The 57,671-nt window shown below is 66.1% G+C and carries 35 protein-coding genes (2 of these 35 running past the window's edge); 17 read left to right on the top strand and 18 right to left on the bottom strand.

Annotation, left to right across the window (positions count from 1 at the left end; genetic code table 11):
• The 13 genes from LJ737_RS05435 to LJ737_RS05375 form a co-directional block, all read left to right on the top strand.
• A protein-coding gene (locus LJ737_RS05435; protein WP_227763555.1) for a SusC/RagA family TonB-linked outer membrane protein crosses the window boundary here: on the top strand, positions 1-2,803 show its 3' portion. The gene continues 398 nt to the left of window position 1, outside the view; only the last 2,803 of its 3,201 coding nucleotides appear in the window; the start codon falls outside the window, past its left edge; its stop codon occupies positions 2,801-2,803.
• Between the two features lie 117 nt (positions 2,804-2,920).
• Positions 2,921-4,435 (top strand): RagB/SusD family nutrient uptake outer membrane protein, encoded by a 1,515-nt coding sequence (locus LJ737_RS05430; protein ID WP_227763554.1) that lies wholly within the window; start codon positions 2,921-2,923, stop codon positions 4,433-4,435.
• 180 nt (positions 4,436-4,615) lie between these two features.
• Positions 4,616-6,484: a glycoside hydrolase family 2 protein gene (locus LJ737_RS05425; protein WP_227763553.1), complete on the top strand. Its 1,869-nt coding sequence runs from the start codon at positions 4,616-4,618 to the stop codon at positions 6,482-6,484.
• A 197-nt stretch (positions 6,485-6,681) separates the two neighbouring features.
• Complete coding sequence (locus tag LJ737_RS05420) at positions 6,682-8,091, top strand: glycoside hydrolase 5 family protein (protein ID WP_227763552.1); 1,410 nt, start codon at positions 6,682-6,684, stop codon at positions 8,089-8,091.
• Positions 8,092-8,096: 5 nt separating this feature from the next.
• Positions 8,097-9,029 carry a sialate O-acetylesterase gene (locus LJ737_RS05415; protein ID WP_227763550.1) on the top strand — a complete coding sequence of 311 codons (933 nt, stop codon included), beginning with the start codon at positions 8,097-8,099 and terminating at the stop codon, positions 9,027-9,029.
• 88 nt (positions 9,030-9,117) lie between these two features.
• The gene (locus LJ737_RS05410) at positions 9,118-10,173 is read left to right on the top strand and encodes an endo-1,4-beta-xylanase (protein WP_227763548.1); all 1,056 of its coding nucleotides are present in this window, start codon (positions 9,118-9,120) and stop codon (positions 10,171-10,173) included.
• Between the two features lie 292 nt (positions 10,174-10,465).
• Entirely contained in the window at positions 10,466-12,748 is a 2,283-nt protein-coding gene (locus tag LJ737_RS05405; RefSeq protein ID WP_227763546.1) for a glycoside hydrolase family 3 N-terminal domain-containing protein, read from the top strand.
• Positions 12,749-12,859: 111 nt separating this feature from the next.
• Positions 12,860-13,717 carry an SDR family oxidoreductase gene (locus tag LJ737_RS05400; protein ID WP_227763544.1) on the top strand — a complete coding sequence of 286 codons (858 nt, stop codon included), beginning with the start codon at positions 12,860-12,862 and terminating at the stop codon, positions 13,715-13,717.
• Between the two features lie 185 nt (positions 13,718-13,902).
• Positions 13,903-15,066, top strand: a complete 1,164-nt coding sequence (uxuA, locus tag LJ737_RS05395; RefSeq protein ID WP_227763543.1) for a mannonate dehydratase — start codon at positions 13,903-13,905, stop codon at positions 15,064-15,066.
• A 196-nt stretch (positions 15,067-15,262) separates the two neighbouring features.
• Positions 15,263-16,291, top strand: coding sequence for a LacI family DNA-binding transcriptional regulator (locus tag LJ737_RS05390; RefSeq protein WP_227763542.1), 1,029 nt, complete (start codon positions 15,263-15,265; stop codon positions 16,289-16,291).
• Positions 16,292-16,617: 326 nt separating this feature from the next.
• On the top strand, positions 16,618-18,675 hold the full coding sequence (locus LJ737_RS05385; RefSeq protein ID WP_227763541.1) for a M13 family metallopeptidase: 2,058 nt from the start codon (positions 16,618-16,620) through the stop codon (positions 18,673-18,675).
• Positions 18,676-19,097: 422 nt separating this feature from the next.
• Positions 19,098-27,833 (top strand): YDG domain-containing protein, encoded by an 8,736-nt coding sequence (locus tag LJ737_RS05380; protein ID WP_227763540.1) that lies wholly within the window; start codon positions 19,098-19,100, stop codon positions 27,831-27,833.
• 136 nt (positions 27,834-27,969) lie between these two features.
• Positions 27,970-28,668, top strand: a complete 699-nt coding sequence (locus LJ737_RS05375) for a TIGR04283 family arsenosugar biosynthesis glycosyltransferase (RefSeq protein ID WP_227763539.1) — start codon at positions 27,970-27,972, stop codon at positions 28,666-28,668.
• 71 nt (positions 28,669-28,739) lie between these two features.
• Here the strand turns inward: LJ737_RS05375 and LJ737_RS05370 are convergent, their stop codons facing one another.
• Positions 28,740-30,194 (bottom strand): T9SS type A sorting domain-containing protein, encoded by a 1,455-nt coding sequence (locus LJ737_RS05370; protein ID WP_227763538.1) that lies wholly within the window; start codon positions 30,192-30,194, stop codon positions 28,740-28,742.
• Between the two features lie 536 nt (positions 30,195-30,730).
• Between LJ737_RS05370 and LJ737_RS05365 the strand changes: the two genes are divergently transcribed.
• Positions 30,731-31,345: a fasciclin domain-containing protein gene (locus tag LJ737_RS05365; protein WP_227763537.1), complete on the top strand. Its 615-nt coding sequence runs from the start codon at positions 30,731-30,733 to the stop codon at positions 31,343-31,345.
• Between the two features lie 114 nt (positions 31,346-31,459).
• Here the strand turns inward: LJ737_RS05365 and LJ737_RS05360 are convergent, their stop codons facing one another.
• From LJ737_RS05360 to LJ737_RS05305, 12 genes are all read right to left on the bottom strand, one after another.
• The gene (locus tag LJ737_RS05360; RefSeq protein WP_227763536.1) at positions 31,460-32,143 is read right to left on the bottom strand and encodes a DUF1345 domain-containing protein; all 684 of its coding nucleotides are present in this window, start codon (positions 32,141-32,143) and stop codon (positions 31,460-31,462) included.
• Positions 32,144-32,813: 670 nt separating this feature from the next.
• Positions 32,814-34,139 (bottom strand): sensor histidine kinase, encoded by a 1,326-nt coding sequence (locus LJ737_RS05355; protein ID WP_227763535.1) that lies wholly within the window; start codon positions 34,137-34,139, stop codon positions 32,814-32,816.
• A 170-nt stretch (positions 34,140-34,309) separates the two neighbouring features.
• Positions 34,310-35,698: a sigma-54-dependent transcriptional regulator gene (locus tag LJ737_RS05350; RefSeq protein ID WP_227763534.1), complete on the bottom strand. Its 1,389-nt coding sequence runs from the start codon at positions 35,696-35,698 to the stop codon at positions 34,310-34,312.
• A 193-nt stretch (positions 35,699-35,891) separates the two neighbouring features.
• A complete protein-coding gene (locus tag LJ737_RS05345; protein ID WP_227763533.1) occupies positions 35,892-37,097 on the bottom strand; it encodes an ABC transporter permease in 1,206 nt (401 codons plus the stop codon).
• Positions 37,098-37,229: 132 nt separating this feature from the next.
• Complete coding sequence (locus tag LJ737_RS05340; RefSeq protein WP_227763532.1) at positions 37,230-38,483, bottom strand: ABC transporter permease; 1,254 nt, start codon at positions 38,481-38,483, stop codon at positions 37,230-37,232.
• A complete protein-coding gene (locus tag LJ737_RS05335) occupies positions 38,473-38,679 on the bottom strand; it encodes a hypothetical protein (protein ID WP_227763531.1) in 207 nt (68 codons plus the stop codon). Before LJ737_RS05335 ends, LJ737_RS05340 begins: the two co-directional genes overlap by 11 nt.
• A 99-nt stretch (positions 38,680-38,778) precedes the next feature.
• On the bottom strand, positions 38,779-39,447 hold the full coding sequence (locus LJ737_RS05330) for an ABC transporter ATP-binding protein (RefSeq protein ID WP_227763679.1): 669 nt from the start codon (positions 39,445-39,447) through the stop codon (positions 38,779-38,781).
• Positions 39,448-39,846: 399 nt separating this feature from the next.
• A complete protein-coding gene (locus tag LJ737_RS05325) occupies positions 39,847-40,950 on the bottom strand; it encodes a hypothetical protein (RefSeq protein WP_227763530.1) in 1,104 nt (367 codons plus the stop codon).
• Between the two features lie 231 nt (positions 40,951-41,181).
• The gene (locus LJ737_RS05320) at positions 41,182-43,686 is read right to left on the bottom strand and encodes an outer membrane beta-barrel protein (RefSeq protein WP_227763528.1); all 2,505 of its coding nucleotides are present in this window, start codon (positions 43,684-43,686) and stop codon (positions 41,182-41,184) included.
• A gap of 31 nt (positions 43,687-43,717) precedes the next feature.
• The gene (locus LJ737_RS05315; RefSeq protein ID WP_227763526.1) at positions 43,718-44,239 is read right to left on the bottom strand and encodes an SgcJ/EcaC family oxidoreductase; all 522 of its coding nucleotides are present in this window, start codon (positions 44,237-44,239) and stop codon (positions 43,718-43,720) included.
• Between the two features lie 190 nt (positions 44,240-44,429).
• Positions 44,430-45,959 (bottom strand): TolC family protein, encoded by a 1,530-nt coding sequence (locus tag LJ737_RS05310; RefSeq protein ID WP_227763525.1) that lies wholly within the window; start codon positions 45,957-45,959, stop codon positions 44,430-44,432.
• Between the two features lie 117 nt (positions 45,960-46,076).
• A complete protein-coding gene (locus LJ737_RS05305; protein WP_227763524.1) occupies positions 46,077-47,324 on the bottom strand; it encodes an efflux RND transporter periplasmic adaptor subunit in 1,248 nt (415 codons plus the stop codon).
• 517 nt (positions 47,325-47,841) lie between these two features.
• Between LJ737_RS05305 and LJ737_RS05300 the strand changes: the two genes are divergently transcribed.
• Positions 47,842-48,237 carry a hypothetical protein gene (locus LJ737_RS05300; RefSeq protein WP_227763523.1) on the top strand — a complete coding sequence of 132 codons (396 nt, stop codon included), beginning with the start codon at positions 47,842-47,844 and terminating at the stop codon, positions 48,235-48,237.
• Positions 48,238-48,326: 89 nt separating this feature from the next.
• Complete coding sequence (locus tag LJ737_RS05295; RefSeq protein ID WP_227763522.1) at positions 48,327-50,915, top strand: DUF4132 domain-containing protein; 2,589 nt, start codon at positions 48,327-48,329, stop codon at positions 50,913-50,915.
• A gap of 247 nt (positions 50,916-51,162) precedes the next feature.
• Here the strand turns inward: LJ737_RS05295 and LJ737_RS05290 are convergent, their stop codons facing one another.
• Positions 51,163-52,494, bottom strand: coding sequence for a M20/M25/M40 family metallo-hydrolase (locus tag LJ737_RS05290; RefSeq protein WP_227763521.1), 1,332 nt, complete (start codon positions 52,492-52,494; stop codon positions 51,163-51,165).
• 53 nt (positions 52,495-52,547) lie between these two features.
• Positions 52,548-53,246 carry a class I SAM-dependent methyltransferase gene (locus tag LJ737_RS05285; RefSeq protein ID WP_227763520.1) on the bottom strand — a complete coding sequence of 233 codons (699 nt, stop codon included), beginning with the start codon at positions 53,244-53,246 and terminating at the stop codon, positions 52,548-52,550.
• Positions 53,247-53,415: 169 nt separating this feature from the next.
• On the opposite strand from LJ737_RS05285, the gene LJ737_RS05280 reads away from it, so the two are divergent.
• On the top strand, positions 53,416-54,903 hold the full coding sequence (locus tag LJ737_RS05280) for a nicotinate phosphoribosyltransferase (RefSeq protein WP_227763519.1): 1,488 nt from the start codon (positions 53,416-53,418) through the stop codon (positions 54,901-54,903).
• 103 nt (positions 54,904-55,006) lie between these two features.
• Here LJ737_RS05280 and LJ737_RS05275 read toward each other — a convergent pair whose 3' ends face one another.
• From LJ737_RS05275 to purF, 3 genes are all read right to left on the bottom strand, one after another.
• The gene (locus LJ737_RS05275) at positions 55,007-55,477 is read right to left on the bottom strand and encodes a hypothetical protein (protein ID WP_227763518.1); all 471 of its coding nucleotides are present in this window, start codon (positions 55,475-55,477) and stop codon (positions 55,007-55,009) included.
• A gap of 490 nt (positions 55,478-55,967) precedes the next feature.
• Positions 55,968-57,086, bottom strand: coding sequence for an AIR synthase-related protein (locus LJ737_RS05270; protein ID WP_227763517.1), 1,119 nt, complete (start codon positions 57,084-57,086; stop codon positions 55,968-55,970).
• Between the two features lie 201 nt (positions 57,087-57,287).
• On the bottom strand, positions 57,288-57,671 hold the 3' portion of the coding sequence (gene purF, locus LJ737_RS05265) for an amidophosphoribosyltransferase (RefSeq protein ID WP_227763515.1). 1,113 nt of this gene lie beyond the right edge of the window; 384 of the gene's 1,497 nt are visible here — the last part of the coding sequence; its start codon lies beyond the right edge, outside the window — the gene reads right to left on this strand; the stop codon is at positions 57,288-57,290.

The following is a 57,671-nucleotide window of genomic DNA, read 5'->3' as shown; positions in this document are numbered from 1 at the left end:
GCAGGAGAAAAAGCTGCTGAGCACCTCCATTGCCTCCATTTCGGCCAAGGAAGTGGAGCTGCTGCCGGTGGCCTCGCCCAACGAGGCGCTGGTGGGCCTGGTGGCCGGCGCGCAGGTGACGGAGCCCTCGGGCGAGCCGGGCGCCGGCGCCGTCATCCGCATCCGCGGCCTGGGCTCGATTTCGGCCGGCAACTCCCCGCTGTACGTGGTTGACGGTTACCCGCTCAACAGCTCGGATAGCTACAACCAGATTCCGCCCGCCGACATTCAGAGCATTCAGATCCTGAAGGACGCGGCGGCCTGCGCCATCTACGGCTCGCGCGGCGGCAACGGCATCGTCATCGTAACCACGAAACGCGGGCGCAACGACGGCAAGACGCGCTTCAACTTCACGGCCAACACCGGCATTATTCAGGTGGCCAAGAAGGTGGACCTGATGGACCGCGACCAGTACCTGGACTACCTGCGCGAGTCGTTCAACAACGGCAACCGCGCCATTCCGGCCCAGCTGCAGCCCGGCGCGCCCGAGCTGGCCAACACCGACTGGCAGGACGAAATCTTCGGCACCGGCGTGCAGCAGCAGTACCAGCTGTCGGCCTCGGGCGGCACCGACAAGTCGCGCTTCTACATCTCGGGCGGCTACTTCAAGCAAACCGGCGTCATCAAAAACACCGGCTACGACCGGTTTTCGCTGCGCGCCAACTACGACGCGCAGCTGAGCAACAAGCTGAAGCTGGGCCTGAGCCTGGCGCCGAACTTCTCGCGCACCGACGTGAAGCCAATTTCGGGCAGCTACAACGGCGGCAACATCTCGGGCGGCGGCCCCGGCGGCGAAACGGCCATCGTGACGGCGGCCCTGATTGCGCCGCCCGTGGTGCCGGCGCGCCTGGCCAACGGCGACTACGGCGCCATCCGCAACGCGGGCGTGGGCCTGACCACCCCCGGCGACTTGCTCAGCCCGCTGGCCGTTATCGACCTGTACAAGGACCGCAACAGCGCCGTACGCGCCCTGGGCTCCTCGTTCCTGGACTTTGAAATCATCAAGGGCCTGAACATCCGCACCAACTTCGGGGCGGAGCTGCTCAACTCGCGCCGCGCCATCTACGTGCCGGCCACGCTGGGCACGGTAAGCAACGCCGCCGCCAACCTCTCGAACCCGGTGCTGGCCAACATCGATGCACGCCAGCAGAACAACACCAACCTGAACTGGGTGTGGGAAAACACGGCCACGTATAACCGCGCGTTCGGCACCGACCACAACCTGACCCTGCTGGCGGGCTACTCGGCCCAGCGCAACACCAACGAGGGCAGCACGGTGCTCGGCCAGACCGGCACCTACACCACCACCGACATCGAGTACGCCACGGCCGCCGGGCAGCTGTTCGGGCAGGCCAACTACGCGGCCAACTCGCTTACCTCCATCTTCGGCCGCCTCGACTACGCCTTCAAGGAGCGCTACATCCTGACGGCCGCGCTGCGCACCGACGGCTCGTCGCGCTTCGGGCCCGACAACCGCTACGCCACCTTCCCCTCGGTGGCGTTGGCCTGGCGCGTGGGCGAAGAGAATTTCATCAAGGCCATTCCCACGATTTCGGAGCTGAAGCTGCGCGCCTCCTACGGCGTGACCGGCAACAACAACATCGGCGACTACAACTACCAGAGCTACCAGACGGCGGCCAACTACGTGTTCGGCGCCGGCAACGGCACCCGCAACTACGGCTTCTCGCCCAACGGCGTGGCCCTGCGCAACCTGGGCTGGGAAACCAACACGCAGTTCGACGCCGGCTTCGACCTGGGCCTGTGGCGGGACCGGATTTACCTGACGGTGGCCGCCTACCAGCGCAACACCACCGACCTGCTGCTGAACCGCAACATTCCGGCCGTGCTCGGCTACTCCTCGCGGGCCCTGGCCAACGTGGGTGAGGTGCGCAACCGCGGCCTGGAAGTGCAGCTGAACACGGCCAACCTCGTGGACGGGGCCTTCACCTGGAGCACCGCGGCCAACTTCTCCTTGAACCGCAACCAGGTAATGGCCCTCTCGGGCGCCAACGAGCAGATTACCTTCGACGCGGTGTTTGGCTACACCGGTTCCATCCGGGTGGTGCCGGGCCAGCCGTTGGGCGTGTTCTACGGCTACGAGCAGGAAGGCGTGTACCGCGACCAAGCCGACGTGGACAGCAGCCCGAAGTGGACGGCCAGCAACCAGGCCGTGGTGCCCGGCGACTTCAAATTCAAGGACAAAAACGGGGACGGCAAGATTGACACCAACGACATCGGCGTCATCGGCAACCCCTTCCCCGACTTCACCTACGGCCTGCAGAACACCTTCGGCTACAAGGCGCTGTCCTTGGCCGTGACGCTGCAAGGCTCGCAGGGCAACGACGTGCTCTACGGCGGCGACCGGTACACCTTCAACTCGCCGGGCCAGACCAACGGCCGCGTGGCGCTGGTGGACCGCTGGCGCAGCCCCGAGGAGCCCGGCGACGGCAAAACGCCCCGCGCCACCTCATCCGGCTCCCTGCGCACGGTGTTCAACTCCTACTTCATCCACGACGCTTCCTTCCTGCGCGTGCGCAACATCACCCTGCGCTACAACCTGCCCGCCGACTGGGCCAAGAAGGCCAGCCTGCAGAGCGCGAGCATCTACACCTCGGTGCAGAACCTCTACACCTTCACCAAGTACGTGGGCTACAACCCCGAAGCCAACAACTACGGCAACACCACCAACCCCACTTACGGCGTGGACCAGGGCTCGTACCCGATGAACCGCACCCTCACCGTGGGCGTGCAAGTTGGCTTCTAATCAATAGTGCTTAGTGGGTGGTGCTTAGGTCGTTCATACTCCTTTTGATCTGAATCGGCCCTGAACAGCCCTAGCACCGCGCACTACCAACCAAGCACTACAATCTCCCTTCCCACCATGACTTTCAACTACAAAAACATACTCACCGGGACTGGTTTGGCGGCGCTGCTCGGCGCGCTGGCCTTCGGCACCTCGTCCTGCGACAAAGAATTCCTGGAGCTGAACGACCCCACTCGGGTGCCCACCACCGAGAGCTACCAGGACTCCCTGAGCATCCTCAACGGGGTGACGGCGGCCTACTCCTCGCTGCAGGATTTGTACGGCCGCTCGGGCGGCAGCCGCGGCTGGTTTGTCTTCGCCGAAATCCCGTCGGACAACAGCTACACCGTTACCTCCGGCGAGCGGCTCAACGAGTTCAACGACTTCACCCTGGTCAGCGACAACCAGCACGTGCAGAGCTACTGGCTGTCGACCTACCGTGCCATTGCCCGCTGCAACATCGTGCTCAGCCGCGCCGGCGGCGTGAAGCTCACCGAGGCCACCCGCAACCGCTACTACGGCGAGGTGCGCTTTATCCGGGCCTTGACCTACTTCAACGCCGTGCGCATCTGGGGTGATATTCCGCTGGTGACCCAGGAAATCGAGTCGATTCCGGACGCCTACCAGTTTGGGCGCAAGCCCACGGCCGAGGTGTACGCGCAGATCATTGCCGACCTGGAATTTGCCGAAAACAACCTGCCCGTGACGCAGACCGGCAACAACCTGGGCCGCGCCACCAAGGGCGCCGCCACGGCCCTGCTCGGCAAGGTGTACCTCACCCAGAAGCGCTACCAGGACGCGGCCAATAAGCTGCAGGCCCTGGCCACCGGCACTACCTACTCGCTGCAGGCTACCTACGCCAATATCTTCGCCACCAACAACGAGCTGAACAACGAAATCATCTTCGCGGCGCGCTACACCAAGGGCACGCTGGGGCTGGGCAGCGCCTTCACCACCTGGTTTATGCCCGCCTACAGCACGGCGCAGAGCACGGCGCTGCTGGGCGCGGCCTTCACCGGGCAGCAGTTCAACACCGTGGACCCGGACCTGATTGCGGCCTTCACGGCCAGCGGCAGCACCGATGTGCGCGCGGCCACCTCTTACGTGCTGCCCGCCGGCGCCGCCACCACGCTGGGCTACTACACCAAAAAGTACATCGACACGCCCACCAGCGCCACCGACGCGGAAAACGACTGGATTGTGCTGCGCCACGCCGACGTGCTGCTGATGTACGCCGAGGCCGTGAACGAGCAGAGCGGCCCCACCGCCCCGGCCCTGACGGCCATCAACCAGGTGATTCGCCGCTCGCGCAACTTGCCGGTGAACACCGCCAACGCCACCGTGGACCTGCCGGCCAGCATCAGCAAGGAAGCCCTGCGCAGCCGCATCGAGCTGGAGCGTCGCCTGGAACTGAGCTTCGAAGGCCACCGCTGGTTTGACCTGGTGCGCACCGACCGCGCCATTCCGGTGATGAACGCCTTCTTTGCCCGCAACAACTCCTCCATCCGCATCGACCAGAACGACTTGCTGTTCCCCATCCCGGTGCAGGAAATCCAGACCAACCCGATTCTGAGCCAGAACCCGGGCTACTAATAAACCTATACCGCTAGCGCCCCGCCTCCGCCGAGGCGGGGCCAGGGGCCCTGACCACGCCCCTTGCTACCCCGATTTGCTACCCGCTTATTGCTCGCGCTGATTCACTTACCCCTCCTGCGCGCAGGAGGGCACTACCCTTCGCTTACGCATTCCGCTTTCCTCCCCAACACCCGCTTAATGACTTTCTCCTCCTCGCTGAAGACGCTGGCCGCCGCGGCCCTGCTGCTGGCCGGCGCTTTCACTGCCCAGCCGGGGCAGGCCCAATCGGCCCTGCTGCAAAACGCGCCCGGCCGCCGGGTGCTTAGCCTGAACGGCCGCTGGAACTACATCATCGACCCCTACGAAAACGGCTTCTACGACTACCGCCGGGAGGCTTTTGATCAGTCGAAAAGCGGCAAGGGCGGCTACTACGACAACCAGAAGCCCAGCTCCCGGCAGGAAACCGAGCTGATCGAGTACGACTTTGACCACGCCGACGCCCTGCAGGTGCCCGGCGACTGGAACTCCCAGCGGCCGGAGCTGCTCTACTACGAGGGCACCATCTGGTACAAGAAAAGCTTCTCGCTGAAGCCCACGGCCGGCAAGCGCTACCACCTGTATTTCGGGGCCATCAACTACGAGGCGCACGTGTACTTGAACGGCAAGAAGCTGGGCATGCACAAGGGCGGCTTCACCCCGATTCAGTTCGACATCACCGACCGGCTCGACCCCAGCGGCGAGAACTTCGTGGTGGTGAAAGCCGACAACACCCGCCGCCCCGACGAGGTGCCGACCATCAACACCGACTGGTGGAACTACGGCGGCATGACGCGGGACGTGTTCGTGGCCGAAACGCCCGCCACCTTCATCAGCGACTACAAAGTGCAGCTGGCCAAGGGTGATATGGGCAAGCTGGCCGGCTACGTGCAGCTCACCGGCGAGGGCCGCGCAGGCCAGACGGTGACGCTGAGCATTCCGGAGGCCAAGCTCACCCAGCAGGTGAAAACCGACGCGGAAGGCCGCGCCACGTTCTCGGTGCCGGCCAAGAAGCTCACGCTTTGGTCGCCGCAGCAGCCCAAGCTGTACGCCGTGACCTTGAGCACCGGCGCCGACCAGGTGCAGGACCGCATCGGCTTCCGCACCATCGAAACCAAGGGCGCCGACATTCTGCTCAACGGCAAGTCGATTTTCATGCGCGGCATCTCGATGCACGACGAGAATCCGCTGATTCCGGGCCGGGCCCGGGGCGAGGGGGACCTGCGCATGCTGCTGACCTGGGCCAAGGAGCTGGGCTGCAACTACGTGCGCTTGGCCCACTACCCGCACAACGAAACCATGCTCAAGCTGGCCGACGAAATGGGCCTGCTGGTGTGGGGCGAGGTGCCGGTGTACTGGACCATTGCCTGGCAGAACCCCGCTACCTACCAAAACGCCGAACAGCAGCTCACCGACCTGATTTCGCTCGGGAAAAACCGCGCCAGCGTGGTCGTGTGGAGCATCGGCAATGAAACGCCGCTGAGCGAGCCGCGCCTGAAATTCATGAGCAGCCTGGCCCAGAAAGCCCGCAGCCTCGACGACACCCGCCTGATTTCGGCCGCCCTGGAGCTGCACCGCACCCCCGACAATGTCATCCATGTGGACGACCCGCTGGGCGAGTACCTGGATTTGACCAGCATCAACGAGTACGCCGGCTGGTACTGGGGCGGCAAGCCCAGCGAAATTACCAAGTACACCTTCGACATCAAGTACAACAAGCCCGTCACCATCAGCGAGTTTGGCGGCGACGCGCTGGGTGGCTACCACGCCGACGCGGACACGCGCTGGAGCGAAGAGTACCAGGAGGCGCTGTACCAGCAGCAGATCAAGATGCTGAGCACCATCAAGAACCTGCGCGGCATGACGCCGTGGATTCTGGCCGACTTCCGCGCCACCCGCCGGCAGCACCCGGTGTACCAACAGGGTTTCAACCGCAAAGGCCTGATTTCGAGCACCGGCACGAAGAAAAAGGCTTTCTACGTGCTGCAGGAGTACTACCGCCAGATGGCCCAGAAATACGACGGAAAATGAATAAGCTGAACCCGAATCAACACCGTCATGCTGCGCTTGTCGAAGCATCTCGCGGGCTGCCGCCAGACTCCCCCTCTCCTGTTCGGAGAGGGGGCCGGGGGGGGAAGCGCACGTTGGGCTCCAACGAAGCGGTAAAGATGCTTCGACAAGCTCAGCATGACGTTCTAAAAGCAAGTCAGTTTCTGCTTCTTGGCGGCTTGTTCCTCACGGGCTTCACCGCTGCCCAGGCCCAGCAGCTCGACACCACCGAGTACACCCTGCGCGTCGACGCGAAGAAGACGCTCAACAACTCCAAAATCGACGGCACGGCCTCGTTTTCGCCCTACAAGAGCTACGCCACGCGCACCATCGCGCAGCTGCGGGGCTTTAAGCCGGGCAAAACCAAGCTCAGCAAGTACGGCGGGCGCCTCGACAAGCGCACCACGGCCACGGGCTTCTACTACGTGAAGAAGGTGGACGGGCGCTGGTGGGCCGTGGACCCGGAGGGCTACTACTTCTTGCACAACGCGCCGAACAACGTGCAGGCCAACGGCTCGGAGCGGGCCCAGCAGGCCTTGAAGGATCAATTCGGCGACAAGGCCGGCTGGATGCGCAAAACCCGGCAGCTGTTTATCGACAACGGCTTCAACGGGGCGGGTGCATGGTCGGCCAACGAGGAAATCCGGGCGGAAAACGCCAAAACCGATAAGCCGCTGGCCTACACCGTGAACCTGGATTTCATGGCCAAGTACGGCGACAAGCGCGGCGGCACCTACGTGCAGCCCGGCCACAAGGGCTACCCCAACGACGTCATCTTCGCCTTCGACCCGGGCTTCGCGGAGTTCTGCGAGCAGTACGCCCAGCAGCTCAGCAAGTACAAGGACGACCCGAACCTGTTCGGCTACTTCTCCGACAACGAGATGCCGCTGCTGCGCAAAAACCTCGACGGCTACCTCAAGCTGCCCCAGGCCGAGCCCGGCTACCAGGCCGCCAAGCTCTGGGCCGATCAGCGCGGCATCACCCTGGAAACCATAACGGACCAGCACCGGCAGGACTTCCTGGCCTTCGTGGCCGACAAGTACTTCGGCACGGTGGCCAAGGCCCTGAAAAAGTACGACCCGAACCACATGTATTTGGGCTGCCGTTTCCACGGCGCCCAGCGCTACTACCCCGAGCTGATGCAAGTGACGGGCAAGTACGTGGACGTGGTCAGCATCAACTACTACAACCACTGGACACCCGAGCCGAAGTGGGTGAGCGAGTGGGAAAAGCTGGCCCAGAAGCCCTTTATGGTGACGGAGTGGTACGTGAAGGGCGAAGACGCCCCCGGCCTGGCCAACACCGCCGGCGCCGGTTGGGTGGTGCGCACCCAGGCCGACCGCGGCAAGTTCTACCAGAACTTCACGCTGGGCCTCCTGGAATCGAAGAATTGCGTGGGCTGGCACTGGTTTAAGTACCAGGACAACGACCCTACCCTGAAAGGCGCCGAGCCCTCCAACACCGACGCCAACAAGGGCATCGTCAACTACCGCTTCGAGCCCTACCAGCCGCTGCTGCTGCCCATGCGCGAGTTGAACCAGCAGATGTACCGCCTGGCCGACTATTTCGACAAACGCGCTACCCAATAAAGCTCATGAACCGCCTCACCGCCCTGCTTTGCGGCGCTCTGCTGTTGCCCGCAGCCCCACGGGCCCAGGTGCCGGCGCCGTCCGTGCCCGTGGGGCTGCGGCCGAAAGTGCGCCCGGTGGCAGCGGCGCCGGCGCGCCGGGAGCAGCTGCGGGTGTACCTGCTGCTGGGGCAGTCGAACATGGCGGGGCGCGGGGTGGTGGAGGCCGCGGATACCACGGCTCCGGCCCGGGTGTGGCGGCTGAACCCCGCCGGACAGTGGGAGCAGGCCAAAGACCCGCTGCACTTCGATAAGCCGGTGGCCGGCGTGGGGCCGGGGCTGAGCTTCGGCCGGGCCATGGCCGCCGCCGAGCCGGAGGCCGTCATCGGCCTGGTGCCCTGCGCGGTGGGCGGCACGGCCATCAGCACCTGGCAGCCCGGCGCCCTCGACGCGGCCACCAACACCCACCCCTACGACGACGCCCTACGCCGCGCCCGCGTGGCCCTGCAGAGCGGTACGCTGGCCGGCATCCTCTGGAACCAGGGCGAGGCCGACAGCAGCCCCGAGAAAAGCCAGGCCTACGCCCAGCACCTCGCGGCGCTCATCGGCCGTCTGCGCCAGGACCTGGGCGCGCCCGCGGTGCCCTTCGTGGCCGCGCAGTTGCCCGCGTTTCAGTACGAGCGGCCCGACAGCCTGGGCCCGCGCCGCGCCAGTGCCGGGGCCGTGCAGCTGAACGCAACCGTAGCCGGCCTGGCCCAAACCGTGCCGCACTACGCCTACATCACGACGGAGGGCACCCGGCATCGCGGCGACCAGTTGCACTACGATGCGGCTTCGGCCCGGCTGCTGGGCCGGCGCTACGCCGCGGCCATGCTCCGGCTGCAGGCCGAGGCCACATCACCCCCGGCACCGAAACCCAAATCCAGGGCCCCGGCCAAACCCACCAAGTCCCGCACCTAGCCGCAAACGCCTGCTCACCAACTCTCCACCACCTTCGTCTGGCCCCTCCTCGCCCTGTGCGGAGCGGAGGCCGGCGGGTGAGGCGCTTATGAAAACGACTTCCCTCCTACTCCTGAGCCTGCTGCTGAGCAGCTGCGGCGGCTCCGGCTCCGAGCCTCAGCCGGAGCCACCCCTGCCGCCGGCTCTCGGCAGCCTGCGCGAAGCGGCGTTTCCCTTCGGGGCGGCCGTCAACGTGAACCTGCTGCGCAGCAGCGCGGCCTACCAGGGCGTGGTGACGCGGGAGTACCGCAGCGTGACGGCCGAAAACGCCATGAAATTCCGCAGCCTGCACCCGGACGCGGCCACTTACGCCTGGACGGACGCCGACTACCTGGTGCAGTACGCTCGCCAAACCAACAGCCGCGTGCACGGCCACACCCTGATCTGGCACAACTCCCTGCCCGCCTGGGTGACCGGCTTTCAGGGCGACTCGGCCGCCTGGGAAACCCTGATGAAGACGCACATCCAGACCGTAGTGGGGCACTTCCGCGGGCAGGTGGCCTCCTGGGACGTGGTCAACGAAGCCGTGGCCGAGGACGGCACCCTGCGCCCCAGCCCGTGGCTGCAGCACCTCGGGCCCGACTACGTGGCCCGCGCCTTTCAGTACGCCCGCCAAGCCGACCCCGATGCCAAGCTGTTCTACAACGACTACGGCCACGAGTATGGCCCCACCAAGCGCACGGCTATCCTGAACTTGGTCAGTAGCCTCAAAGCCCGCGGCATTCCCATCGACGGCATCGGCCTGCAGCTGCACACCTCGCTCACCCGCTCAGACGCCAACCTGGCCACGGCCATTACCTCGGCTGCCCAGACGGGCCTGCTGGTACACATTTCGGAGCTGGACGTGGCCGTGAACCCCGGTAACCAAGCCGGCCTGGCGTGGTCGGATGCCCTGGCCGCCGCCCAGAAAGCCAAGTACAAGCTCATCGTGCAAACCTTCAACGCCCTGCCGGCCGCCCAGCGCTTCGGCATCACCACCTGGAACGTCACCGACGCCGACACCTGGGTGCGCGGCGCCTGCGGCTGCCCCGACTGGCCCTTGCCCTTCAACGAGCAGTACCAGAAAAAACCCGCCTACGACGGCATCGTGGAAGGCTTGCAGTAACCATCAAACCGCCTCCCGGGCCGCGCCTGGGCCCCAGCCGCGCTTCCTGGCTCCGCCGCGGCTAAGCCGCGGGGCCAGAGGACCGGAGGCGGCATTTCATTCGTTGACTCACCTGGCGGCTGCCGGCCGCATTGGGGAATGGGGAAAGCAGCTGTTTCGCAGGGAACAGGAGCCGCACACCTTGGTGAGTGAGGGGTGCCGGCACTGAGGAAGCAGTTGCAGCCGACAGCCGCCAGTGAGTTCAACGACCATTTGTTGCCGGGTCCGTTCCCGGTTTTATTCCCCGATTCGCATGCGCGTACTCCGCTATCATCCGTTGCTCCTCGGTTTGCTGCTCGCCGCCGGCCCCGCCGCGCTGGCGCAAAAGACCAAAGTGAAGGTCAAGAAAACGGCCGCTTCGGCCGCCCCCGCCCCGGCCCCCGCGGCCGACCTCGAGCCGCGCATCACGGCGCTGCTCGGGCAGATGACCCTGGAGGAAAAAATCGGCCAGCTCAACCAGTACTCCGGCCGCGAAGTGACCGGCCCGGCCAGCAACCGCAAAACCGACCTGCTCAACAGCATCCGCGCGGGGCAGGTGGGCTCCATGCTGAACGTGAAGGGCGTGGCCGATACCCGCCTCATCCAGGCCGAGGCGCTGAAGTCGCGGCTCAAGATTCCGCTGCTCTTCTCCCTCGACGTCATCCACGGCTACCAGACGGTGTTTCCGATTCCGCTGGCCGAAGCCGCCAGCTGGGACCTGGCGGCCATCCGCGAGTCGGCGCACGTAGCCGCCCGCGAAGCCGCCGCGTCGGGCATCCACTGGACGTTTGCGCCCATGGTGGACGTGGGCCGCGACCCGCGCTGGGGCCGGGTGATGGAAGGCGCCGGCGAAGACACCTACCTCGGCTCCCTGATTGCCAAGGCCCGGGTGCTCGGCTTTCAGGGCGAAAAGCTGGGCGGCACCGACGCCATCATGGCCTGCGCCAAGCACTTCGCGGCCTACGGCGCCGCCATTGCCGGCCGCGAGTACAACGCCGTGGATGTGAGCGAGCAGCAGCTTTGGCAAACCTACCTGCCGCCGTTCAAAGCCGCCGCCGACGCGGGCGTGGCCACCTTCATGAACTCCTTCAACACGCTCAACGGCGTGCCGGCCACCGGCAACCGCTACCTGCAGCGCGACATCCTGAAGGGCCAGTGGCAGTACCCCGGCTTCGTGGTGTCCGACTGGGGCAGCATCGGCGAGATGGTGCCCTGGGGCTACGCCACCGACAAGGCCGACGCCGCCCGCAAAGCCTTGGCCGCCGGCTCCGACATGGACATGGAAAGCGACTCCTACCACACCACGCTGGCCCAGTCCATCCAGGCCGGCAAAGCCGATATGGCCCTGCTCGATGACGCCGTGCGCCGCATCCTGCGCAAGAAATTCGAGCTGGGCCTGTTCGACGACCCCTACCGTTTTTCGGACGAGAAGCGCGAAAAGCAGGTGCTCAGCGACCCGCAGCACCGCGTGGCCGCCCGCGACGTGGCCCGCAAATCGATGGTGCTGCTGAGAAATGACAACGCCACGCTGCCGCTGGCCGCGCCGCGCCGCATTGCCCTCGTCGGGCCGCTGGCCAAGGCCAAGCGCGACCTGGCCGGCAGCTGGGTGGTGCTGGCCGACACCGCCCAGATTACTTCGGTGTACGAAGGCTTGAGCAAGCGCGCCGGCAAAACCGCCCAGGTGCGCTACGCCAAGGGCTGCGAGGTGCAGGGCGACTCCCGCGCCGGCTTCGCCGCGGCCGTGGAAGCCGCCCAGGCCTCCGACGTGGTGGTGCTCTGCGTGGGCGAAACCTGGGACATGAGCGGGGAGTCCAAGTCGCGCACCGACATCGGCCTGCCCGGCGTGCAAAACGAGCTGTTCCAGACCCTGAAAGCCACCGGCAAGCCCGTGGTGGTGGTGCTGATGGCCGGCCGCCCGCTGGTATTCAACCAGATTGCTGACCAGGCCGACGCCATTGTCTACGCCTGGTGGCCCGGCGCGGAAGGCGGCAACGCCCTGGCCGACGTACTCTTCGGCGACTACAACCCCTCGGGCAAGCTGCCCAGCACGTTTCCGCGCTCGGTAGGCCAGATTCCCATCAGCTACCAGCTCTACAACACCGGCCGTCCCGTCACCAAGCCCGGCGACATTCGCTACAAGTCGGCCTACATCGACTCGCCCAACACCCCGCGCTACGCCTTCGGCCACGGCCTGAGCTACACCTCGTTCAAGTACGACGGGCTCCGGCTCAGCCAGCCCACGCTAACCGCGGGCCAGGCGGTGCAGGTGCAGTGCACCGTCACCAACACCGGCAAAGTGGCCGGCGAGGAAGTGGTGCAGCTCTACCTGCGCGACCTGGTGGCCTCGGTGGCCCGCCCGCTCAAGGAGCTGAAGGACTTCCAGAAAATCAGCCTCAAACCCGGCGAAACCAAGACCCTCACTTTCACCATCGACAAGGACAAGCTGGCCTTTTACAACGCGAAGCTGGAATGGGTGGCCGAGCCCGGCGACTTCCAGCTGATGATTGGCTCCGCCTCCGACGACATCCGCCTCGAAAGCAAGCTGACGCTGCAGTAACACCGAATGGTCCTTCCCGGCCGTCGTGTCTCGACTGCGCGCGACACGACGGCCGGGAAGGACCGCCCAAACCACCTCTTCTACCCCCGCTCCATCCCCTCCAACCTATCCATGAGCCTTTCCCCCGACACTCCTCCGGCCCCGGCCTTGTCCGCCCTCAGTCAGTTTTCCCTTGACGGCAAAGTCATCGTCATGACCGGCGCCACGGGTGTGCTGGGCGAGGCCATGTCCCTGGCCGTGGCCGAAGCCGGCGCCAAAGTGGCCATTCTCGGCCGCGACGCCACCCGCGCCCAGGCCCGCGTGGCCGCCATCGAAGCCATCGGCGGCGAGGCCATTCCGCTGCTGGCCGACGTGCTCGACCCGGCCCAGATGCAGGCCGCCTGCGACGAAATCATCCGCACCTGGGGCACCATCGATGGACTGGTGAATGCCGCCGGCGGCAACATGCCCGGCGCCGTCGTGGGCCCCGACCAGGACCTGTTCGACCTCAACATCGACCACACCCGCCGCGCCGTCGACCTGAACCTGTTCGGCACGGTCATTCCGACCAACGTGTTCGGGCGGGTGATGGCCGAGAAGGGCAAGGGCAGCATCGTGAACGTGTCGTCGCTGACGGCGCAGCGGCCCCTGACGCGGGTGCTGGGCTACACCCTGGGCAAAAAAGCCATTGAGGCCTACACTCAGTGGATGGCCGTGGAGCTGGGCCTGCGCTACGGCGGCGGGGTGCGCATGAACGCCATTGCGCCCGGCGTGTTTCTCACCGAGCAGAACCGCGCCCTGCTCGTCAACCCCGACGGCACGCCCACGGCCCGCGCCCGGCAGTTCATTGCCGGCACGCCCTACCAGCGCTTCGGCCAGCCCGAGGAGCTGACCGGCACCCTCATTTACCTGCTCAGCGACGCCTCCCGCTTCGTCAGCGGCGAAACGGTGCTCGTCGACGGCGGCTTCAACGCCTACAGCGGGGTGTAAGGCCTCGCGCCGCCTGCTGCCGCTCAGCAAGCAGAGCACAGGAGAGTGGAGAATAACTGACAACTACTTTCGCCCCCGACGGCTTTTTTCCCTGAAACCCGCTTCACCGTCCCGCTCGTCAATTGTCAGGCTTCCCTCTCCTTTCCGGGGAGGGGGCAGGGGGTGAGGCGCACCACCAACTCGCAATGCCCATCATCCAAAGCTGGCGCTGGTACGGTCCGAACGACCCGGTCAGCCTCGCCGACATCCGCCAGGCCGGCGCCACCGACGTCGTCACGGCCCTGCACCACGTCCCGAACGGCCAGGTCTGGACCGTCGAAGAAATCCAAAAGCGCCAGGCCGAGGTAGCAGCTGCCGGCCTCACCTGGAGCGTGGTCGAGAGCGTGCCGGTGCACGAGCAAATCAAGACGCGCACCGGCGCCTTCCAGCAGCACATCGACCACTACAAGACGTCGTTGCGCAACCTGGCGGCCTGCGGCATCCGCACCGTCACTTACAACTTCATGCCGGTGCTCGACTGGACGCGCACCGACCTGAGCTTCGCGGTGGAAGACGGTTCCAAGGCCCTGCGCTTCGAGCGCGCCGCCTTCGTGGCCTTCGACGCGCTGCTGCTCCAGCGCCCGGGCGCCCGGGCGGAGTACTCGGCCGCGGAGCTGGCCACCGCCGAAGCCCGCCTCCGCGGCATGAGCGAGGCCGAGCGGGAGCTGCTGGTGCGCAACCTCATTGCGGGCCTGCCCGGCTCGGAGGAAAGCTTCACCCTGCAGCAGTTTCAGCAGGCCCTGGACGCCTACCAGGGCATCGACGCCGACCAGCTACGGGAGCACCTGATTTTGTTTCTGCGGGAAATCGTGCCGGTGGCGGAGGAAGTGGGCGTGGTGCTGGCCATTCACCCCGACGACCCGCCCTACCCCATCCTCGGGCTGCCCCGGGTGGTGAGTACCGCCGCCGACGTGCAGGCCCTGGCCGACGCGGTGCCCTCGCTCAGCAACGGCCTCTGCTTCTGCACCGGCTCGTTCGGCGTGCGCCCCGACAACGACCTGCCGGCCATGGTGCGCCAGTTCGCCGACCGCATCCACTTCATTCACCTGCGCAGCACCCAGCGCAACGAACAGGGCGACTTTTACGAGGCCAACCACCTGGAAGGCGACGTGGATATGTACGCGGTGATGCGGGAGCTGGTGCTGACCATGCAGCGCCGCCAGCAGAGCCTGCCCATGCGCCCCGACCACGGCCACCAGATGCTCGACGACCTGCACAAGAAGACCAACCCCGGCTACTCCGCCATCGGCCGCCTGCGCGGGCTGGCCGAGCTGCGCGGCCTCGAGCTGGGCATCACGCGCAGCCTGTAATTCCCGGCGCCGCTGAACCCAAAGAAAGCCTGCTTCCGCCGATGGAAGCAGGCTTTTTTTCGAAGAGGACCAGCGGTTGCGTCGGCTGAACTTGGCCCGGGCCGGCGCAGTTGTGGACTTGGCACCGTGCCAAACGGAACCGTGGCGCCAAACCGCCCAATTTGCCGAACTTGCTTCCCCATCGTTTTCCCGTCCCGTGTCCACGCACCGCGCTTCCATTTCGGATCTGGCTGCCCAGCTGAATCTGTCCGTTTCCACCATTTCGCGGGCGCTCAGTGACCACAGCAGCATCAGCGAGGCCACCAAGCGCCGGGTGTGGGACCTGGCCCGCGCGCTCAACTACCAGCCCAACCAGCTGGCCGCCGCCCTGCGCAAGGGCCGCAGCAACACCCTGGGCGTCATCGTGCCCCACATCGACGGGCATTTTTTCGCCTTGGTGCTCAAAGGCATCGAGAACGGGGCCAACCAAGCCGGCTTCAACGTGATGATCTGCCAGTCGAACGAAAACGCGGCCCACGAGAAGAAAAACCTGGAAACCCTGCTCAACGCCCAGGTGGAAGGCATTCTGGTGTCGCTGTCGCTGACCAGCAAGGACGTGCAGCACTTCGAGGAAGTGCGCCGCCGCCACCTGCCGCTGGTGTTCTTCGACCGCATTCTGGAGGCGCCCGACGTGTCGGCCGTGGTGCTCGATGATTACCAGGGCGCCTACCAGGCCGTGGCGCACCTGATCGGCCAGGGCTGCCGGCGCATTGCCCACATCGGCGGGCCCCAGCACCTGAACATCTGCAAAAACCGCTACCGCGCCTACGTCGACGCCCTGCAAGCCCACGGCCTGCCCTACGACGAACACTTGGTGTACTTCTGCGACCTGACCCTGCCCGACGGCCTGCAGGCGGCCGAGGTACTGCTCGGCCGCAACGCGCCCTTCGACGCCGTGTTTGCCGCCAACGACCTGGCCCTGGCCGGCGCCATGCAGGTGCTGCGGGCCCGGGGGCTGCGCATTCCGCAGGATGTGGCGCTGGCCGGCTTCAGCAACGAGCTGTTCACCCTGCTCACCGAGCCGCACCTGACCACCGTCGACCAGCGCTGCGAGGAGATGGGCCGCACCGCCGTGCGCCTGCTCCTCGACATGGTGGAGGACCAATCCCGCACGCTGGCCCCGCGCCAGATCGTGCTGCAGCCCGAGCTACTGGTGCGCGGCTCCTCGCAGCGGCTCGGGGCGTAGCGGCCATTGACTTAGTAGTGCTGCGTGCAACGCTGCTGCGCATATTTCCACCCAAACGTCATGTCGAGCGCAGCCGAGACATCTCGCCGGATAGTAATGTCAATCATTGGGTTACTCTCGGACATCAGCCCGCGAGATGTCTCGACAAGCTCGACATGACGGCCAGTATCCATTTTCCTCAACTCCGCTTCAAGCCCGCTTCCTGCCAGAAGCGGGCTTTTTGCTGGCACAAGGCTGGGCCAATTAACGGCTAGCCCGCCCTTGCAGCCTCCCAACTCGTCGGTGCGTCTGTTACCTTCACTTTTCCACTCTCCTTCTTTCTGTCCATGACCCACACTTCTGCCATCGGCCGCTGGCTGCTGGCCGCGCCCCTGCTGGGCACTGCGCTGCTTACCGGCTGCCAATCGGGCGGCTCCTCCTCGAACAAGCCCGATGTGCTGCAGGCCAGCCTCGACACCACCGCCCGCCCCGGCGACGACTTTTTCCAGTACGCCAACGGCACCTGGCTCAAGCAGCACCCCATTCCGGCGTCGGAAAGCAACTGGGGCATCGGCAAGGAGGTGCAGAACGAGGTGTACGCCCGCCTGCGCGCCCTGAGCGAAGACGCGGCCAAAGCCAACGCCAAAGCCGGCAGCACCCAGCAGAAAATCGGGGACTTCTGGGGCACCGGCATGGACTCAGTGGCCATCAACAAGCAGGGCGCCGCGCCCTTGAAAGCCGAGCTGGACCGCATTGCCGCCATCCGTTCCGGCGCCGACGTGCCCGCTGAAGTGGCCCGCCTGCAGATGATTGGCGTCGACGCGCTCATCGGGCCCTACGTGGGGCAGGATGCCAAGAACAGCGAGAAAATGGCCCTGCACCTCTACCAGAGCGGCCTGGGCTTGCCCAACCGCGACTATTACTTCAACAAGGACACGCGCACGCGCAACATCCGCCAGCAGTACGGCCGCCACGTGCAGCGCATGTTTCAGCTGCTGGGCCAGGACTCGGCCACGGCCAAGCAAAACAGCGCCCGCGTAGTGGCGCTGGAAACCAAGCTGGCCGCTTCCTCGCGCAAGCTCGAGGACCTGCGCGACCCGTACCGCAACTACAACAAGATGGCCGTGGCCGAGCTGCCCAAGCTCACCCCGGGCCTCGACTGGGCCGCCTTGCTGCGCCAGATGGAGCTGCAGAAGGTCGATACCGTCATCGTGGGCCAGCCGGAGTTTTACCGCACGGTGGGGCAGCTGCTGAAGTCGGCGCCGGCCGAGGACTGGCGCGCCTACCTGCAGTGGCAGCTGGCGCACGCCTACGCGCCCACGCTCAGCCAGGACTTCGACCAGGAAAACTTCCGCTTCTACGGCACGGTGCTGCAGGGCAGCAAGCAGCAGCGCCCCCGCTGGAAGCGCGTGCTCGACGCCGAGGAATCGGCCATGGGCGAGGCGCTGGGGCAGCTGTTCGTGAAGGAATACTTCTCGCCGGCCACCAAGCAGCGCTACGAGCAGATGACGCAGAACGTCATGGCCGCCTTCCGCGAGCATATTCAGCAGCTCGACTGGATGAGCGCCGAAACCAAGCAGAAGGCCTTGGTGAAGCTCGGCAAAATCACGCCGAAGGTGGGCTACCCGGATAAGTGGAAGGACTTCTCCTCGCTCGACGTGAAGCGCGACTCCTACGCCCAGAACGTGATGCGCGCCAACGAGTGGAAGTACCGCTACAACATCAACAAGCTCGGCAAGCCCGTGGACCGCACCGAGTGGGACATGACGCCGCAGACCTACAACGCCTACTACAACCCCTCCAACAACGAGATTGTGCTGCCGGCGGCCATCTTCGCCATTCCCGGCCTCAAGGACGAGGAAGCCGACGACGCCATCGTGTACGGCTACGGTGGGGCCAGCACCATCGGCCACGAGCTGACGCACGGCTTTGACGACGAGGGTAGCCAGTTCGACGAGAAGGGCAACCTGCGCAACTGGTGGACCAAGCAGGACCGCGCCGAGTTTCAGAAGCGCGTGAACCAGATTGTGCGCCAGTTCAACGGCTACACCGTGCTCGACTCCCTGCACATCAACGGCAAGGCCACCGCGGGCGAAAACATTGCCGATTTGGGCGGCATCGTCATTGCCTACGACGCGTTCAAAAAGACCGACCAATTCAAAAAGGGTGAGAAAATCGGCGGCCTCACGCCCTCGCAGCGCTACTTCCTGGGCTACGCCCTGGGCTGGCAGAGCCACCAGCGCGACGAGCAGCTGGCCCAGCGCATCATGACCGACGTGCACTCCCCGGCCCAGTACCGCGTGAACGGCCCGATGGCCGACGTGCCCGCCTTCTACGAGGCCTTCAAAGTACAGCCCGGCCAGAAGCTCTACCGCGCCGACACGGCCCAGGTGCGCATCTGGTAATCCGACATTACTTCCCAATCAAAAGCCCGTTTGCCCTTGGCTAACGGGCTTTTTGCTTTACCTGAGCCTAGGTCTCTCCTGTTTGACACGCCTTTGTTTACCAGCTATTGTCGGCATTACCCAATAGAATATTTACTATAACCTACTGATGGAGGCAGATCAGCACCGAGTACAATTATTTACCATATATATATAACTAATTCAAGCAAATAATACGATGCTACGAACTTTTTAAAAAATAGTTACAATAATTTGTTAGATAAATACACATACAGATACCTTTCAGTTACATCCCGTCCAATTGTCTCTTCTGGTCTTCTATAGCTGCCTCTTCGGGGTAGCCCGGCAGACCTATGCTTTTACCGAGCTGCATTTCACACTCCTATTCACATAGCGTCATGAACACACCTTTACCCTCACCTATGCGAAGAGCCAGGGGCCGCAGCGCCGGATTCTGGCTCTGCTTGCTGCTCAGCTTTCTGACCTCGCTGAACGCGCTGGCCCAGGTGGCCAATGTATACACGGACAAGCCCGACTACCTGCCTGGCGACATTGTGGTGATTGAAGGCAACGGCTGGCAGCCCGGCGAGGAGGTGCGGCTGGAAATCGACCACTCGACCATTACGCACGGCAACACGGTGCTCACGGCCATGGCCGACCCCAACGGCCACATCTACAACGACCAGTTCGTCATCCAGCCCATTCACCTGGGCGAGGCGTTTACGCTGGCGGCCACGGGCCAAAGCTCGGGGCTAACGGCCCAAACGACGTTTACGGACGGCGACGCAACTCTGGTGACAGCGCTGCCCAGCACCAGCGCGACTTGCGCGGGCGCCACCAAGGAGCTAACGGCCGCGGCCAACGGCTCATCTAACGCCGCTACCTCCTGGCAATCCAGCACCAACGGCACCTCGTGGGCAAATATTTTCAGCGGCAGCGGGGGGTACACCATTACTACTTCCAGCACCGGCAACACCACCACCTCTACCCTATCGTTCACGGCCTCGACCACCCAGAACAACCTGAGCTTCCGGGCGACGTTTGGGGGCTCCGGGTCCGGTGCGGCGTCCGTATCCACTGTCACCGTGCTGACGGTGACCTCGCCGCCGACGGCGCCCAACGTTTCGGCCCAGACCTTTTGCGCCGCCAATAACCCCACGGTGGCTTCGCTACCGACCGGCTCGGGAAGCTACAAGTGGTACAGCTCCCTGGGGGCCACCACTGCGCTAACCAGCACCACCGCCCTGACCAACAGCACGTACTACGTTTCGGCCACTACCAATAGCTGCGAGAGTGCCCGCACGGCCGTGGCCGTTACGCTCACGCCTACGGTAGGCACGCCCAGCGCCATTGGGGTGACGCCGGGCACCGAGCCGACGTGTCAGTTCACCAGCAACCAAGTGGTGACGACGAGCTACAGTTCCTCGGCCACCAACAGCACCGGCCTGAACTGGTCGCTCAGCCCCGCCGGGGCTGGCTCTATCACCAGCGCGGGCGTGGTGACCTGGACCCGCAACTACACCGGTACCGCGACCATTCAGGTCACGGCCAGCGGGTGCGGCGGCCCCTCGGCCCCCACGACGCGCACCGTGACCCTCGCCCCGCGCGTGGGCACCCTCACGTTCGCACTTGGCACGACTTCCAGCCGCTGTCAGGGCGCCGGCACGGTGACGTACACCGCCACCGCGGCCAACGCCACGAGCATCACGTACGCGCTGGACGCCACTTCGCTGGCCGCCGGCAACAGCATCGTGGCCACGACGGGGGTCGTCACGTACGTGGCCGGCTACAGCGGTTCCAGCACAATTACGGCCACCGCTGACGGGTGCGGCCCGGTGGTGGGCACGCACACCGTTGGCACGCTTCCGCTGCAGCCCTTTTACCGGGACGCCGACGGCGACACCTACGGCAACGCGGCGCTGGTGCTTCAGGCCTGCAGCGCGCCGGCCGGGTACGTGAGCAACGCCGACGACTGTAACGACGCGCAAGCCAGCATTCGGCCGGGCGCGCCGGAAGTCTGCGGCAACGGCATCGACGACGACTGCGACGGGCAGGTGGACGAAGGGTGCACGCCCGTGGTGGCGAGCATCGCACCGACCTCCGGCGCGGTGGGCGCCCTGGTCACCGTGGGCGGCAGCCTGTTTGCCGGCGCTACCGCCGTGTCTTTCGGCGGCACGACCACGACGGCCTTCACCGTTAACGGCGCCGGCACCAGCATCAGCGTAACGGTGCCGGCGGGGGCTTTGTCGGGGCCCATCAGCGTGACGACTGCCAACGGCGTGGGCACCAGCAGCACGTCGTTTACCGTGTTGCAGCCCCCTACGTTGGCCTTTGCCGACATCAACAAAACGTACGGCGACGCCACTTTTGCTCTTAGCGCCACCACCAATTCTCCCGGAGCCATTACGTACTCGGTGGTGTCGGGCAGCGGGGCCAGCGTCAGCCCGGCTGGGCAGGTGGTCATTACCGGCGCGGGCTCGGTGCAGCTCAAGGTTTCGCAAGCCGCCAGCAGTCCGTACCTGGCAGCCGAACAGACGGCGACGCTGACCATTGCCCCCGCTACTCCCGGCATCATCTGGCTGGCGTTGCCGGGCATTACGTACGGGGCTGACCTGAGCGGCAGCCTCACGGCCACCGCTGCGTTCCAGGGCGCTGCGGTGCCCGGCACGTTCGTTTACCGCCAGGGCGGCGCCGTGGTCACCGCGGCCACCAAGCTCAACGCCCAGGCCACGGCCTACGCCCTCACGGTGGACTTTACACCCAGCAGCGGCAACTTCGCGCCGGCCAGCGCCTCGAACACTTTGGCCGTAGCCAAAGCCGACCAATTCATCAACTGGGCGGCGCCCGCCGCCATTGACTACGGCACGCCCCTGACGGCCGGGCAGCTAAACGCGACGGTAGCGGGCGTAGCGCAGGGCTCCGCAACCGGCGCGGTTACGTACACGCCGGCCGCCGGCACCGTGCTCGACGCCGGCCCGGACCAGGCGCTGACGGTGGAGGTGGCCGCAACGCCCAACTACAACGCCGCCACCACTTCGGTGCTGCTGACGGTGCGCAAGGTGGACCCCTCGAGCGTTACCGCAACCGGGGGCCAGTTTCCCTACGACCGGCAGCCGCACGGCGGCACCGGGTCGGCCAGCGGCCTCGGCAGCCCGCCGGCCGGGCTGACGCCGGTTGAGCTCAGCTACAGCGGCACCGGCGCCACTTCCTACGGCCCGACCGCGGTAGCGCCCACGCAAGCGGGCACCTACGTAGTGGTGGCCACCTACACGGGCAGCACCAACTACAACGCGAAATCCAGCGCCGCTGCGGCCCTGAGCATTACGCCGCAGACCCTCACGCCGACGTACGCGGCCGCCGATAAAGACTACGATGCCACCGCCGATGCCACGCTGACCGGCGTGGTCGTGGGCGGGGTGCTCGACGGCGACGTGGTGAATGTGAGCGGGGGCACGGCCGCCTTCGCCGACAAGCACGTGGGCCCGGGCAAGACCGTGACCGTGGCGGGCGTGAGCCTGACCGGCGCCGACGCCGGCAACTACCGCCTGCCCGTGGCGCCCCTCACCACCACGGCCACCATCCGCGCCCGGATGCTGACCGTAACCGGCCTGAGCGCCGGCTCCCGCGCCTACGACGGCACCCTGGCGGCGCCGCTTACCGGCACGCCGGCGCTGCTGGGCGTGCCGCCGGCCGAAATCCCGGGCGCCGTGACATTGAGCGGCACGGCGGTGGGCACGTTTGCCTCGGCGGGCGTGGGCACCAGCAAGGCCGTAACGGTTTCGGGACTGGCCTTGAGCGGCCCGGGCAACGGTAATTACGCCCTGACGCTGCCCACCGCCCTGGTGGCCGACATCAACGCCAAGGCGCTGACGCCGGCCTTTAGCGCCGCCGACAAATCCTACGACGGCACCACCGACGCCACCATTACTGCCCGCAGCCTCGACGGTGTGGTGCCGGGCGAAACCGTGACGCTGACCGGCGGCACGGCGGCTTTTGCGACGCCCGCCGTGGGTACGAATAAACTCGTCACGGCCACGGGCTTTGGGCTTAGCGGCTCAACCATTGCCAACTACGACCTGGCGCCAGCGCCCGTCACCACCACGGCCAGCATCACGGCCCTGCAGCTGACGCCGCACATCACGGCCAACGGCAAAACCTACGACGGCACCACCAACGCCACACTCGCCAGCCAGTCGGTTACGGGCCTGCTGCCGGGCGAAACGGCCGTTGCCCTGGTGGTTGGCAGCCAGCAGTTCGACGACGCCCGCGTGGGCGCCCGCACTGTCACGGCCAGCGGCCTTTCGCTCAGCGGCGACGATGCCGGCAACTACCAGCTGGCGCCCGGTGCTACGGCTTCGGCCCCGGCCAGCATCACGGCCAAGAGCCTGACGGCTGCTATCGGGGCGGCCGATAAAGACTATGACGGCACGATGGCCGCGACCATTGCCAGCCGCAGCCTGACGGGCGTGGTGCCGGGCGACGCGGTGCAACTGACCGGGGGCACGGCCGCTTTCGCCGACAAGCACGTGGGCACGGGCAAGACCGTAACGGCCAGCGCCCTGAGCCTTGCAGGCAACGACGCGGGCAACTACAACCTGCCCAACCCCACCGCCACGACCACGGCCAGCATCCGGCCGCGCGCCCTGCTGGTGAGTGCCAGCGGCGGCGACAAGCTGTACGACGGCAGCACCGCTACCACGGTGACGCTGAGCGACAATAGGGTGGGCGGCGACGTGCTGACGGCCACTTACGCCACGGCCACCTTTGCCAATAAAAACGTGGGCGCGGGCAAGACCGTAACGGTTAGCGGCATCAGCCTCGACGGGGCTGACGCGGGCAACTACGCCGCCAATGCCACTGCCTCCGTGCTGGCCCGCATCAGCCCCCGGGCGCTGAGCATCAGCGCCCGGGGGCAGCATAAAACCTACGACGGCACGATTGCAGCCACCGTCACGCTCAGCGACGACCGCGTGGGCGGCGACGTGCTGACCACGGGCTACGCCGCGGCTTCGTTTGACGATGCCGCCGTTGGCCAACACAAGCTCGTCAGCGTCAGCGGCATTACCGTGGGCGGGGCCGATGCCGGCAACTACACGCCCAACACCACGGCCAGCACCTACGCCAACATCACGGCCCGCGGCCTGGTGGTAACCGCCGATGCGCAGAGCAAGGTATACGGCGCCGCCGAGCCGCCCCTGACCTACCAAACCAGTGGCCTGCTCCCGGGTGATGCGCTGAGCGGGGGCCTGAGTCGGGCGGCGGGCGAAAACGCGGGGCCCTACGCCATCGGGCAGGGCGACCTGGCCAACGCCAACTACAGCATCACCTTTACCGGCGCCACCCTCACCATCACGCCCAAGCCCATCACGGGCACCTTCGCGGCGGCGGGCAAAGTGTACGACGGCAGTACCAGCGCCGCCATCGGCAGCCGCGCCCTGGTGGGCGTGCTCCCGGTTGATATCAACCAAATTACCCTAAGCGGCGGCACGGCCACGTTTGCCGATAAACACGCGGGCATCGGCAAAACCGTGACCGGCTCCGGCTTCGCCCTGGCCGGCCCGGCCGCCGGCAATTACTCGCTCACTTCCGTGGCTTCTGCCCTGGCCGACATCACGCCGAAGTCCATCACGGGCGGCATTGCGGCCGCCGATAAGGTGTACGACGGCGGCACCGCCGCGCAGCTCACCGACCGCACCCTCAACGGCGTCATCGGCAACGACGAGGTGAGCCTGACCGGCGGCACGGCCGCGTTTGGCAACAAGCTCGTGGGCACGGGCAAGACCGTGACGGGCACCGGCCAGGCGCTCAGTGGCGCCGACGCCGGTAACTACACCCTTAGCGCCGTCGGCCCGACGCTGGCCAGTATCACGGCCAAGAGCCTGACCGGTAGCATCACGGCCGCGGACAAGGTGTACGACGGGTCCGCCACGGCCACCATCACCGGCCGCAGCCTGACGGGCGTGGTGCCGGGCGACGCGGTGCAGCTGACCGGCGGCACGGCCGCCTTCGCCGACAAGCACGTGGGCACGGGCAAAACCGTTTCGGCCAGCGCCCTGAGCCTTGCAGGCAACGACGCGGGCAACTACAACCTGCCCAACCCCACCGCCACGACCACGGCCAGCATCACGGCCAAAGGCCTCGTCATCGGCATCACGGCCAGCGACAAGGTGTACGACCGCACCCGCGCGGCAACCGTGGGTGCCAGCATCAGCAGCGGCCTCGTGCTGGGCGACGCGGTCAGCGTTGGGGCCACCGGCGGGGAATTTGACACCAAGAACGTGGGCACGGGCAAAACCGTAACGGCCGCCGTGAGCAAGACCGGTGCTGACGCAGGCAACTACACTGCCAACGCCACGGCCACGGCCGCGGCGGCCATCACGCCGAAGCCGCTGACGGCCACCATCACGGCCCTGAGCAAGGTGTACGACGGCGGCACGGCGGCCACGCTGAGCGCGGTGGCCATTACGCCCCCCACCGACGTCATCAGCCCGGACGCGGTAACGGTGGCGGCCAGCAATCCGCTCTTCGACCTGCCCACGGTGGGTAGCCGCACGGTGACGGCCGGGGTAGCGCTGGGCGGCGCCGATGCCGGCAACTACCAGCTGACGGCCGCCACGGCCAGCGCCACGGCCAGCATTACCGAGCGCGCCGTGACGGTGACGGCCTCGGCCAACCAGGGCAAGGTGTACGGCGCCGCCGAGCCGCCCCTGACCTACGGCATCAGCGCCGGTTCGCTGGCGCCCGGCGACGCCTTCAGCGGGCAGCTGGCCCGCACCCCGGGCCAGAACGCGGGCAGTTACGCCATCGGGCTTGGCTCCCTGGCGCTGAACGCCAACTACACCCTGACGCTGACGCCCGGGGCCACCTTCGTCATCACGCCCAAGGCGCTGACCCCGGTGGTAACGGCCAGCAACAAGGTCTACGACGGCAATACCTCCGCCGATGTGCTGCCGCAGGCCCTGACCGGGCTGGTGGGCAATGATGCGGTGGTGCTGGAAGCCAACGGCTCGAAGACCTTCGCCAGCAAAACGGCCGGCACCGGCAAAACCGTGACGGCCGCGGGCCTCACGCTGGGCGGCGCGCAGGCCGGCAACTACGTGCTGAGCACTACTACGGCCACCACCACGGCTGACATCACGCCCAAAACCGTAACCGGCAACATCACGGCCGCGGACAAGGTGTACGACGGGTCCGCCACGGCCACCGTCACCGGCCGCAGCCTGACGGGCGTGGTGCCGGGCGACGCGGTGCAGCTGACCGGCGGCACGGCCACGTTTGACACCAAGCACGTGGGCACGGGCAAGACCGTCACGGCCAGCGGCCTGAGCATTGCGGGCACCGACGTAAGCAACTACAGCCTGGCCAGCAGCCCGGTGACGACCACGGCCAGCATCACGGCCAAAGCGGCGGCGGTAACGCCCACGGCCACCGGCAAAGAGTACGGCGCGCCGGAGCCTCCGCTGGCGGGGACCCTGACCGGCTTTGTGGGCCTCGACAACATCACGGCCACCTACAACCGAACCCCGGGCGAAGACGTGGGCGGCAGCCCGTACACCATCAGCGCCACGCTGAGCCCCGCGGCAGCGCTGAGCAACTACACCATTACCTACAACACGGCACCGTTTGCCATCGGCCAGGCCGAGCTGACGGTGACGGCCACCAGCTTCGCGACGCAGTACAGCCAGCCCAAGCCGACTTTCGGCGTGAGCTTCTCCGGCTTCCGCAACGGCGACAATGCCGGCGTGGTGAGCGGTGCGGCGGCCCTGGCTTGCCCGGCGGCGTTCAGCGCGGCCACGCCGCCCACGGTGAACAGCCCGGCCGGAACCTACGCCATCACGCCGTCGGTGGGCACGCTAAGCGCGCCCAACTACCGCTTCCGCTTCGTGCCGGGCACGCTGACGGTGACGGAGGAAACCGGCTTGGTGAGCTACACCGGCCAGACCTACTTCGCCACCGCGTCCCCGACCTCGACCACGGCCACCCTTTTGCTGACGGCGCAGGCCCAGGACGACCCGGACGGCTCGCGCGGCGACATCGTCAACAAGGCCGTGGTGGACTTCCGCACCAACAACAACTTGGCGGCGCCGGCCTTTATGAACCAAGCAGCCAACCTGACGCGCCCCATCGGCTACATTACCCCGGGCGTGGGTACCGACGGGCTGGCTACTTCTACCTCGCTGGCCTACACGCTCAGCGGCAGCGAGGTGAACCAGTGCGGCACCACGCTAACCGTGGCCCCGGTGCTCAATGCCAAAAACGGCAGCTTCTACACCGGCGCCGCCCAGGAGTGCACCACCATCACCATTTCCGTGCCCGGGCAGGATAATATTTCGGGGGGCGGCTTCGTGCTGCCGACCAACTCGGTGGGCCAATACGCCGCCGCGCCGGGCAGCAGAACGAACTTCGGCTTCACGATGAAGTACAACAACAGCGGCCGCAACCTGCAGGGCCAGGCCAACATCATCGTGCGCAGCGGCGGGGCCAACTACCAGTTCAAGAGCAACGCCATCAACTCGCTGACGCTGTCGGACTACAAGCCGGGCGCCACGGTGGTGGGCAAGAAGGCCGTGTTCAACACCAAAGCCAACCTGACCAACCTGACCACCGGCCTCTCCTTGGGCGGCAACCTCGACCTGACCGTGGAAGTGGTGCAGGCGACGGTGGCCGGGGGCAAGGACATGGTGAGCATCCGCGTCACTGACGCCGGCAGCAACCTGCTCTACGCCAACAACTGGACCGGCACCAAAGCCGAGCTGCAGAACCTCGACGGCGGCAAAATCAGCGTGCGCAGCACCACGGCGGCCCGCGACGCGGCCGAGCCCACGGCCACCGCCTTGGTAGCCCCCGAAACGGCCACGGCAGCCACCGTGGCGGCCGTCCGGACGACGCAGCTGCCGGGCCGGCCCACGCTCACGGCCGCGCCCAACCCCTTCGCCGAGCGCGCCCTCATCGAAGTTGACTTCTCGGCTGACGACGCCTACCGCCTCGACCTCTACGACCTGCGCGGTGCCCTGCTGAAGCACCTGCAGGCCGGCACGGCCCGGGCCGGGGCCCACGTGGCCGTGCCCTGCGACAACACCGGCCTACCGGTGGGGCTGTACCTGGTACGGCTGACCACCAAATACGGCGTGCAGCACCTGCGGCTCGTTCGCGAGTAAGCCGGCGCCCATGCCGCGCGAAAAGCCCTCTGCCACCTGGCGGAGGGCTTTTTTGTTGACCAAGGGTTGGATAACGCGGCCGTGGCTGGCCGGGCGGCTTGCGCGTAGAAGCTGTTTGGCCCGTTCTTGCCTGCCCATGCCCCTCGTCAGCATCATCATTCCCACCTACAACGAAGCCGCCGGCATCGGGGCGCTGGTGCGCTACCTGCGCGCGGCGCCGGGGGCCGAAGACGCCGAAATCCTCGTGGCCGACGGCCAGAGCACCGACGCCACGGCCGCCGCGGCCGCCGCGGCCGGTGCCCGGGTGCTGCCCTGCCCCCAGCGCGGGCGGGCGCCGCAGATGAACCACGGCGCCCGCCACGCCCGCGGGGAGCTGCTCTACTTTCTGCACGCTGACACCTACCCGCCCGTTGATTTTTTGGCGCAGATCCGGCAGGCCGCCTGCGCGCACGCCGGCGGCTGCTTCCGCCTGCAGTTCGACCACGGGCACTGGTTTCTGCGGCTGAGCGCGTGGTTCACGCGCTTTTCGGCCGATGCCGTGCGCTTCGGCGACCAAAGCCTGTTTGTGCGGCGCGCGGCCTTCGAGCGGGCCGGGGGCTTCCGCCCCGACATGGTGGTGCTCGAAGACCAGGAAATTGTGCCGCGGCTGCGCCGCTACGGGTCGTTTGCGGTGCTGCCCGCGGCGGTGGTCACCTCGGCGCGCAAGTACCTCGACAACGGCGTGTTTCGGCTGCAGGGCGTGTTTCTGCTGATCTACGTGCTCTACCGCCTGGGCGTGCCGCAGCCGCGGCTGCGGGCCGTATACCGCGCCCTCATCCGGCAAGACAAACTCTAACGGCCGGGCCGCAAACAACACCGCCCGGCTGGCGGGCCGGGCGGTGGTCAGTAGAATGCTAAGCGGCTGAGTTACTCGCGCACCACTTTCAGCGTGGTCACCTGCTTGTCCTGGCGCACCGTCAGGAAGTACACGCCCACGGGCAGCTTGCCGGCGCCGTTCAGCGTGAACGTGGTGCTGCCGGCCGTCAGGCCCTGCTTGCTGCTCAGCAGCACGCGGCCGATGGCGTCGTGCAGGTCCAGCGTGGCTGGGCCAGTCGACTTGGTGCTTACCTGCACGCTCAGCCCCTCGTTGCCGAAGGGGTTGGCCAGGGCCTGCACGGCAAAGCCCACGCCCTCGATGCGCACAGTGCGCACCGGCGAGAGGGTCTGCTTGCCGTCGAGGTCGACTTGGCGTAGGCGGTAGTACACCAGGTCGGTGGCGTAGCGGGCAATCTGCGCGTCGGTGTACTCGTAGTTATGGCGCTGGGTGGTGGTGCCGTGGCCGGCCACCGTGGTCAGGCGGCGGAAGGCGCGCCCGTCGGGGCTGACTTCCACTTCAAACCCGGCGTTGTTGGTTTCCGAGGCGGTGGCCCAGCGCAGCAGCGCGTCGGGGCCGCGGCGCTCGGCCGTGAAGTCGAGTAGTTCCACCGGCAGCGGGTTGGCCGCGTTGCTGATGGTAAAGAAGCCCAGGTTGGCGGACGAGGCGCTCAGGCTACGGCTGCTGGCATCGGCCGGGGCGTTGAGCGGGGCCCAGGGGCCCGAGGCGGCCGGCCCGCGCCACATGCGGCTCTGGCTGAGGTTGGTGTTGCCGTTGTCGTCGTCGCTCACCCAGCTGAAGCCCACCGTGACGGGCTTGTTGGCGGCGGGCTGGCTGGCGGCCGTAATCTGCCAGATCCGGTCGATGCCCTTGGGATTGTTGGTGTTGGTGGGGTCGGTGCCGTAGCTCACCCCGGCCGTGTTCAGGCCGGCCGTGCGCGTGGCCGTCACGTTGCCCAGGTTGTTGGTGCCCGGGTTCAGGGTCAGCCCGCCGGGAAAGCTCACGTCGCTGTTGCCGTTCACGCCGTTGACGACCACCTGCAGGTTGCCTTTCACGTAGCGGCCGGCGGCTTCGCCCACCAGCGTCGCGCCGTTGGGCAGCTTCACGGCGGCCGTTTGCGCGGTGCGCACAATGCCGTTGGTCAGCGTGAGTTGGTTGGTCACGGTCACGTCGGTGGGCACGCTCACCTCGCCGCCGCTCTTGTCCACGGTCAGCTTGTAGAGCGAAGCGCCGCCGGCCGTCAGCGTCTGGCCGGTGGTGCCGGTCAGGCTCAGCGTGCCGGTGCCGGCCGCGTCTATGGTGCCCGCGTTGGTTACGTCGCCGGTCACCTGCACGGTGCCGTTGTTGAGCAGGGTGCTGCCGCTTTTGTTTTCGAAGCCGCCGCTGATGTAGAGCGTGGCGCCGCTGCTCACGGTGAGTTGCGCGCCGTTGTTGGTCAGCGTCTGGGCCGCCGCCGACGAGGCCAGCCCAAGCAAGCCGAGAGTCACAAGCGAGTAAGCGTGTTTCATAGCCAGTTTATTAAGCTCTGCGAATGTACGGGATGCGGGGACAAATCCGGTGTTTGCCTGCATTCTTCCGGGGCAAATACTGTCTTGTGTAGCGGAGTAGCGTCTTCGGCAGCCGCCGGTTGCGCCGACGGCTGGCTTAGTGTTGGTTCGAGCTACTTCCTGCTTTTGCGGGCAAAGTTCTCCGCTGGCAATTTATCCTGCCACATCCGCGTGTCCCCCATTTAGGGGACACGCAGGCAGCCGGCCCACCGGTCCGTTTTGGTCTGAAGAACGAGCTGACGGGCTACAGTCGACTTACCGGGCGCGGTGGCCGTGGGCGCCGTGGCATTTCAGCGGCGGTTGGTTGCACGGCGCAGCCACATGCTTATGCGGGTGCGCAGGCACATGCTTATGCGATAAAGCACACTATTAGGCGAAATAATACCAAAATACCTTTGTGTTGTTGCCGCTGCACCGCTACCCGGCTTGGTCAGTCGGCATCCGGCGGCTTCTCGCCCGCCCCATTGATTCCTCCTTTCCAAACTTCCCAACTCCCTATGTTCAAGCACCTTTTGCTCACGCTGGCCGTTGCCAGCACCGCCGGCAGCGCCCTGGCCCAACAAGCCCCGATCAGCAAAGCCGGCGCCGGCGTACAGGCGGCCGGTCCCGCCGCGTACGCTCATCAGCGGCCGGGTCGCGACGTTGTTTTGCCCGCCACGCCGGCCCTGAACGGTAGCTTTTCGCCCACCAGCTCGCTGCTGCGCAACCTGCAGGATGCCGGTGCCTACAAATCCTTCGTGCTGTCGGCCGAGCGCTCGGGGCTGGTCGAGCTGCTGCAAGACGCCGGGCCCTACACCGTGTTTGCCCCCCACGACGACGCCTTCGGGCAGCTGCCAGCCGCGCTGCTCAGCGACCTGTGGAAACCCGTCAACCGCGCCCGGCTGTACGCCACGATGGCCTCGCACGTGGTAGCGGGCAACCTGAAGGAGCAAGACCTGACGCCCGGGCGGGTGCTGACCACCGTGGGCGGCACCCCGCTTACCGTGCGCCGCGTAGGTGGGCGCCTCGCTTTGGAAGATCAGTTCGGCAAGCGCGCCTACGTGGCCACGACCAACCAGCTGGCCAGCAACGGCACCGTGCACGTGCTGGAGCGGGTATTGGGCCTGCCGTAGCTTGGTCGCCTGCGGGCACTGCCACCTCGCCCGCGCCGGGCGGGCGTCCTGCGCGGCGCCCGCCCGGCGCGTTGTTGTTTGGCCGGGGCGGGCAGGGCGACGCAGCCCACCGGCTCAGAGCACACCGGCCACGGCGCTTACCGTCAAGGCCACCACGGCGGTGTTGAAGCCAAAGGAAATCAGGCCGTGCAGCAGGGCTACGCGCCGCATCAGCCGGCCGCTGATGCTGATGTCGGCGGTTTGGGCCGTCATGCCGATGACGAAGGCGAAGTAGGCGAAGTCCAGGTAATCGGGTTCGAGCCGGGCACCCGGAAACAGCAGGCCGCCCTCCCCGCCGGCCTGGGTCGGGTCGTAGTAGAGGTGGGCGTAGCGCAGGGTGAAGAGCGTGTGCACCAGCAGCCAGGCCGCCATCACGCCCACCACCGACAGTCCCGCGGAGCGCAGCAAGCCGCCCTGCTGCCCGTGCATCACGTCCAGCAGGGCCACCACGGCCAGCAAGCTGGCCAGCGAAGCCGTCAGGATAAACACGAACGACCAGCTGCGGCCGGGGTCCTCGGTGCTGGCTACGGCCCGGATGTGGTTGGCGTCGGCCGTGACGACGGCGGCCCACAGCAGCCCGAGCGTGAGCAGGGCGAAGGCGTCCCAGGCCGCTACGGCGCGGGTGAGCGGGTGCAGGGCGGCGGGCAGCAGCGCGTAGGTGGCCCCGGCCGCCAGCAACGCCAGGCCGGTGCGCACGGTGGCCGAGAGCTGACCGGCCCGGTGCAGGCCGCGAAACCACCACGAAGAACGAGCGGGCATAAACGAGGGACTTAGGCGCGCAATATGCGCTGCGCCGCGTTGGCCGGGCCCCAACGCACCGCGGCCGGGCACCGATCCACTCAGCGCCCGGCCGCGGTAGCACCGGTATCAGAAAAGCCGGATAGCCCAGAAACGGGGGCTACACGGCCGCGCGCAGCCAGCGGCGGGTGGCGCGGCGCCAGGGACGGGCAGACAGGGCGGGGGACGAAAGACGCGTTTTCATGGCTCAGAAAAGTGTGAGGTGACAGGAAGTAGACAAGGCAATGCTGGTTAGCGGCCGCTCAGGGGCCGCCCGGCCCGCGTGACCCGCACCGGCCCGTGGCCAAGGGCCCGCAGCGGCAGCCGAGGGCAGGAGTTGGGCAGAGCGAGGGAGTGACGGGCAGTGTTCATTTTCGCGGGATGCTAGAGGTTCTTGTCTACCTATAGCCAAGCCGCGTGCCATATTTATAATATCTTGACAATCATTTTATTAAATGCATATTCAATAATTTCACCCCAATAAAACTGTTCGATTCCGAACAGCCTGTCCGGTACTGTCGTGCGGTTCCGATACAGTTTTCCGAAAGGCCGTAGCGCGGGCCGGCAACAAAGCGTCGCCCCCACGGGGCGCTCCGCCGGCCGGCACTACCGGGCGACGAAGCGCCCCCCGTGGGGGCGGTGCAGGGGCCGCTTAGGCACGGGCGACGCCGGCGGGCTCCAGGCTGATGCGGAAGGCCGTGCGGCCGGTGGCCGCGTCGGTGGCGAGGCTGAAGGCAAAACCGTGCTGCAGCAGAATGTCGCGGATCATCGTCAGGCCGATGCCCTGCCCGTCGCGCTTGGTGCTGAAAAAGGGCGTGAACAGGTGGGGCTGCACGGCGGGCGCAATGCCGGGGCCGTCGTTTTCGATGATGATTTCGGCCGGGTGGGCCGTGGTGCGCACCCACAGGTTGCCGTCGTGGTCGATGGCTTCGAGGGCGTTTTTGCAAATGTTGAGCAGGGCCTGCTCCATCTGCTGCGCGTCCAGCGCCACAAACAGCGGCCCCGGAGCCAGGTGCCAGTGCCAGCGGATGTTGCGCTTCTCGCTCTGCACCTGCAACAGCCGGCAGATGGCCTTGAGCTGCTCGTGCACGTCGACGGGGCGCGGCTGGGGCGGGGGCAGGCGCACGAGGTTGGCGAAGCCGGCAATGAAGTTGGCCAGGTGCGTGTTGCGCTGCACCGACACGTCCAGCGCCTCGGTGAAGTCGGCGCGGTCGTCTTCGGCCAGCTGGGCGGCGTAGTAGCGGAACGACTGCAGGATGGAGTTGACGGCGCCGATGGAGTTGTTGATTTCGTGCGACATCATCCGGATCAGCTTCTCGTAAGCCTGCTTTTCCTGCCGGATCAGCTCCTGCGTCAGCTCTTCCAGCACGATGAAGCGCCGGGTAAAACCGCGGTCGAGGAAGTGCGAGGCGCTGGCCCGGAACGTCTGCAGGCCCGAGAGCTGCACCACCTGCGGCGGCCCGGGCTCCAGTTCCCCCAGCACCCGGCCCCACTCGCCGGGCAGCGCGGCGGGCGCCAGCCCGAGCAGCTGCGCCGCCGGCTGCTGCAGGCACTTTTCGGCCGCGGGGTTCACGCCCTGAATACGCCCCTCAAAATCGAGCAGCAGAATGCCCGCCGGCGAGGCGTCGATGAGACGCTCCAGCAAAAAGCTTTTCTCGTGCTGACTCACGCGTTCCTGCCGCAGCTCGTCAATCATGGTGTTGTAGGTGTCGATGAGCTGGTCCATTTCGGTCTGGCCCACCGGCAGAAATTTCATGGTGAAGTCCCGGTCGCGGATGGCTTCGGTGCCGGCCGCAATCAGGTTGATGGGCCGCACAAAGCCCCGGTACAGCTGCACGCTGATGACGGCCGTGCCGATGAGCAGCGCCTCCGTCACCAGAAACAGCACCATGTTGGACTCGCGCAGCTGAAACGCCAGCCCCGCAATGGCCGCGTGGATGAGGGCGACGAAGAGGATGTACTTGGTGCGAAGGGTCATGCAGGGCGGCTGCGTTGCTATGCTGTTAAAAGAACGTCATTCCGAGCTTGCCGGGGAATCTCGCCTGGGCTCGTCGGATAGCAACCTTCACGAAGAAATTACTCTCGGACGTCCGCACGCGAGATTCCCCGGCAAGCTCGGAATGACGTTCTACTTGCTTTCAACAAACGTTACTGCGCAGCGTCGAAGGGAATGTTGAATTTTTCCAGGCGGCGGTACAGCGCGCCGCGGCTCAGGCCCAGAGCCTTGGCCACGCGCGAAAGGTTGCCGGCATAAAAGTCCACCGTTTTGCGAATCATCTGGGCTTCCATTTCGTCCAGCGTCATCAGCCCGACTTCGGGCAGGGCGCCGGGCTCCACTTTGGGCACGAAGCGCTGGGCCTGGGCCTGGAAGTCCTCGGGCCCCAGCTCGTCCTTGCCGCTGACGAGCACGGCGCGCTCCACCAGGTTTTTCAGCTCGCGGATGTTGCCGGGCAGCGGCTGCTCGCGCAGCCAGTGCAGGGCGCGGGTGTTCACCTTCAGGGCCGGGCGGTGGTAGGCCGTGCGCAGGTTCTGCACGAAGTGCTGGGCCAGCAGGGGCACGTCGTCGGGCCGCTCGCGCAGGGCGGGCAGGCGCACGGTGATGAGGTTGATGCGGTAAAACAAATCCTCGCGGAAGCGCCCCTCGCGCACTTCCTGGGCCAGGTCGCGGTTGGTGGCGCAGATGACGCGGATGTCGAGGGAGCGGCTGCGCGAGTCGCCGAGCACCTCGTAGGTGCGGTCCTGCAGCACGCGCAGCAGCTTCACCTGGGAGCCTAAGTCCAGCTCCCCGATTTCGTCGAGGAAAATGGTGCCGCCGTTGGCCAGCTCGAAGCGGCCCTGCCGGTCGGCTTTGGCATCGGTGAAGGCGCCGCGGCGGTGCCCGAACATTTCGCTCTCGAACAAGGACGCCGAAATGCCGCCCAAATTCACCTTCACGAAGGGCTTGTTGCGCCGGTTCGAGTTCAGGTGAATGGCCTCGGCAATGAGCTCCTTGCCCGTGCCCGACTCGCCCTCGATGAGCACCGAGGCATCGGTGGCGGCCACCTGGCCCACGCTGCGTAGCACCTGCAAGAGCTGCGCGTCCTGCCCCACGATGCTGGCAAAGTTGTACTGCCGGTCGAGCTGCCGGCGCGTGGGGCTGACCTCGTCGGCGGGCGCGGTGGCGGCGTTTTCGGCCAGGCTGAGCGCGGTGCGAATGGTTTGCAGCAGCGCGTCGTTGTTCCAGGGCTTGGTCACGAACTCGGCCGCGCCGGCCTTCATGCCCTCCACGGCCAGGCTGATGGAGCCCCAGCCGGTGATGAGGATGACGGGCAGCTGCGGGGCCACGTCCTTTACCTGCCCGAGCAGGCGCAGGCCGTCCTCGCCGGTGGTGGCCAGGGAGTAGTTCATGTCCATGAGCACCAGCTGCGGGGCCGCCTCGCGCACCACGCGCAGGGCGTCGTCGGGGGTGGCCACGGCCTTGGTGGCGTAGCCGGCCTGTTTGAGCAGCAGCCCCAGCGAGGTGCGCACGGCCACATCATCGTCGACGATTAGTATCATAGCAGCTGAAGAGAGAAGGCGAAGGACGGAATTTCGGGGCGGAAAGGGAAGCGCGGCGGCAAGGCAGACGTAAGCGACTACCGGTCAGACAATAGCATTGCCCGAAGCGTGACAATTGTTCGAGCAGAGCGAGGTACGTCCCGGTGGACGCGGGCTCGACCGCCGGAAGGCCTGGCCGAGCCCGCGCCGGCGGTTATTCCTCGCGCAAGGACACAGCGGGCTGAATGCCGGCGGCAATGCGGCTGGGCTGGAAGGCGCAGATGGCCGTCAGCACGTAGATGAGCACGGCCGCGAGGACAATGGCCAGCACGTACACCGTGGGCTCCAGCCCGAACACGCCCAGCAAGGGAAACTGCGCCGCCAGCACCACGCCGGCCAGCACGCCCAGCGTGGTCACCACCAGCATTTCGCCCAGGAACTGCCCACCAATGCCCGCGCCCGTGGCGCCCAGGGCGCGGCGGAGCCCGATTTCGGCCCGGCGCTGGTTGATGTTGTACCAGAGCACCCCGAACAAGCCCAGGGCCACGTTGATGATCAGAAACAAGGACACCACGCCCAGGGCCACCAGCGGCGTCAGCACCACTTTCAGTTTGTCGTGGCGGCTTTCGTCCAGGGTGTTCACCACGGCGTGCCAGCCCTTGGTCGAGCTCAGGATTTCCTTCACCAGTCGCTGCTCCAGCACGGCGCCGCTGCCGGGCTGCACGCGCACCAGCAGCACGCCCGGGCCCGCGTTGGGGTCGAGCTTGGCGTGTTCGTTCAGCTCGGTGCGGAAGAACACGGCCGGCTCGTTGGCGGCAAAGTCGCTGCCGGGGCGGTAAGCATCGATGACGCCCACCACGGGCCACTTGGCTTTGCCTTCCCGGTCGGTGAGCACCTTGCCTACGGCGGCTTCCGGCCCGAACATGGCCGTGGCCATCTTCTGGTTGATGATGACGGGCGTGCTCTTGTCGTCGGTGCTGGCGTCGTCGCGGCGGTCAAACCAGCGGCCCTGCGTCACGTTGAAGCGCAGCACCTTGCGCATGTCGTAGTCGGCGTCGTAGTGGTCGGCCTGCGGGCCTTGTTTGCCCTTGTAGTAGTACTGGTTCGAGTTCATGGTGCTGAACGAGAACGGGGTATTGGAGCTGGTGCGCGTGACGGCTACCACGCCCGGCGTGGCGCGCAGGCCCTGCAGCATGAGCTGCAGCGTTTCCTTGCGGTGCGCCGTGTCCTGGCCCGGGTTCAGGTTCACTTCCCACACGTTGTCGTGGGCGAAGCCGGTGGTCTGGCGGTAGTTGTAGTAGCTGCTCACCAGCAGGCTGCTCACCACGAAGAGCACGAAAAACGACAACAGAATTTCGGCAATGAGCAGGAAATTGGACCGCTTGCGGTTCCAGATCAGGGTGAAGAGGTGACGGATCATGGCTGGATGATTTTGTCTGTCATCTTGAGCGCAGCGAAGGACCTTATGGGATAAGCACGACTGAAGTCAAAACGACTCGTTCAGGCGTGGTAAGGTCCTTCGCTGCGCTCAGGATGACGGGCGACTTGATAGTTACTTGCCGCTGGCTTTCAGCGCTTGCACCGGCTGCAGGCGCGACATCTTGAAGGCCGGGTACACGCCCGACAGCACCCCGAAGAACACCGTCACGAGCAGGGCCCAGGCGAAAATCCGCCAGTTCAGGCCAAATTCGGCGTAGGCCAGCAGCTGCGAGCCGCTGATGAGCTGCAGCACCACGTAGGCCAGCAGTAGGCCCGCCAGGCCGCCGATGAGCGTGAGGAAAATGTTTTCGACCAGGAACTGGCCCACCAAGCGGCCGCCGGTGGCCCCGAAGGCCTTGCGCACCCCGATTTCGGAGGAGCGCTCCATGATGCGGCTCACGTTGATGTTGATCAGGTTCAGGGCCGGCAGCAGCATGAACAGCAGCGCTAGGCCGGCCAGGATGGGGTAGAGCAGCTCCAGGCCGTCGGACTTGTAGTCGGTCAGCGGCGACATCAGCTGGCGCGAAAACGAGGCAATCAGCCGGTCGGCGTGCAGGTCCAGGTAGTCCATGTTCTTGGGGTCGGGCAGCGGCACGCGCTTCATGGCCGCCTCGAACTCGGCCTGCACCGCCGGCACATCGGCAGCGGATTTGGCCAGGATGATGGCGAAATAGTCGCCCTGCAGCTGCACGCGGTGCAGGTCATCGGGCGAGGTGGTGATGGGCACCCACACGTCGGCGTAGGAGCTGAAGCGCATAGCCGGCACGTCGTCGACCACGCCCTGCACGCGGTAGTTGGTCTGGTTCACCTCGATGATGCGGCCTACCACGCCGGTTTCGGTGCCGAAGTACTGGCGGGCGGTGCTGCGGTTGATAACGGCCACGCGGGCCGCGGCTTTCACGTCGGACTCCAGGAAGGGCTTGCCTTCGAGGTAGTTGAAGTCCATGATCTGCCAGAACGCGGCGTCGGTGTAGCGCAGATCCAGGTCGAGCTTGCGGTTGCCCACGTAGCTCGGGGTGGAGTGGAAGTTGGAGGTAATGGCCACCTTCTCGGGGGTGCGCAGCGTGCGCACGTACTTGTCGAGCAGGTGGTAGCTGGGCGGGGTGTTCATGTTGCCGCCGTCCTTGAACTTGACGTGCAGAAACTGCGCGAAGGTCAGGCGGTCGAGGCGCGACTCGGGGTAGTGCGCGCCGAAGGAGTGGTCGAAGATGGCCACCACCACCAGCAGCACCATCAGGGTGAAGGAGATGCCGAAGAGGCTGATGAAGGTGAAGAACTTGCGGCGCAAGAGCACCTTCCAGGCGAGTTTCAGATAGCTAAGCAGCATAGACGTGGGGAGCGGAAGAAGTGGGAGAAGGCGTCAGCAGCAGGGCCGGCCGTACCAGGGGCCGCGGCGCAGCGGCGGGCGCCGGCGTAGCCGCCGGCACGCGGGCCGGGGCCGTCAGGTCGTAGAGCCCGGCGCCCACGAAGGGCAGCGCGGTGGCCACTAGCAGCAGGCCGGCGGAGCGGAAGAAGCGCTTCATAGTCAAGTTGGGAAGTGGTGAACTTGTGAAGTTGTGAACCAGGGTTGCGGGCCGCCAAGGCCATTTCACAACTTCACCTTTCACAACTTCGCCCTTGGTTTAGCTGACTTGGCTGCCGTCGAAGAAGCGGATAAGGCGCTCGGTTTTGTGGGCCATGTTCTCGTCGTGGGTCACCATCACGATGGTGGTGCCCTGGTCGCGGTGCAGGCCCAGCAGCAGGTCCATGATTTCGTCGCCCATCACCGAGTCGAGGTTGCCGGTGGGTTCGTCGGCCAAGATGATTTCGGGGGCGCCAGCCAGGGCCCGGGCAATGGCCACGCGCTGGCGCTGCCCGCCCGAGAGCTGCGAGGGAAAGTGCCGGGTGCGGGCGCTCAGGCCCACGCGCTCCAGCGCCTGCTGGGCGCGCTGCCGCCGCTCCTTGCCGCTCAGGCCCGCGCGGTAGAGCAGGGGTAGCTCCACGTTGTCGAGCACCGAGAGGTCGTTGATGAGGTGGAAGCTCTGGAAGATGAAGCCGATTTTGTGGTTGCGCACCCGGGCCAGTTCCTTGTCGGAGTAGCTGGTCACCGGGCGCCCGTCGATTTCGATGACGCCGCCGGTGGGCTCGTCCAAGAGGCCCATGATGCTCAGCAGGGTGGATTTGCCGCAGCCCGAGGGGCCCATGATGGACACAAACTCGCCCTTGTTGATGGTCAGGTTCACCCGGTTCAGCGCCACCGTCTCGATGGTATCGGTCTGGTAGACCTTTTCGATGTCGCGGAGCTGAATCATGGGGGTATTTTTGAGCGAAGTCTGCGCGGGGGTGGCCGAGGCCTGGGTCAGAGTCGTTTCCATAGGGCTGCGGGAGTTTAGGCTGAGGCGTGAAGGGGTTTCGGATGAAGGCGGTGCTGTCCGGTTTTGCGCGGATGTGAAGCGGGGCCGGGTAGGAGTAGCCAAGCAGCGTGCCATTTCCATAAACCATTGACTATCTATTCATTACTTAGCCAACAGCCTAAATAGCCAGTAAAAATATTGTCCATAAGCGGACACGGTGTTCGGAAATGCCACGCCCCCTGTCCGCCAGCGTTGAAAAATTTCGGAAGCTCGCCCACGAAAAAAGGCCGGACGAAGCGTCCGGCCTTTTCAGCACGTTGGCAATGCGGCAGCCGGCGCGGCCGGCCGCAATGGGGCTTAATTGTCGCAGTGGCCCGGCCCGATGACGCCGTTGTTGTAGTCGTCGAGGCGGGCGGTGAGGGTGCTGGTTTGGGAAGTGGGCACGCTGGGCAGCGGGTCGGCGGCCATGTTTTTGCCCACAAACATGGCGTCGGCGGCGGCCAGGTCGGCGCTAATCACGCTGCCGTCGCTGCCGTTGGCCAGGTTCAGCTTGGCGGCAATGAGCTGGTAGGCCAGCGCCACGAGGCCGTTGCCGCGCACCGGCGTGTTGAGGATGGCCAGCAGCTGGGTACGAGTGTACGTGGTGCCGCCCAGCGTGAGCGACTGTACCGGCCAGCTGTGGTTTTTCCAGTAGCCCTGGGTAAGGGTGCAGTGGCCGGCGGGCCGGCAGAAGCGCAGGTTGTCGATGCCCATGGAGCCGCCGATGGTCACTTCGATGTAGCGCACGCCGGGCGTGTTGCCCAGGCTCACCACTTCCACCCCGTTGGGGCCCGCGTCGCTGAAGTTGTACTGCCCGCCGATCTGCGCGCCACCTTTGCTAGCGTATAGCTTCACGTAGCCGTACTCATGCTCGCTGTTGTAGGCGTATTCCACGTCGATGACGGTGATGGACGTGGCCGTGATGGGCGAGCTGAAATTGAATCCTATGGTGCCCGGCGTTTCGTTTTCCGTGAAGTCGTCGTCGTTGGGCTCCGTGTTCGGGTCGTAGCTGAAGAAGTTGTGCAGCACCAGGATGTTGCCCAGCGGCGTGGTATTGGCGTAAGCGCCCGGGCCGCCGCCGTACCCAATGCCCACGCCCCCGTACGCCGCGTTGGGGCTGCCCAGGTCCGTATCCTCCGAGGACGACACCGTGGGACTGCTGCGGAATACAATGGCCTCCCGGTCGTAGGCGTAGTGCGGGTTCTGGCTTTCGACGCCCACCGCCACGCCGCCGGTGCTGGTAATGGAAGTGGGCCGCGTGCCGGCCGCTACGTTGTCGAAGGTGATAACGTCGGGCGTGCACGTGGCTACGTCGGCGTTAAGGGTGGCAGTAGGTGTGGGTTGGGGATTGAGGTCTGTTTTCTGGCAACCGGCTACCCACAGGGCAGCCATCGTCAGGCAGACGAGGCTAAGTTTACGCATGGTTTGGGGAAAAGAGGAGGTTGGTCGACGCACACAGGCAACGGGGCACCGGTCCTCTGGACGGGACCGGACGGGGCGCACACGGAAGTATGGTCAAGGTAACCATTGAATAATTTTAATACAAATATTTATTTATTAAATATAATAATTAAGAGCTATTCGCGATAATTCCCGCCAAGCCGCTGTGCCTCCCCACGCCAATGCCTACCAGCCATTTGGAACTTATGCGCGTCACCCGCCGATGTCGATGCCGGTGGGCGCGGCGGGCTGCTCCGAGCGGCGGCTGCGGCGCGGGGCCGGCTCGGTGCCGCCGAAGCGGTACGTAAAGCCCAGGTACCCAATGCGCGTTTCGCGCTTGATGCGCAGGTTGAAATCCAGCCCAGGCGAGTAGGCCTGCACCCGCAGCACTTGGGTATTGAACACGTCGGCTACGCGCAGCGAAATGCTGCCGCGGTCCTTGAGCACGTCCTTCTTCAGCGCCGCTTCCACGAAGTAAATCGGCCCCAGGGAGCCGGCCAGCGCGCCTACCTGCCGCGAGCGGTAGGTGCCCGTAAGCTGCACGTCGAGGCGTTTGAGGGGCGTTACGGTGGTATTCAGACGGCCCGACCACGCCCAGTTGCGGTTATCGGCCTCCGAGTGCAGCAGCGACGACACTTCGTTGCGGAAGCCCGAGCCGTTGAGGGCCAGCCGCCACCACTTGGCCACCGGCCAGTTCAGGCTCAGCTCCAGGCCGTAGCTGCGGTTGTGGCCCACGTTGGCGTAGCTGGTGCGGGTGATGGCCGCGTTCTGGGTGGCCTGCGCGCCCTGCTCGTTCAGCCGCGTCGCCGCCGTGTCGACGGTGCGGAAGCGCTGAATGGCGTCGTTGGTTTGCCGGAAAAACGCGGTGCTGGTGAGCGTGGCCGGCCCCCAGCTCTTCTGGTGGCCCAACTCCAGCACGTGCAGGGTTTCGGGTCGCAGCCGAATGTTGCCCACGCGGTAGTTGCGCGGGTCGGAGTAGTTAGGGAAAGGCAGCAACAAGGGCAGCTCGGGCCGGTTGATGCGGCGCGAGTAGCCCAGCTGCAGGCGTTGCTCGTGGGGCAGCGTGCGCGCCAGCGTCAGGCTCGGGAAGAGGTTGAAATAGGCGCGGGCAAACGCCTCGCCGGTGGTGCGCAGCTGGCCGGTGGTGCGGGTGTACTCGGCGCGCAGGCCCAGCTGGTAGCTCAACTTGCCCGGCTCGTCCTGCCACTGCGCGTAGGCCGCCGGAATCACCTCGCGGTACCGGTAACGGCTCGACAGGCGCTCCAGCGGCCGCAGCTCGCCCTGGTCGTCGGCCTGCCGGAAGTCCAGTGTGCCGTCGGTGCCGCGGTAGGTGGTTTTCAGGCCGGCTTCGGCGCGCCGTTTGTCGCCCAAGGGGTGCACGTAGTCGAGCTGGGCCGCGCCCTGGTCGATGGCAAACGTGGTGCGCTGCTGCTGCAAGAGGCCGGTGGGCAGCTCGGGGTGCTGGTGCTGCTGCACCTGCTGCTCGCCGCGCACCGGCGTGAAGATGGCCGCCCCGCTCAGCTCCCGGCGCTTGTGCCGGGCCCAGGTGCGGCGGTAGTCCAGGGCGAAGTCGGCCGCGGTGGCCTGCGAGCGGGTGTAGTTGCGGCTGTACACTTCGGTGTCCTCCGTCCGCTCGGGCTGCCCCGCCGGCCGAAACGTGGTAACCAAGGCTCCAAACTGCTCCTCCGGGGTACGCACGGTGTTGCGCCGGGGCGCCGCCGACACGGTCAGCGTCTGCTCGGGGCTGAGGGCGTAGTCGAGGCCCAGACGCAGGGCGTGGGTTTGGGAGCCCACGCGGTTGCGGTATTCCAGCCAAGCCAGCGTGCTGCGGTCGGCGGTGGCCGACAGCTGCCGGGTGGTGTAGTGGTTGCGCAAGTGGTCCTGCCGAAAGTCGTAGCTGCCGAAGTAGTTCAGCGGCCCGCGGCGCTGGTTCAGGTTCAGGGAGGTGTTGTACTTGTCGCCGGTACCGGCGGTGGCCGCGGCCTGCCCGTTGAAGCCGTCCTGCCGGGGCTTTTTGAGGATGATGTTGATGATGCCGCCTCCGCCCTCGGCGTCGTAGCGGGCCGAGGGGTTGGTCATCACCTCCACCGCCTCAATCTGCGAGGCCGGAATCTGCTCGAGGTTGACGCTGCGCCCGCCGCCGGCCGCCCCGGTGGGCTTGCCGTCGACGTAAATGGTCACATTAGGGGTGCCGCGCAAACTCACCGTGCCGTTTTGGTCCACTGCCACCGAAGGCACGTTCTGCAGCACGTTCACGGCCGTGCCGCCCACGCTGGTCAGGTCCTTGGCCACGTTCACCACCTTCTTGTCGAGGCTTTCCTGCACCACGGCTTTTTCGCCGGTTACCGTCACGGCGCCCAGCTGCGTGGTGCTGGCCGTCAGGCGCAGCGCGCCCAGGGCCAGCGGCTCGGTGCTGCTCACGCTCAGGAGTCGCCGCAGTGGCCGGTAGCCCAGCACCGTGGCCCGCAGCCGGTAGCTGCCCGCCGCCACCGGCCCGATGACGAAGCGCCCCGTCTCGCCGGTGGCCGCGCCGGTCACCACGGCCGAGTCGGCGGCGCGCAGCAGCAGCACGTTGGCGAAGGGCACCGGCTGGCCCGTGGCCGCGTCGAGCAGGCTGCCGCTGACGGTGCCGGCCGGCTGCTGCGCCCCGGCGCCCAGCGGCAGTCCCAGCAACAGCCAGCCCAGCCACCACTGCCGGCGGCCCGGTCGCGTTTCCATCTGCTTCATCGCGGAGGCGGCCCGGCCGGCGCTAGTGTTCCTGAACGGGGTTGTACGCCGCCATGACCTGGTTGATGCCCGTCACCTGGGCGGCGGCAATCAGCCACTGGCCCTGCTGGCGCAGCAGCGTGTAGCTGATGAGCAACTGCTTGTCGCCGTCGCGGTTGTATTCCTGGTCGATGCCGTCGGGCGGGTAGTAGGTGCTGATGTAGGCGCGCTGGTGGGCCAGGGCCACGCCGGGCGCGAGCAGGCGCACGGTCAGCTGCTCGCTGCGCAGGGTGGTGTGCCGGTACATGCCCCGGTGGTAGGTCTGCAGGGCGCGCTGCACCGCCTCGCGCCCCCGCCACCACATGCCAATGTCGGTCACCCAGTCCACGTCGGCGGTGGTGTAGCTGGCCACGTCGGTGTAGTCGTGGCGGTTCCAGCTGCGCAGGCAGGCCTCGATGGGGGCGCGCACGGCCGCTTCATCGGTGGCGGCAGCCGCGCGGGGCGCATTCTGCGCTTCGGCCCGCGCCGTGGCCAGCAGGCAAAGCAGGACAAGCAGGTATTTCATAGCTCAGCCGGGTTGAGGGAAGAAACCTTCTATCCACTTGATGGCCACGAACGGTTACGACACGGCTATGCCACTGCGCTGCTTATAGCTGCTATATTTTATTAATTACTTACAATATATAATAAGATGGGTACAAATAAAAGCTCATCCAAGCAAAACTAACCCAACCGGAGGCTGCGGCCTCTCTCCCCTACTCCGCCTGCGCCGTCAACAGGGGTTGCTGGCGCTCAAAGTCGTAGAGCGTGAGGGTGCGCAGCTGGTAGTAAGCCACCCAACAGGCGCGCAGGGCAGCCACGTAGCTGCGCTTGGCGCGGTCCTTTTCGCCCTGGGCAATGTTGAGGTCGTTGAGGGTGATGCGGCCGACTTTGTAAGTGGCCTGGGCAATGTCGTAGCGGCGCTGGGCCAGCGAGTCGGCGCGGGCGGCCAGCTGCAGCTGCTGGTTCAGCGCGTCGAGCTGCCCGGCCTGGCTCAGCACCGACTGCTCGAAAGTCATCTGCTCCTGCTCCACCGTCACGCGAGCCTGCTGCCGGGCCAGTTCGGCGGTCTTCACGGCGGCGCGGGTCTTGCCCCAGTCCACGATGGGCACCGCGAAGCCCAGGCGCACCTGCTGCTGGTCGGCGGGGTTGACGTAGGAGCCGGAGAGCTGCTCGGCGCTGCTGGTCAGGCCGAAGGAAGCCGTCAGGTTGGCCTGAAAGCCCGTGGTGCCCTTGGCCTGGGCCACGTTGCGGTCGGCTTCGAGCAGGCGGCGCTGAAACATCAGCCCCTCGCGGCGGTACTGCCGGGCCTGCTGCAGGGCCACGTCGGGCGTCACGCTCTGCAGCGGGGCGTTGCCGGGCACGTCCAGCGCGGCGGCGGGGTCGATGGTGAGGCCGGTGTAGCCCTTGAGCTGCACGGCCGCGTTTTGCGCGTCCACGCTGGCCTGCACCTCGGCCTGGCGGGCGTTTAGCAGGTTCAGCTCCAGCAGCAGCAGGTCGTTTTCGGAGAGGCGGCCCAGCTTGCTTTTTTCGCGGCCGGTGCGCAGCAGCTCCTCGCTGGCGCGCAGGTTCTGGCGGGCTATCTGGGCATTCACCTGCTGCAGCAGCACGTCGAAATACAGCTCCGTGACGCGGCGGGCAATGGTTTCACGCTCCTCCACGTACTGGCGCTGGCTTTCCCGGTAGCGCAGCGGCTCGATGCGCTTGTTCCAGCTCAGCGAGTTGAAGCCGCCGATGGGCTGGCTCAGGCCGATGGCCACCGGGTTGCTGTTGTAGAGCCGCTGCCCGGCGCCTTCGAAGCTGTCGAAGCGCTGCAGGGTGCTGCCCACCGTGACCTTGCCGCCCGTCAGGCCGATGCCCTGCGTGAGGCTGGCGCCCACGTTGGAGGTGTTGATGCGTACGTAGCGGAAGTTGGTGGTGCCATCGGGTTGCTGCACGGCCAGGATGGTGCGCGAGTAGTTCGGCAGCACCCCGTCGACGGCCAGCAGCGGCTTGTAGTCGGCCCGGAACGAGCGGTACTGCCAGTAGCTCGTCTCGCGGTTGGTCACCGCCTGCTTGGCCACCGACGACTGCACCAGCGTCAGCTCAATGACCTGCGGCAGGCTCAGCGCCGGCTGCGGGCGGGCGGCGGGCATTTCCTGGGCCAGCAGCACTTTGGGCGCGAAAATCAGCAGCAGCAGGGCCACGATGCTTACCATCAGCAGCCAGAGGCGAAGCACATCCAGGTAAAACGTCAGGGTTTTCATAGCGCAGAAAGGCAGGGCAGGGCGTTGGGGTAGCGGTAGGTGCATGGGAAAGGCAGAGCAGGCAGGGCGAAAAGCGCCCCTCCTTTTCGCAGGAGGGGCCGTGGGGCGGGCGCCGGGTCAGTTCTTGATGGTGAGGGCGGGGGCTTCTTCGTACTTCTTGGTGTCGCTGATGACGACTTCCTCGCCGGGGCGCAGGCCGCTCACCACCTGCACGTAGTCGAAGTTGGAGTCGCCCAGGCGCACGGTGCGGCGCACGGCCTGCCCGTCCTGCACCACGAAGGCCACTTGCTCGCGGCCGCCCTGGAAGAAGGGCCCGTTCTTGATGCGCAGCACGTTGCGGTGGGCGCGGGTCACCACGAACACGTCGGCGCGCAGGTTGGCGCGCAGGGCCGGGTGGTGGTTGTCGTCGAGCTGAGCGTAAAACGTCACCACGTTCTTGTCTACGGCCGGGCTGATGCTGCTCACCGTGCCGCGCAGGTCGGTGCCGTTCAGGCGCACCACCACCGGGTCGCCCACGTGCAGGGAGTCGGCGTAGGTATCGGCAATGGAGCCGCGCACCCGAAACGAGGTCAGGTCGGCCACGCGGGCCAGCACCTGGCCCTGGTTGACAGTCGAGCCGATGTCCTCGTTGACCCAGGTGAGCACACCGGCCTGCTCGGCGCTGATGTTGGCCTGGCGCAGCTTGCCGGCCAATTCACTGATGCTGCGCTGCTGAATCTGCATGGTGTAGCCCAGGCCGCGCTCATCGGCCTGGTTCGACTGCCGCTGGTTCTTGATCTGCCGGCGCACGCGCTGCAGTTCCAGCTCGGCAATCTTCAGGTTCAGCTCGGCCTGGCGCACCGCTTCCGGCGTGCCCGAGCCGATGCTGAGCAGGTGCTGCTCGTCGCGCAGGCCCGACTGCAGGCTGCGCACCTTTTCCTGCTGCACCTTTTCCTGCGACTCCAAATCGTTCAGGCTGTGCTCCAGGCCCAGTTGCAGTACGGTGTTCTTGTTCTGGTTTTGCAACTGCTCGTCCTGCAGCTTGGCCAGGGCCGTGCCGGTCAACTCCTTGTCCAGTTCCAGGATGGTCTGGCCCGGCTGCACCCGGTCGCCGGCCGTGAGCCGCACCCGCCGGATGGTTGACTGGATGGGGCTGGTAATAACCGCTTCGTGGGCCGGGATGATGAGGCCGGAAGCCGTGAGCGAGGCTTCCACGTCGCCGGTTTCCACGCGGGCCGTCAGCAGCTCGGTGGCGCTGATGCTGGGCTTGAGCACGCCGCGGAAAGCCCACAGCGCACCGGCTACCAGCAGCACAACGGCCGAGGCCAACAGCCAGCGTTGGCGGCGGCGCTTGGCCTGAGCGGCGGGGGATATAGCTCTGTCCATTTTCGTTCGGATTGGGGTCGGTTCTGCAGGTAGACAGCCAAGCCCAATGCCAAACTTTTAATACATTGATTATCTGATTCTTGACCGCGTATTGTTGATTACCACCCGTACAGAATCTGTCCGGTTTCGGACACAGTGTTCGGTTCTGCCAAGGCGCTGTGCTAGAATCGGACAACACTTAAGCAGAACGGGAGAAAAGCCCGTCGCCCCCGTCGGCCGTACGCGCAACGAAGGATATTCCTCGCACCGCACCCCGCCGCGGCCGACTAAGCGCAGACGCTTTGTCGGCAACGTAAAAACGCGGCCCCGGGCCCGAGCGAAAGAGCGTTGGTGGCTGCGCTTTTTAGCTGGTGCGGGGCGCGCGCAAGGTCCTTCGGCGGCGCCCTCGGGATGACAGGCCGGGCCGCTATTTTCCCAGCAATTGAGCAGTTATTACTAAAATTTTTAGCGAATTAACATATCAAAACCAATCCAAATGCGTATTTTAGAGCAGGCTAAATTATTTAGCAAATTCACCATGACGACAACCCTGCTGATTCAGGACGAAACGGCCACCGGCGCCGTCCTGCACCGCCTGGCCCTGGAGCTGGCCCAGGAAACCCTCACCGTGCGCGAGCTGATCGAGCAGCGCGTGCGCCAGGAAGTGGCGGCCCACAACCAGCGCAACAACGGCGTGTTTAGCGGCCTGGTGCAGCCCACCGATTCGGAGCGGGTGCTCAACGGCTACCGTCTCAAGCAGAGCCACCGCATCGACGCGGAAAAGCAGCTGTACCGGGCGCTGGAGGCCTTTCAGCAGAACGGCTACTTCATCCTGGTCAACGACCGGCAGGTGGAAAGCCTCGACGAGCAAATCTGGCTCGGGCCCGGCGCCACGGCTGCTTTCGTCAAACTCACGCCGTTGGTCGGCGGCTGAGTTCGATGAGCGCCTGGACCGAGCTGTGGCAACGCGCGCAGGACGCCGCGGCCCGGCTGTTTGCCGATGTTTCTCCCAACTCCACCCCCATGCCCGCTACCCAAAAATCCCGCGCGTTCGAACAAGCCCTGGCCGGCCCCAGCGTCGAAGCCCAGGAAATGCAGCCGGTGCTCCGGCAGCTGCTGCTCGACATCGAGGAGCGCCAGATGAGCTACTACACCCTCAAGTTGCTGGACGTGCCGGCCTACCAGGGCATCCGCGAGCAGGACGCGGCCTACAAGGGCCGCTTGGCGCTGGCCACGGCCGAGGCTATCCGCTTTTGCCGCGACCATCACGGCGTGGTCGACTACCAGATCCGCAACCTGCTCGAAGCCCTGCTACAGCAGCTGCTGCGCTCCACCCTGGAGCTGGACGCGGCCGGGCTGATTCGGCTGCTGGAAACCTACGGCATCCAGTTTCCGCCCGGCGACGCGGCCGCGGAGGTCGGGCACGCCCTGTTTATGATGCCCGTGCTGCTGACGCTGGGCCAGGTGGAGAAATTTCAGAAAAAGCACGGCCCGCACGCCGAGCTGACCCGCCGCCTGGGCCAGCTGCTGGCCGCCACCGAGCACCAGGACCGCAGCTACGGCGGCGGCACCATCGTCAAGATTCGGCTGAAGCTGCAGGAGCTGCTCGGCGGCCCGGCCAGCGCTGAGCTGCCGCCGGTGCAGTTCGTCGACGGCGACGCGTTCGGGCGCCGGCTCAACGAGTTCGTGGCCGGCCTCTCGCCCAGCGCGGCCAGCACGCGGCCCTGGCTGCAGCTGCTGCAGCTCTGGCAAAAAGCCGGCGGCGGGCAGCCCACGGCCAAGTTTCGCAAGGAAGCCGACGCCGCTGTGGCCGCCATCGGGCCGGAGGCAGTGCGGGCGCAAGCGGCCGAATGGCTGGCCCTGCTGGCGGGCCTCGCGGTGGAACAGATCGAGCACACGCACACCTACGAAGGCGGCCGCACCTACACTTACTCCGAGTGGCACTTCCTGCTGGAACCCAGCCTGAACGTGGCCAAGGGCTTGGTATGGACGCTCGGCCCCACCGCGCCGGCGGCCCTGCAGCAGCAACTGGCCGAGCTGGCCCTGAAGGGCTACCGCAAGATTCCGGGCCGGGGGCCGCTGGCCTCGGGCCTGGCCAACGCCTGCCTGCTGGCCTTGGCGCAGGGCGGGCTGCCCGGCGTGGCCCAACTCTCGCGGCTGCGGCCCAAAATCCGGCAGGCCAACACCCAGGAGCTGATCGGCCGCCACATCGAAAAGGCCTCGCAGGAGCTGGGCGTCACGCCGGCCGAAATCGAGGACATGGCCGTGCCCACGGCGGGCCTGGTAAACGGCCGCGCCGACTTCGACTACGGCGACTACCACGTGGTGCTGGAACTGGCGGAGGGCAAGGCCGAGGTGAGCTGGCAGAAGGGCGGCAAAACGCTGAAAGCGGCCCCGGCGGCGCTCAAGCAAAGCCACGCCGCCGAACTAAAGGAGCTGAAAGTGGCCCAGACCCAGGCCCAGCAAACCTACACCGGCCAGCGCGACCGGCTCGACCGCAGCTTTGTGGAGGCCCGCCGGATGCCCTTTGCCTGGTTTCGCCAGTACTACCTGGAGCACGGCTTGCTGAGCCAGCTGGCCGAGCGGCTCATCTGGCGCTTCGCCCACCCCGACGGTACCCAGCACGACGCGCTTTGGCTCGACGGCGCCTGGCGCAACGCCCAGGAGCACCCCCTACCCGCCCCAGCCGATGAGGCGCAGGTGCAGCTCTGGCACCCCGTGCTGGCCACCACCGATGAGGTGCTGGCCTGGCGGGCCTTGCTGGAGCGCCGCGAGCTGCGCCAGCCGCTCAAGCAGGCCTTTCGCGAGGTATACTTACTCACGCCGCCCGAGGAGCGCACCCGCACCTACTCCAACCGCATGGCCGCCCACGTGCTCAAGCAGCACCAGTTCAACTCCCTGGCCAAGCTGCGCGGCTGGCGCTACGCGCTGATGGGCGCCTACGACAAGGGTTACGAATCGGACGCGGCCCAGCTGAGCCTGCCGGCGCACGATTTGCGGGCCGAGTTCTGGGTGAGCGAGGTCAACGCCGACGGGGCCTGGAACGATACCGGCATCTGGCACTACGTGAGCACCGACCAGCTGCGCTTCACCCGCCTGGCCGGGCAGGAGCCGCTGCCGCTGACCGACATTCCGCCGCTGGTTTTCTCGGAAGTCATGCGCGACGTGGATTTGTTTGTGGGCGTGGCCTCGGTGGGCAACGACCCGCTCTGGCGCGACGGCGGCGGGCTGGTGCAGTATCGCAACTACTGGGAGAACTACTCCTTCGGCGAGCTGTCGGAAGTGGCCAAAAACCGCAAGTTGGCCCTGCAGCGCCTGGTGCCGCGCCTGCGCATTGCCAAAGTCAGCGAAATCCAGGACCGGTTCCTGGTTGTGAAGGGCAAGCTGCGCACCTACAAGATTCACCTGGGCTCGGGCAATATCCTGATGGAGCCCAACGACCAGTACCTCTGCATCGTGCCCGACCGCAGCCCCAAGCAGGCCACCGCCACCGACGTGTTTCTGCCCTTCGAGGGCGACGCCATCCTGAGCATCATCCTCAGCAAAGCCCTGCTGCTGGCCGACGACGATAAAATCACCGACGAAACCATCACCCGACAGATCAAGCGTTGAGCCGGTTGAGTGGATGAGGAAGTATAAAAGAAACGTCATCCTGAGCCTAAGCGAAGGACCTTCCTCCCACCCTGCACCGCCGCTGCCTACAAAGCGTCGACGTTACTTCGCTGGAACGGCAAAAGCGCAGCCACCATGCCCGGACGACAGGGCGTTGGTAGCTGCGCTTTTCAGTTGTGCGGGTTGCGAGGAAGGTCCTTCGCTTAGGCTCAGGATGACAGACGATTTGTTACCTGTCACCCAGACACTACTTCCGCTGGCCCGCGTCCTGAATGCGCGTGGGCGTATCGGTGCCGGCCACGATGCCGCGGGAGCTGACGGCAATGGCGCGGATAACCTCCGTCATGTTCTTCAGATCCAGGCTCTCGACTTCGTCGTCGACCGAGTGGTAGAGCTTGTCGGTGGGAATCTGGTCGGTGCTGATGCTGTGGGCGGGCACGCCCAGGCGGGCCAGGGTGGCGTTGTCGGAGCGGTAGAACAGCTGCTGCTCGGGGTAGGGGTCGGGCTCGAACTTAAAGGTGCTGCCCTGCAGGTTGCGCTGCAGAATCGGGCCGAAGTCGGACTTGTCGAAGCCGGTGATGAAGGCCGCGCCGGGGCCGAACTTCGACACCTTGCCGATCATCTCGATGTTGAACATGGCCACGACCTTGGCCGGATCGAGCTGCTTGGAGAAGTACTGGGAGCCGAAGCCGCCGATTTCCTCGGCCGTGAAGGCCACGAAGATGAGCGTGCGCGCGTTCTGCTTGGTTCTCTTGAAGTGCTCGGCCAGGGCCACCACGGCCGTGGTGCCGGAGGCGTCGTCGTCGGCGCCGTTGGCAATGGAGTCGCCGGCCACGGCGGGCAGGATGCCGATGTGGTCGTAGTGGGCGGAAAAGACCACCTGCTCGGCGGCTTTGGCCGCGTCGCGCCCGGGCAGCACGCCCACGATGTTTTTGATTTCCAGCTGCTTGATACTGGTGCTGCCGGTTAGCTGGTAAGGCGTAGTTTCAGTGGGCGTAGCCGCGGTGAGGATGAAGGCAGCGCTGGTGGGCTCGGGTTTTTCGGCGCGGAAGGCGCTGTGCTGCACCTGCGCGGCCAGGCGCTTGAAGGTAGCCGCGTGGGTCGGGTCGATGAGTACCAGCACGTTTTCCTTGGCGCGCATCAGCGGCCCCACTTCCCTGCGAAAATCGGCTTGCGGCCCCACCACTACCACGCGCGGCGCACCGGCCTGCCCGCTGCCCCAGCTTACCTGCTCCTGGCCCGAGAGCAGCACCACGTTTTCGCGCGGCACGGCCGCCCCGCCCACGGTGGCCTGCAGGCTGGTGGTGTTGATTTCGTAGGCCGGAAATTTCTGCTCGAACGAGGTGAGGCCCGGCAAGGGCTGCAGGCCGATGCGCTGGAACTCGCCGGCCAGAAACTGCGCCGCCTCCGCGGCGCCGGTGTTCAGGGCCCGGCCGCGCAGCTTGTCGTCGGCCAGGGTCTTCTCGACGCGCTCGATCAGTTTGGCGTCAATCTTCGTTTTGGCGGGCTTGGCCGCCTTCTGCCCTACGGCGGCTTGCGCAGCCCCGGCCAGCAACAGTCCCAGGAGAAGTCGTTTCATAGGCGCAAAGTAGCGGAACCCGGCCGCAGCGTTGCGCGGCGCGGCCCCCGGTCCTACAGTTTTTGCACCACGCAGTACACCAGTTGCTGCGGCTTCATCTGTTTGTTCACGCCGCCGCCAAAGTCCGGGCGGCCCGCTTTTTCCTCGTAGCGCACGATGCGGAAGCGCTTGTCCGGCGCGAAAAGCGCCTTGATGGCGCCGTTGGGACAGCCAAAATCCGGGCGGTTCATTTCCAGGCCGGCCGCGCGGTGAAAAAACTCAAACACGAGCACACCGCCGGGCTTCAGGCTGGTTTTGATCTTGTCGAGCACGCCGTTATTCTCGTCGAAGCAGCCCTCGTAGATGTAGGTGATGAGGTCGTAGCGGGCCGTGCCGAAGTCGAAGGTTTCCATGGGCTGCACGCGGGCATCCAGCTGCAGCCCCTCGCGCGCGGCCTGCTGCTGGGCCACGGCCACGGCTTCGTCGGCCACGTCGAGGCCGGTGACGCGCCAGCCCTGCCGGGCCAGAAACAGCGCGTTGCGGCCCTGCCCCATGCCGATGTCCAGGGCGCGGCCGGGCGGGCGGCCTTTCACCGTTTCCACCAGCAACGCGTTGGGCTGGTGGTTGAACTTGTAGGCCGTGTCCTGCACCAGGGCGCGGTTCCAGCGCAGGCGCTCCTGCTCGATTTCCTGGGCGGAAGGGGCAGATGGGGTTTGGGCGCGCAGGCCGCCCGCCGCGAGCAGGCCGCAGAGTAAGAGTAGGAGTCGGGGCATAAGCGGGAGGAGGGTTAGGGCACGAAACGCCGCAGACGCGCTGCCGCTCAGCGGCTTGTGGCTTGGCAAAAAATACAACATTCCGCCCGGCTTCTATAGTCTCGTGCTGGTTTGGGAACTGACCGGCCCGGGCGCCGTACCTTACCGCGTCCGCAGCCGCCTTTTCGCCATGCCCGAACAGCCCCTCTCCGCCCTCTACCGCCCCTCCCTCACCCTGCTCACCGACCTCTACCAGCTGACCATGGCCTACGGCTACTGGCGGCAGGGCATGCAGGACCGCGAAGCCGTCTTTCACCTCTACTTCCGCAAGGCCCCCTTCAGCGGCGGCTACGCCGTGGCCGCCGGCCTGGCCTACGCGGTGGACTGGCTGGAAAACCTGCGCTTCTCGGAGGATGACCTCACGTACCTCGGCTCCCTGCGCGGCAGCAAGGGCACGGCGCTGTTCGAGCAAGGCTTCCTCGACTACCTGCGCGAGCTGCGCTTCACCTGCGACGTGGACGCGGTGGCCGAGGGCACGGTGGTGTTCGGCAACGAGCCGCTGATTCGCATTCAGGGCCCGCTGCTGCAGGCCCAGCTGGTAGAAACGGCCCTGCTCACGCTGGTGAACTTCCAGACGCTCATTGCCACCAAAGCCGCCCGCATCCGCGAAGCCGTGGGGCCCACCGACCAGATTCTGGAGTTCGGCCTGCGCCGTGCCCAGGGCTTCGACGGCGGCCTCTCGGCCACCCGCGCCGCCTACCTCGGCGGCGCCGACGGCACCAGCAACGTGCTGGCCGGGCAGCAGTTCGGCATTCCGGTAAAGGGCACCCACGCCCACAGCTGGGTCATGGCCTTCGAGGGCGAGGAAGAAGCCTTCGAGAAGTACGCCGCCGCCTTCCCCGACGACTCGGTGTTCCTCGTCGACACCTACGACACGCTGGAAGGCGTGCGCAACGCCATCCGCGTGGCCGAGCGGCTGCGCCAGCAGGGCCACGAGCTGGGCGGCATCCGCCTCGACTCCGGCGACCTGACCTACCTGAGCGTGCAGGCCCGCAAGCTGCTCGACGCGGCCGGCTTCCCCAAAGTGCGCATCGTGGCCAGCAACGACCTCGACGAGCAGCTCGTCACTGCCCTCAAGCTCGAAGGCGCCCGCATCGACACCTGGGGCATTGGCACCAAGCTGGTGACGGCCTACGACCAGCCGGCGCTGGGCGGCGTCTACAAGCTGGCCGCCATGAAGAAAACGGACGGCTCCGACGGCTGGGACTACACCATCAAGCTCTCCGAGCAGCTAGCCAAAACCAGCATCCCCGGCATCCTGCAGGTGCGCCGCTTCTACCACGACGGCAAGCCCGTGGCCGATATGCTCTACAACACCGCCGAGCCCCTGCCCGAGCAGCTCACCATCGTCGACCCCTTGGACCCCACGCGCCGCCGCCCGGTAAAATCCACCGAGTTTCGGGAGCTGCTGGAGCCTGTGTTTCGCCAGGGCCAGCGCGTGCTGGAAGTACCCGCGCTGGCGGCTAGCCGCCAGAAGGCCCGCGAGGAAGTCACTTCGCTGGACCCGAGCATCCGCCGCTTCCTGAACCCGCACACCTACCCGGTGGGCCTGGAAAAAGGCCTGCACGACTTCCGCACCCAGCTCATTCTGGAGAAGCGGCCGCAACGGCCGGCTTAAACGGGTGGCTCGACCCTGGCCCTACACGCAAGAGGCCCGGCGGATGTATCCGCCGGGCCTCTTCTTGTTTTGTGAGCAATAGGTAGGCGCAGGGGGTCGGGAGTTAGTGGGTAGCGGCCACGTTGGCCTGCGGGGTGGCGGCCTGGGCCGCGGCGGCATCGGCTTGGCGCATGGGCAGCGCCAGGAAGGCAAACACCAACGTGAAAAACAGGAAGGTAACCGTCAAGAACTGACGCGAAGCGCCCACGCTGCCCTTGGCGGCCAGCAGCATCACGCACAGCACGACCATCAGGCCCACCATCACCAGGCCGAGCATGGCTCCGCCCTGCCAGTGCATCATGCGAAACAAGGCGCTGATAACGCCAACGGCCAGCGCGCCTACCATCAGGTAATTGAGCGGGCCAGGCACACCCGCTTCCGCGTTGGCGCCTACGGTGAAGGCTACTATGGAAACCAGCAGCAGGCCAAAGCCCGTCAGGATGAGTATGTCGGCGCCGGCCCAGTGGCTGCCTTTGAAGAAAATGCCCGTTAAGCCGATGAGCAGAGCGGCAGCATTGAGTACTGTTTTAATCATGCAACGGTGGTGGATGGGTGAATGGTCCTACTCGTAAGGCTTTTCGGTTCCGCCTCGTTTTGAATTCGTGGCTGAATTTCAGCCCCGGAGCAACACAAATATACTCACCGCTGAATACTTGGCACAATACCCAGATTCGGGTATTTATTTGATTTAAACCAACAAAATACAACCTTCATTTAAGTCTATTCTGCTGCATCCGGCCTTGGTCGCGACGCTACCAGCCAAGCTGCTCATCAGGCGGCTGCCCCGGGTTGCCACGGCCGGCAGCGGTTTACGAGGGCCTTAGGCGAGGCGCCAAGGCACCCGCGCTGCCCGTGCAGCAGCGCGGGTGCCTTGGCGCTGCTGCCAGCGCCGGACACGGCGTGGCTATTGCCCTGCTTCGGGTGGGCGCTATTCGCCCTGCCGCAGCGGCCCGAAGCCACGAAAAAAGCCGGGCTCCTCAGTTTGTGGCTGAGGAGCCCGGCTCGTTACGGGGCTGCTCATGGGGCTACACCTCGTAGCGCAGCTCCCCGGCGCCCACTTTCAGCGTAATCGTCGGCTCAGCGATAATGCGGCCGGCCACATGGGCCTGGTAACCCTTGCGGGTCAGCTCAGCGGCTACGGCTTCGGCCTGCTCGGCGTCGGTGACGAGCAGCATGCCGTTGCCCATGTTCCAGTACAGGTAGGCGTCGGCGGGGCTGATGCCGCCCAGCTCGGCCAGTTGGCTCATGGCGGGCAGCGGCGCGAAGAGGTTGTCCAGCTCGGCCCCGACACCCGCTTTCAGCACGCGCTTGAAGTTGTCGGCCACGCCGCCGCCGGTGATGTGCGCGGCGGCGTGCAGCGGCAGGCCCGCGTCGAGCACGGCCGTCACGCCGGGGGCGAAGATGAGCGAGGGAGCCAGCATGACTTCACCCCAGGTCGCGCCCATTTCGGCGGCGTCCGGGCCGGTGTAGGGGGCTTTGTGCCACTCCTCGCCGAAGGCTTTGGTGAGGGTGCGGCGGGCCAGGGAGTAGCCGTTGGAGCGGAACGAGGGCGAGCGAAGCGCCACCACGGCCTGGCCGGCGCGCACGTTGGCGCCGCTGAGCGGCCGCTCCAGGCTCGGGTGCAGCACGCCCACGGCGGTGGAGCACCAGTTGAAGTTCATGCGGGCGCCGGGGTAGCCGCCGATGCGGTTGCCCAGCTCGGCAATTTCCCCGCCCGTCACGGCAATGCTGCTGAACTGCGCCGCGTCGTGCAGGCCGCGCATCAGCTCGTCGACCACCTCATAGTTCAGGGTGTTCACGTCGATGATGTTCGACAGGTTGGTCGGGATGAAGCCGGCCACCACCAGGTCGTCGGCCACCATGGCAATCAGGTCGTGACCCAGCGTATCGTAGCGGTCCACGCGTTCGGCCACTTCGATTTTGGTACCGATGCCGTCGGAGCCGATGCCCAGGCGCTCGGCCCCGAAGCGGATTTCGTTGGAAAAGCCGCCTTCCAGGTCCTGGGCCGGCTCACCCGGCTTGCCAGCGCGGGTGCTAAAGGTTTTCTTGGCCCAGTTGTAGGCGTTGCGCGAGGCGGCGTTGCCTTCTTCGATGGAGTAGCCGGCGGTTGCTTTCAGGTCGGAAGCGGCAGTAGTCTGGCTCATGCGAGTAGTTAAGCGAAACTCCCCTTCTCAGATGAGGAGGGGTGCCCGAAGGGCGGGGTGATTGACAATCGTTGCACGATTATCAGAGGGCGTCATGCTGAGCCTGTCGAAGCATCTCTACCGCTTCGTCCGAATCGTTGCAGCGAAGCAGCAGAAATGCTTCGACAAGCTCAGCATGACGTTCTTTTTCATTTCGGCAGGTTAGTGCTCGGTCGGGGCCGGGGCTTTGGCGCTGACGGAAGTCGCTTTGTCCTCCTTCTGGCGGTGGCTGGTGCGCTCCTCCTGGATGTGGCGCAGGTACTTGGTCACGTCGCCGGTGGGGTACTTGCCCGAGAAGCAGGCGAAGCAGCTACCGCCGTGGCCGCGGTCCTCGCCGAACAGCTCCTGCAAATCCTCAAGCGACTGGTAGATGACCTTGTCGGCCTCTATGTAGCGGCAGATTTCCTCCTCGGTGTAGTTGGCCGCAATCAGCTCGGTGCTCATGGCCATGTCGATGCCGTAGATGCAGGGCGAGACGATGGGCGGGGCCGAGGAAATGAAGTACACCTCGGTGGCGCCCGCCTCGCGCAGAATGCGCACGATGCG

This window comes from Hymenobacter sp. 15J16-1T3B, assembly GCF_020711235.1.
In the GTDB taxonomy this organism is placed as follows: domain Bacteria; phylum Bacteroidota; class Bacteroidia; order Cytophagales; family Hymenobacteraceae; genus Solirubrum.
This window is presented reverse-complemented; position numbering and strand designations above follow the sequence as displayed.

Excerpts from the sequence above, each read along its gene's own strand:
- LJ737_RS05430 (WP_227763554.1), top strand. The coding sequence starts at position 2,921 with ATGACTTTCAACTACAAAAACATACTCACCGGGACTGGTTTGGCGGCG.
- LJ737_RS05425 (WP_227763553.1), top strand. The coding sequence starts at position 4,616 with ATGACTTTCTCCTCCTCGCTGAAGACGCTGGCCGCCGCGGCCCTGCTG.
- LJ737_RS05415 (WP_227763550.1), top strand. The coding sequence starts at position 8,097 with ATGAACCGCCTCACCGCCCTGCTTTGCGGCGCTCTGCTGTTGCCCGCA.
- LJ737_RS05410 (WP_227763548.1), top strand. The coding sequence starts at position 9,118 with ATGAAAACGACTTCCCTCCTACTCCTGAGCCTGCTGCTGAGCAGCTGC.
- LJ737_RS05405 (WP_227763546.1), top strand. The coding sequence starts at position 10,466 with ATGCGCGTACTCCGCTATCATCCGTTGCTCCTCGGTTTGCTGCTCGCC.
- LJ737_RS05400 (WP_227763544.1), top strand. The coding sequence starts at position 12,860 with ATGAGCCTTTCCCCCGACACTCCTCCGGCCCCGGCCTTGTCCGCCCTC.
- uxuA (WP_227763543.1), top strand. The coding sequence starts at position 13,903 with ATGCCCATCATCCAAAGCTGGCGCTGGTACGGTCCGAACGACCCGGTC.
- LJ737_RS05385 (WP_227763541.1), top strand. The coding sequence starts at position 16,618 with ATGACCCACACTTCTGCCATCGGCCGCTGGCTGCTGGCCGCGCCCCTG.
- LJ737_RS05380 (WP_227763540.1), top strand. The coding sequence starts at position 19,098 with ATGCGAAGAGCCAGGGGCCGCAGCGCCGGATTCTGGCTCTGCTTGCTG.
- LJ737_RS05375 (WP_227763539.1), top strand. The coding sequence starts at position 27,970 with ATGCCCCTCGTCAGCATCATCATTCCCACCTACAACGAAGCCGCCGGC.
- LJ737_RS05370 (WP_227763538.1), bottom strand. The coding sequence starts at position 30,194 with ATGAAACACGCTTACTCGCTTGTGACTCTCGGCTTGCTTGGGCTGGCC.
- LJ737_RS05365 (WP_227763537.1), top strand. The coding sequence starts at position 30,731 with ATGTTCAAGCACCTTTTGCTCACGCTGGCCGTTGCCAGCACCGCCGGC.
- LJ737_RS05360 (WP_227763536.1), bottom strand. The coding sequence starts at position 32,143 with ATGCCCGCTCGTTCTTCGTGGTGGTTTCGCGGCCTGCACCGGGCCGGT.
- LJ737_RS05355 (WP_227763535.1), bottom strand. The coding sequence starts at position 34,139 with ATGACCCTTCGCACCAAGTACATCCTCTTCGTCGCCCTCATCCACGCG.
- LJ737_RS05350 (WP_227763534.1), bottom strand. The coding sequence starts at position 35,698 with ATGATACTAATCGTCGACGATGATGTGGCCGTGCGCACCTCGCTGGGG.
- LJ737_RS05345 (WP_227763533.1), bottom strand. The coding sequence starts at position 37,097 with ATGATCCGTCACCTCTTCACCCTGATCTGGAACCGCAAGCGGTCCAAT.
- LJ737_RS05340 (WP_227763532.1), bottom strand. The coding sequence starts at position 38,483 with ATGCTGCTTAGCTATCTGAAACTCGCCTGGAAGGTGCTCTTGCGCCGC.
- LJ737_RS05335 (WP_227763531.1), bottom strand. The coding sequence starts at position 38,679 with ATGAAGCGCTTCTTCCGCTCCGCCGGCCTGCTGCTAGTGGCCACCGCG.
- LJ737_RS05330 (WP_227763679.1), bottom strand. The coding sequence starts at position 39,447 with ATGATTCAGCTCCGCGACATCGAAAAGGTCTACCAGACCGATACCATC.
- LJ737_RS05325 (WP_227763530.1), bottom strand. The coding sequence starts at position 40,950 with ATGCGTAAACTTAGCCTCGTCTGCCTGACGATGGCTGCCCTGTGGGTA.
- LJ737_RS05320 (WP_227763528.1), bottom strand. The coding sequence starts at position 43,686 with ATGGAAACGCGACCGGGCCGCCGGCAGTGGTGGCTGGGCTGGCTGTTG.
- LJ737_RS05315 (WP_227763526.1), bottom strand. The coding sequence starts at position 44,239 with ATGAAATACCTGCTTGTCCTGCTTTGCCTGCTGGCCACGGCGCGGGCC.
- LJ737_RS05310 (WP_227763525.1), bottom strand. The coding sequence starts at position 45,959 with ATGAAAACCCTGACGTTTTACCTGGATGTGCTTCGCCTCTGGCTGCTG.
- LJ737_RS05305 (WP_227763524.1), bottom strand. The coding sequence starts at position 47,324 with ATGGACAGAGCTATATCCCCCGCCGCTCAGGCCAAGCGCCGCCGCCAA.
- LJ737_RS05300 (WP_227763523.1), top strand. The coding sequence starts at position 47,842 with ATGACGACAACCCTGCTGATTCAGGACGAAACGGCCACCGGCGCCGTC.
- LJ737_RS05295 (WP_227763522.1), top strand. The coding sequence starts at position 48,327 with ATGCCCGCTACCCAAAAATCCCGCGCGTTCGAACAAGCCCTGGCCGGC.
- LJ737_RS05290 (WP_227763521.1), bottom strand. The coding sequence starts at position 52,494 with ATGAAACGACTTCTCCTGGGACTGTTGCTGGCCGGGGCTGCGCAAGCC.
- LJ737_RS05285 (WP_227763520.1), bottom strand. The coding sequence starts at position 53,246 with ATGCCCCGACTCCTACTCTTACTCTGCGGCCTGCTCGCGGCGGGCGGC.
- LJ737_RS05280 (WP_227763519.1), top strand. The coding sequence starts at position 53,416 with ATGCCCGAACAGCCCCTCTCCGCCCTCTACCGCCCCTCCCTCACCCTG.
- LJ737_RS05275 (WP_227763518.1), bottom strand. The coding sequence starts at position 55,477 with ATGATTAAAACAGTACTCAATGCTGCCGCTCTGCTCATCGGCTTAACG.
- LJ737_RS05270 (WP_227763517.1), bottom strand. The coding sequence starts at position 57,086 with ATGAGCCAGACTACTGCCGCTTCCGACCTGAAAGCAACCGCCGGCTAC.